Origin of the sequence: Proteus genomosp. 6 (genome assembly GCF_040139785.1) — a bacterium.
In the GTDB taxonomy this organism is placed as follows: domain Bacteria; phylum Pseudomonadota; class Gammaproteobacteria; order Enterobacterales; family Enterobacteriaceae; genus Proteus.
In genome coordinates this window covers 1-53,603 of sequence record NZ_JBEEVJ010000017.1, presented here as the reverse complement: position 1 = coordinate 53,603, position 53,603 = coordinate 1, and the positions used below count along the sequence as shown (strand labels likewise).

At 39.6% G+C, this 53,603-nt stretch carries 78 protein-coding genes, 1 tRNA gene and 2 pseudogenes; 53 read left to right on the top strand and 28 right to left on the bottom strand.

What is annotated here, in order from left to right:
- From ABN212_RS17430 to ABN212_RS17265, 34 genes are all read left to right on the top strand, one after another.
- Positions 1-186, top strand: a 186-nt coding sequence (locus tag ABN212_RS17430; protein WP_349443523.1) for a hypothetical protein, incomplete at its 5' end; no start/stop codon positions are given.
- On the top strand, positions 183-1,316 hold the full coding sequence (locus ABN212_RS17425) for an HNH endonuclease signature motif containing protein (RefSeq protein WP_109393616.1): 1,134 nt from the start codon (positions 183-185) through the stop codon (positions 1,314-1,316). The genes ABN212_RS17430 and ABN212_RS17425, both read left to right, overlap by 4 nt.
- A 396-nt stretch (positions 1,317-1,712) precedes the next feature.
- The gene (locus tag ABN212_RS17420) at positions 1,713-2,018 is read left to right on the top strand and encodes a phage holin family protein (RefSeq protein ID WP_049199107.1); all 306 of its coding nucleotides are present in this window, start codon (positions 1,713-1,715) and stop codon (positions 2,016-2,018) included.
- Entirely contained in the window at positions 2,015-2,407 is a 393-nt protein-coding gene (locus tag ABN212_RS17415) for a M15 family metallopeptidase (RefSeq protein WP_349443522.1), read from the top strand. Before ABN212_RS17420 ends, ABN212_RS17415 begins: the two co-directional genes overlap by 4 nt.
- Positions 2,404-2,781: a hypothetical protein gene (locus ABN212_RS17410; RefSeq protein WP_349443521.1), complete on the top strand. Its 378-nt coding sequence runs from the start codon at positions 2,404-2,406 to the stop codon at positions 2,779-2,781. Before ABN212_RS17415 ends, ABN212_RS17410 begins: the two co-directional genes overlap by 4 nt.
- The gene (lysC, locus tag ABN212_RS18925) at positions 2,669-2,938 is read left to right on the top strand and encodes an Rz1-like lysis system protein LysC (RefSeq protein ID WP_432807472.1); all 270 of its coding nucleotides are present in this window, start codon (positions 2,669-2,671) and stop codon (positions 2,936-2,938) included. Before ABN212_RS17410 ends, lysC begins: the two co-directional genes overlap by 113 nt.
- Before the next feature lie 158 nt (positions 2,939-3,096).
- Entirely contained in the window at positions 3,097-3,582 is a 486-nt protein-coding gene (locus ABN212_RS17400) for an HNH endonuclease signature motif containing protein (RefSeq protein ID WP_349443519.1), read from the top strand.
- A gap of 232 nt (positions 3,583-3,814) precedes the next feature.
- Positions 3,815-4,375, top strand: a complete 561-nt coding sequence (locus ABN212_RS17395) for a terminase small subunit (protein ID WP_349443518.1) — start codon at positions 3,815-3,817, stop codon at positions 4,373-4,375.
- Between the two features lie 2 nt (positions 4,376-4,377).
- Positions 4,378-5,991, top strand: a complete 1,614-nt coding sequence (locus ABN212_RS17390; RefSeq protein WP_349443517.1) for a TerL protein — start codon at positions 4,378-4,380, stop codon at positions 5,989-5,991.
- Complete coding sequence (locus tag ABN212_RS17385) at positions 5,991-7,523, top strand: DUF1073 domain-containing protein (RefSeq protein WP_349443516.1); 1,533 nt, start codon at positions 5,991-5,993, stop codon at positions 7,521-7,523. Before ABN212_RS17390 ends, ABN212_RS17385 begins: the two co-directional genes overlap by 1 nt.
- Positions 7,495-8,286 carry a phage head morphogenesis protein gene (locus tag ABN212_RS17380; protein ID WP_349443515.1) on the top strand — a complete coding sequence of 264 codons (792 nt, stop codon included), beginning with the start codon at positions 7,495-7,497 and terminating at the stop codon, positions 8,284-8,286. The genes ABN212_RS17385 and ABN212_RS17380 overlap by 29 nt, the downstream gene beginning before the upstream one ends.
- 12 nt (positions 8,287-8,298) lie before the next feature.
- The gene (locus ABN212_RS17375) at positions 8,299-9,513 is read left to right on the top strand and encodes a DUF2213 domain-containing protein (RefSeq protein WP_349443513.1); all 1,215 of its coding nucleotides are present in this window, start codon (positions 8,299-8,301) and stop codon (positions 9,511-9,513) included.
- A gap of 12 nt (positions 9,514-9,525) precedes the next feature.
- Complete coding sequence (locus ABN212_RS17370) at positions 9,526-10,011, top strand: structural cement protein Gp24 (RefSeq protein ID WP_349443512.1); 486 nt, start codon at positions 9,526-9,528, stop codon at positions 10,009-10,011.
- Between the two features lie 9 nt (positions 10,012-10,020).
- Complete coding sequence (locus tag ABN212_RS17365; protein WP_349443511.1) at positions 10,021-11,016, top strand: DUF2184 domain-containing protein; 996 nt, start codon at positions 10,021-10,023, stop codon at positions 11,014-11,016.
- 59 nt (positions 11,017-11,075) lie between these two features.
- Positions 11,076-11,393, top strand: a complete 318-nt coding sequence (locus ABN212_RS17360) for a hypothetical protein (RefSeq protein ID WP_175270721.1) — start codon at positions 11,076-11,078, stop codon at positions 11,391-11,393.
- A gap of 8 nt (positions 11,394-11,401) precedes the next feature.
- Complete coding sequence (locus tag ABN212_RS17355) at positions 11,402-11,878, top strand: DUF4054 domain-containing protein (protein ID WP_349443510.1); 477 nt, start codon at positions 11,402-11,404, stop codon at positions 11,876-11,878.
- Positions 11,871-12,329, top strand: coding sequence for a hypothetical protein (locus tag ABN212_RS17350; protein WP_349443509.1), 459 nt, complete (start codon positions 11,871-11,873; stop codon positions 12,327-12,329). The genes ABN212_RS17355 and ABN212_RS17350 overlap by 8 nt, the downstream gene beginning before the upstream one ends.
- The gene (locus tag ABN212_RS17345; protein ID WP_349443507.1) at positions 12,316-12,696 is read left to right on the top strand and encodes a hypothetical protein; all 381 of its coding nucleotides are present in this window, start codon (positions 12,316-12,318) and stop codon (positions 12,694-12,696) included. Before ABN212_RS17350 ends, ABN212_RS17345 begins: the two co-directional genes overlap by 14 nt.
- Positions 12,684-13,169 (top strand): phage neck terminator protein, encoded by a 486-nt coding sequence (locus tag ABN212_RS17340; protein ID WP_349443505.1) that lies wholly within the window; start codon positions 12,684-12,686, stop codon positions 13,167-13,169. Before ABN212_RS17345 ends, ABN212_RS17340 begins: the two co-directional genes overlap by 13 nt.
- An 11-nt stretch (positions 13,170-13,180) precedes the next feature.
- On the top strand, positions 13,181-14,638 hold the full coding sequence (locus tag ABN212_RS17335) for a DUF3383 domain-containing protein (protein ID WP_349443504.1): 1,458 nt from the start codon (positions 13,181-13,183) through the stop codon (positions 14,636-14,638).
- Positions 14,639-14,650: 12 nt separating this feature from the next.
- Positions 14,651-15,097, top strand: a complete 447-nt coding sequence (locus ABN212_RS17330) for a phage tail fiber protein (RefSeq protein ID WP_129037599.1) — start codon at positions 14,651-14,653, stop codon at positions 15,095-15,097.
- Complete coding sequence (locus ABN212_RS17325) at positions 15,097-15,507, top strand: hypothetical protein (protein ID WP_349443503.1); 411 nt, start codon at positions 15,097-15,099, stop codon at positions 15,505-15,507. Before ABN212_RS17330 ends, ABN212_RS17325 begins: the two co-directional genes overlap by 1 nt.
- A gap of 253 nt (positions 15,508-15,760) precedes the next feature.
- Positions 15,761-18,103, top strand: coding sequence for a hypothetical protein (locus ABN212_RS17320; RefSeq protein ID WP_349443501.1), 2,343 nt, complete (start codon positions 15,761-15,763; stop codon positions 18,101-18,103).
- A gap of 64 nt (positions 18,104-18,167) precedes the next feature.
- Positions 18,168-18,980 carry an OB-fold protein gene (locus ABN212_RS17315; RefSeq protein ID WP_349443500.1) on the top strand — a complete coding sequence of 271 codons (813 nt, stop codon included), beginning with the start codon at positions 18,168-18,170 and terminating at the stop codon, positions 18,978-18,980.
- Between the two features lie 274 nt (positions 18,981-19,254).
- On the top strand, positions 19,255-20,148 hold the full coding sequence (locus ABN212_RS17310) for a hypothetical protein (RefSeq protein WP_349443499.1): 894 nt from the start codon (positions 19,255-19,257) through the stop codon (positions 20,146-20,148).
- A gap of 88 nt (positions 20,149-20,236) precedes the next feature.
- Complete coding sequence (locus tag ABN212_RS17305; RefSeq protein ID WP_260291671.1) at positions 20,237-20,944, top strand: phage baseplate protein; 708 nt, start codon at positions 20,237-20,239, stop codon at positions 20,942-20,944.
- Positions 20,945-21,220: a hypothetical protein gene (locus tag ABN212_RS17300; RefSeq protein ID WP_156733210.1), complete on the top strand. Its 276-nt coding sequence runs from the start codon at positions 20,945-20,947 to the stop codon at positions 21,218-21,220. It begins immediately after the preceding gene.
- Positions 21,207-22,097, top strand: coding sequence for a baseplate hub protein (locus tag ABN212_RS17295; RefSeq protein WP_349443498.1), 891 nt, complete (start codon positions 21,207-21,209; stop codon positions 22,095-22,097). The genes ABN212_RS17300 and ABN212_RS17295 overlap by 14 nt, the downstream gene beginning before the upstream one ends.
- Positions 22,078-22,770: a phage baseplate protein gene (locus ABN212_RS17290; RefSeq protein ID WP_349443497.1), complete on the top strand. Its 693-nt coding sequence runs from the start codon at positions 22,078-22,080 to the stop codon at positions 22,768-22,770. Before ABN212_RS17295 ends, ABN212_RS17290 begins: the two co-directional genes overlap by 20 nt.
- Position 22,771: 1 nt before the next feature.
- Positions 22,772-23,125 carry a hypothetical protein gene (locus tag ABN212_RS17285; RefSeq protein ID WP_049206563.1) on the top strand — a complete coding sequence of 118 codons (354 nt, stop codon included), beginning with the start codon at positions 22,772-22,774 and terminating at the stop codon, positions 23,123-23,125.
- Positions 23,122-24,312, top strand: coding sequence for a baseplate J/gp47 family protein (locus ABN212_RS17280; RefSeq protein ID WP_349443496.1), 1,191 nt, complete (start codon positions 23,122-23,124; stop codon positions 24,310-24,312). The genes ABN212_RS17285 and ABN212_RS17280 overlap by 4 nt, the downstream gene beginning before the upstream one ends.
- Entirely contained in the window at positions 24,312-24,944 is a 633-nt protein-coding gene (locus tag ABN212_RS17275) for a DUF2612 domain-containing protein (RefSeq protein ID WP_349443495.1), read from the top strand. Before ABN212_RS17280 ends, ABN212_RS17275 begins: the two co-directional genes overlap by 1 nt.
- A gap of 7 nt (positions 24,945-24,951) precedes the next feature.
- Positions 24,952-26,391, top strand: a complete 1,440-nt coding sequence (locus tag ABN212_RS17270; RefSeq protein ID WP_349443493.1) for a phage tail protein — start codon at positions 24,952-24,954, stop codon at positions 26,389-26,391.
- A complete protein-coding gene (locus ABN212_RS17265) occupies positions 26,391-27,011 on the top strand; it encodes a tail fiber assembly protein (protein ID WP_349443492.1) in 621 nt (206 codons plus the stop codon). The genes ABN212_RS17270 and ABN212_RS17265 overlap by 1 nt, the downstream gene beginning before the upstream one ends.
- Here the strand turns inward: ABN212_RS17265 and ABN212_RS17260 are convergent, their stop codons facing one another.
- Positions 27,012-27,242, bottom strand: a complete 231-nt coding sequence (locus ABN212_RS17260; protein ID WP_349443491.1) for a DNA polymerase III subunit theta — start codon at positions 27,240-27,242, stop codon at positions 27,012-27,014.
- Positions 27,243-27,932: 690 nt separating this feature from the next.
- Here ABN212_RS17260 and ABN212_RS17255 point away from each other — a divergent pair.
- The 6 genes and pseudogenes from ABN212_RS17255 (at position 27,933) to ABN212_RS17230 (ending at position 31,456) form a co-directional block, all read left to right on the top strand.
- Entirely contained in the window at positions 27,933-28,271 is a 339-nt protein-coding gene (locus ABN212_RS17255) for a GlpM family protein (RefSeq protein ID WP_151435470.1), read from the top strand.
- A 74-nt stretch (positions 28,272-28,345) separates the two neighbouring features.
- Positions 28,346-28,444, top strand: a pseudogene (locus tag ABN212_RS17250) (DUF6500 family protein); the annotation flags it as partial.
- A gap of 133 nt (positions 28,445-28,577) precedes the next feature.
- Positions 28,578-28,793 (top strand): hypothetical protein, encoded by a 216-nt coding sequence (locus ABN212_RS17245; RefSeq protein WP_023581839.1) that lies wholly within the window; start codon positions 28,578-28,580, stop codon positions 28,791-28,793.
- A gap of 352 nt (positions 28,794-29,145) precedes the next feature.
- Positions 29,146-30,279 carry a hypothetical protein gene (locus ABN212_RS17240; protein ID WP_198626604.1) on the top strand — a complete coding sequence of 378 codons (1,134 nt, stop codon included), beginning with the start codon at positions 29,146-29,148 and terminating at the stop codon, positions 30,277-30,279.
- Between the two features lie 185 nt (positions 30,280-30,464).
- On the top strand, positions 30,465-30,746 hold the full coding sequence (locus ABN212_RS17235) for a DUF2622 domain-containing protein (protein ID WP_198619838.1): 282 nt from the start codon (positions 30,465-30,467) through the stop codon (positions 30,744-30,746).
- A 251-nt stretch (positions 30,747-30,997) separates the two neighbouring features.
- Positions 30,998-31,456 carry a GNAT family N-acetyltransferase gene (locus ABN212_RS17230; protein WP_198619839.1) on the top strand — a complete coding sequence of 153 codons (459 nt, stop codon included), beginning with the start codon at positions 30,998-31,000 and terminating at the stop codon, positions 31,454-31,456.
- 126 nt (positions 31,457-31,582) lie between these two features.
- On the opposite strand, the gene fliT is transcribed toward ABN212_RS17230, so the two are convergent.
- Genes fliT through fliD form a run of 3 tightly spaced genes read right to left on the bottom strand, consistent with a single transcriptional unit; the run spans position 31,583 to position 33,803 of the window.
- Positions 31,583-31,936: a flagellar protein FliT gene (gene fliT / locus ABN212_RS17225; RefSeq protein ID WP_023581843.1), complete on the bottom strand. Its 354-nt coding sequence runs from the start codon at positions 31,934-31,936 to the stop codon at positions 31,583-31,585.
- 18 nt (positions 31,937-31,954) lie between these two features.
- Positions 31,955-32,353 carry a flagellar export chaperone FliS gene (gene fliS / locus ABN212_RS17220; protein ID WP_023581844.1) on the bottom strand — a complete coding sequence of 133 codons (399 nt, stop codon included), beginning with the start codon at positions 32,351-32,353 and terminating at the stop codon, positions 31,955-31,957.
- A 19-nt stretch (positions 32,354-32,372) separates the two neighbouring features.
- Positions 32,373-33,803, bottom strand: coding sequence for a flagellar filament capping protein FliD (fliD, locus tag ABN212_RS17215; RefSeq protein WP_198619840.1), 1,431 nt, complete (start codon positions 33,801-33,803; stop codon positions 32,373-32,375).
- A gap of 387 nt (positions 33,804-34,190) precedes the next feature.
- On the opposite strand from fliD, the gene ABN212_RS17210 reads away from it, so the two are divergent.
- The 3 genes and pseudogenes from ABN212_RS17210 to ABN212_RS17200 form a co-directional block, all read left to right on the top strand.
- Positions 34,191-35,351, top strand: a complete 1,161-nt coding sequence (locus ABN212_RS17210; RefSeq protein ID WP_109373771.1) for a FliC/FljB family flagellin — start codon at positions 34,191-34,193, stop codon at positions 35,349-35,351.
- Between the two features lie 227 nt (positions 35,352-35,578).
- Positions 35,579-35,857, top strand: a complete 279-nt coding sequence (locus tag ABN212_RS17205) for a type II toxin-antitoxin system RelE/ParE family toxin (protein WP_349443490.1) — start codon at positions 35,579-35,581, stop codon at positions 35,855-35,857.
- Between the two features lie 305 nt (positions 35,858-36,162).
- Positions 36,163-36,504 (top strand): annotated as a pseudogene (locus ABN212_RS17200) (flagellin FliC); the annotation flags it as partial.
- 42 nt (positions 36,505-36,546) lie between these two features.
- On the opposite strand, the gene ABN212_RS17195 reads toward ABN212_RS17200, so the two are convergent.
- The 19 genes from ABN212_RS17195 to ABN212_RS17105 all read right to left on the bottom strand — a co-directional run bounded on the left by ABN212_RS17195 (position 36,547) and on the right by ABN212_RS17105 (position 45,176).
- A complete protein-coding gene (locus ABN212_RS17195) occupies positions 36,547-37,593 on the bottom strand; it encodes a tyrosine-type recombinase/integrase (RefSeq protein WP_349443489.1) in 1,047 nt (348 codons plus the stop codon).
- Entirely contained in the window at positions 37,497-37,805 is a 309-nt protein-coding gene (locus ABN212_RS17190; RefSeq protein ID WP_349443488.1) for a hypothetical protein, read from the bottom strand. Before ABN212_RS17190 ends, ABN212_RS17195 begins: the two co-directional genes overlap by 97 nt.
- Positions 37,806-38,009: 204 nt before the next feature.
- Positions 38,010-38,216, bottom strand: a complete 207-nt coding sequence (locus ABN212_RS17185; RefSeq protein WP_103004601.1) for a DUF4060 family protein — start codon at positions 38,214-38,216, stop codon at positions 38,010-38,012.
- A 7-nt stretch (positions 38,217-38,223) separates the two neighbouring features.
- Complete coding sequence (locus tag ABN212_RS17180) at positions 38,224-38,826, bottom strand: MT-A70 family methyltransferase (protein WP_349443487.1); 603 nt, start codon at positions 38,824-38,826, stop codon at positions 38,224-38,226.
- Positions 38,813-39,181, bottom strand: a complete 369-nt coding sequence (locus ABN212_RS17175; RefSeq protein WP_156733272.1) for a hypothetical protein — start codon at positions 39,179-39,181, stop codon at positions 38,813-38,815. Before ABN212_RS17175 ends, ABN212_RS17180 begins: the two co-directional genes overlap by 14 nt.
- Positions 39,182-39,451: 270 nt before the next feature.
- Positions 39,452-40,573: a DNA (cytosine-5-)-methyltransferase gene (gene dcm / locus ABN212_RS17170; protein WP_349443486.1), complete on the bottom strand. Its 1,122-nt coding sequence runs from the start codon at positions 40,571-40,573 to the stop codon at positions 39,452-39,454.
- A gap of 72 nt (positions 40,574-40,645) precedes the next feature.
- On the bottom strand, positions 40,646-40,888 hold the full coding sequence (locus tag ABN212_RS17165; RefSeq protein ID WP_159287552.1) for a hypothetical protein: 243 nt from the start codon (positions 40,886-40,888) through the stop codon (positions 40,646-40,648).
- Complete coding sequence (locus ABN212_RS17160; RefSeq protein WP_349443485.1) at positions 40,888-41,421, bottom strand: hypothetical protein; 534 nt, start codon at positions 41,419-41,421, stop codon at positions 40,888-40,890. The genes ABN212_RS17165 and ABN212_RS17160 overlap by 1 nt, the downstream gene beginning before the upstream one ends.
- Positions 41,421-41,741: a hypothetical protein gene (locus tag ABN212_RS17155; protein WP_349443483.1), complete on the bottom strand. Its 321-nt coding sequence runs from the start codon at positions 41,739-41,741 to the stop codon at positions 41,421-41,423. The genes ABN212_RS17160 and ABN212_RS17155 overlap by 1 nt, the downstream gene beginning before the upstream one ends.
- Before the next feature lie 35 nt (positions 41,742-41,776).
- Positions 41,777-41,935, bottom strand: a complete 159-nt coding sequence (locus tag ABN212_RS17150) for a hook protein (RefSeq protein ID WP_349443482.1) — start codon at positions 41,933-41,935, stop codon at positions 41,777-41,779.
- Between the two features lie 33 nt (positions 41,936-41,968).
- Complete coding sequence (locus tag ABN212_RS18920) at positions 41,969-42,184, bottom strand: hypothetical protein (protein WP_432807471.1); 216 nt, start codon at positions 42,182-42,184, stop codon at positions 41,969-41,971.
- A gap of 138 nt (positions 42,185-42,322) precedes the next feature.
- Positions 42,323-43,144, bottom strand: coding sequence for a recombination protein RecT (gene recT / locus ABN212_RS17140; protein ID WP_349443480.1), 822 nt, complete (start codon positions 43,142-43,144; stop codon positions 42,323-42,325).
- Positions 43,137-43,955: a PD-(D/E)XK nuclease-like domain-containing protein gene (locus ABN212_RS17135; RefSeq protein ID WP_349443479.1), complete on the bottom strand. Its 819-nt coding sequence runs from the start codon at positions 43,953-43,955 to the stop codon at positions 43,137-43,139. The genes recT and ABN212_RS17135 overlap by 8 nt, the downstream gene beginning before the upstream one ends.
- A complete protein-coding gene (locus ABN212_RS17130) occupies positions 43,952-44,173 on the bottom strand; it encodes a hypothetical protein (RefSeq protein ID WP_099659849.1) in 222 nt (73 codons plus the stop codon). The genes ABN212_RS17135 and ABN212_RS17130 overlap by 4 nt, the downstream gene beginning before the upstream one ends.
- Entirely contained in the window at positions 44,170-44,367 is a 198-nt protein-coding gene (locus tag ABN212_RS17125) for a hypothetical protein (protein WP_349443478.1), read from the bottom strand. The genes ABN212_RS17130 and ABN212_RS17125 overlap by 4 nt, the downstream gene beginning before the upstream one ends.
- A gap of 64 nt (positions 44,368-44,431) precedes the next feature.
- Positions 44,432-44,587 carry a hypothetical protein gene (locus tag ABN212_RS17120; protein WP_284309062.1) on the bottom strand — a complete coding sequence of 52 codons (156 nt, stop codon included), beginning with the start codon at positions 44,585-44,587 and terminating at the stop codon, positions 44,432-44,434.
- Between the two features lie 53 nt (positions 44,588-44,640).
- Positions 44,641-44,805 (bottom strand): hypothetical protein, encoded by a 165-nt coding sequence (locus tag ABN212_RS17115; RefSeq protein ID WP_196736883.1) that lies wholly within the window; start codon positions 44,803-44,805, stop codon positions 44,641-44,643.
- A 34-nt stretch (positions 44,806-44,839) separates the two neighbouring features.
- Positions 44,840-44,983 (bottom strand): hypothetical protein, encoded by a 144-nt coding sequence (locus tag ABN212_RS17110; RefSeq protein WP_349443477.1) that lies wholly within the window; start codon positions 44,981-44,983, stop codon positions 44,840-44,842.
- Position 44,984: 1 nt separating this feature from the next.
- Complete coding sequence (locus tag ABN212_RS17105) at positions 44,985-45,176, bottom strand: hypothetical protein (RefSeq protein WP_349443476.1); 192 nt, start codon at positions 45,174-45,176, stop codon at positions 44,985-44,987.
- 531 nt (positions 45,177-45,707) lie between these two features.
- Here ABN212_RS17105 and ABN212_RS17100 point away from each other — a divergent pair.
- The gene (locus ABN212_RS17100; protein WP_349443475.1) at positions 45,708-45,995 is read left to right on the top strand and encodes a DUF2622 domain-containing protein; all 288 of its coding nucleotides are present in this window, start codon (positions 45,708-45,710) and stop codon (positions 45,993-45,995) included.
- On the opposite strand, the gene ABN212_RS17095 is transcribed toward ABN212_RS17100, so the two are convergent.
- The 5 genes from ABN212_RS17095 to ABN212_RS17075 form a co-directional block, all read right to left on the bottom strand.
- Positions 45,980-46,141: a hypothetical protein gene (locus ABN212_RS17095; RefSeq protein WP_349443474.1), complete on the bottom strand. Its 162-nt coding sequence runs from the start codon at positions 46,139-46,141 to the stop codon at positions 45,980-45,982. The two genes, ABN212_RS17100 and ABN212_RS17095, sit on opposite strands and share 16 nt — an antisense overlap.
- Before the next feature lie 10 nt (positions 46,142-46,151).
- Entirely contained in the window at positions 46,152-46,469 is a 318-nt protein-coding gene (locus tag ABN212_RS17090) for a hypothetical protein (RefSeq protein WP_349443472.1), read from the bottom strand.
- Positions 46,470-46,524: 55 nt separating this feature from the next.
- A tRNA-Tyr gene (locus ABN212_RS17085) sits at positions 46,525-46,590 on the bottom strand.
- Between the two features lie 371 nt (positions 46,591-46,961).
- A complete protein-coding gene (locus ABN212_RS17080; RefSeq protein WP_080974777.1) occupies positions 46,962-47,993 on the bottom strand; it encodes an SDH family Clp fold serine proteinase in 1,032 nt (343 codons plus the stop codon).
- 74 nt (positions 47,994-48,067) lie between these two features.
- Positions 48,068-48,751, bottom strand: coding sequence for a LexA family protein (locus tag ABN212_RS17075; RefSeq protein ID WP_349443524.1), 684 nt, complete (start codon positions 48,749-48,751; stop codon positions 48,068-48,070).
- 82 nt (positions 48,752-48,833) lie between these two features.
- Here ABN212_RS17075 and ABN212_RS17070 point away from each other — a divergent pair, with 82 nt between their 5' ends.
- The 9 genes from ABN212_RS17070 to ABN212_RS17030 all read left to right on the top strand — a co-directional run.
- Complete coding sequence (locus ABN212_RS17070; RefSeq protein WP_049257589.1) at positions 48,834-49,043, top strand: helix-turn-helix transcriptional regulator; 210 nt, start codon at positions 48,834-48,836, stop codon at positions 49,041-49,043.
- A gap of 143 nt (positions 49,044-49,186) precedes the next feature.
- Positions 49,187-49,513 (top strand): CII family transcriptional regulator, encoded by a 327-nt coding sequence (locus tag ABN212_RS17065; RefSeq protein WP_349443470.1) that lies wholly within the window; start codon positions 49,187-49,189, stop codon positions 49,511-49,513.
- A 117-nt stretch (positions 49,514-49,630) separates the two neighbouring features.
- Positions 49,631-49,807 carry a hypothetical protein gene (locus ABN212_RS17060; protein WP_164484703.1) on the top strand — a complete coding sequence of 59 codons (177 nt, stop codon included), beginning with the start codon at positions 49,631-49,633 and terminating at the stop codon, positions 49,805-49,807.
- Entirely contained in the window at positions 49,800-50,972 is a 1,173-nt protein-coding gene (locus ABN212_RS17055) for a DNA replication protein (RefSeq protein WP_349443469.1), read from the top strand. Before ABN212_RS17060 ends, ABN212_RS17055 begins: the two co-directional genes overlap by 8 nt.
- The gene (locus ABN212_RS17050) at positions 50,972-52,348 is read left to right on the top strand and encodes a replicative DNA helicase (RefSeq protein WP_349443468.1); all 1,377 of its coding nucleotides are present in this window, start codon (positions 50,972-50,974) and stop codon (positions 52,346-52,348) included. The genes ABN212_RS17055 and ABN212_RS17050 overlap by 1 nt, the downstream gene beginning before the upstream one ends.
- Before the next feature lie 19 nt (positions 52,349-52,367).
- Positions 52,368-52,649, top strand: coding sequence for a hypothetical protein (locus ABN212_RS17045; RefSeq protein WP_349443466.1), 282 nt, complete (start codon positions 52,368-52,370; stop codon positions 52,647-52,649).
- Positions 52,636-52,839 (top strand): DUF551 domain-containing protein, encoded by a 204-nt coding sequence (locus ABN212_RS17040; RefSeq protein WP_349443465.1) that lies wholly within the window; start codon positions 52,636-52,638, stop codon positions 52,837-52,839. Before ABN212_RS17045 ends, ABN212_RS17040 begins: the two co-directional genes overlap by 14 nt.
- 182 nt (positions 52,840-53,021) lie before the next feature.
- Positions 53,022-53,255 carry a hypothetical protein gene (locus ABN212_RS17035; protein WP_161671196.1) on the top strand — a complete coding sequence of 78 codons (234 nt, stop codon included), beginning with the start codon at positions 53,022-53,024 and terminating at the stop codon, positions 53,253-53,255.
- A 9-nt stretch (positions 53,256-53,264) separates the two neighbouring features.
- The coding region (locus ABN212_RS17030) for a recombination protein NinB (RefSeq protein WP_349443464.1) at positions 53,265-53,603 on the top strand (339 nt) is incomplete at its 3' end.

The window sequence follows — 53,603 nt, the reverse complement described above, 5'->3', positions numbered from 1 at the left end:
ACTGACTTAATCGCAGCTATTGAAGAAGCAAGATATTTAAAATCCAGATCAGGCGGTCGAGTTAACTTCTGTGTAATGCAGATTATGGACTATATGGAAGTAGTTAGCGGGCTGATGGAAGGTGTCAGGGTTTTATATACAACTGCGAATGATGATTATCACACAGTATTACCGGAGGCGAGATGATTACTTACGAGTATGACAAAAAAATATTGCCTGATACACACCCTGAGCTGGCTTTGATTAGAGAAAAGGTAAGGTATAACCCTGAAACCGGTAACTTCACTAGCAATTTACATAAAGGTGTAAGAGTTAAAGGTTATATGAGAAGCGACGGGTATATAGGTATAAATATAGACTCTCAAAAATACGCCGCGCACAGATTAGCTTGGTTTTATATGCATGGAGAGTGGCCAAAGCATGATATTGATCATGTTAATGGAAACACATCAGATAATCGCCTATCAAACCTAAGGCCGGCAACTTCTGCTCAAAACTCATGGAATCGCCGGTTGAGTAGAAATAATACGTCTGGCGCAAGGTGCGTTTCTTTTGAAAGAAAGACCAAGCGATGGAGAATTCAGGTAAATAGGCTTGGACATAGGTTTTATCTTGGTAGCTACAAAGATAAGAATGAAGCAATTATGGAGGCTAATTATTTCTTACGATTAAATGATGGCGAGTTCTTTACTTGTGTAACTTCAAAACATGACCTTCCTCAAGATCAAATAGCACTTTTAGCGTTAATAAAAAGACAAAGAGATATTAATCCAACAAGAGGGCTTGAGCCTCATGAGAGAGTTTGGATTAGTCATATTCTTAGCGGATGGGGATCTTGGGCCTATGATGGATTAGAGGAAAAAAATAAGATAAGCCCTATCGGTCGCTTTATGGAATCTGTATCTGGTCGGGGGGCCATAACAGCAGATGGTATAACAGCGATAATCGAAGGGCTTCATTCTCGTGGTTACAATGGAGATGAGCTTATCAAAAAACTCTCGCAAATAATCGCAAATCTTAAACATCGCTCAGTGCCAAAATGTTCAGACGACTTAGGCGGGTATGTTGACAGTATGCTAATCAAAGTGTTTGGGGCTAGATCTCCATTGGTTAGAGTTGCAGTTAATTATTATGTCTATGGGCATAGAATAGAAACTATTGCGCAGTATTTAATGAAAATAACAAATGGCTCTCTGACCATGGCTCAAGCTCGAGACAGAGTTAGATGGTGCATTAGAATAATTGAGGCAAAGATGCATAAGGCAATTACCACTGAGTTAAATAACGGCAAGGAAATTGATGATAATTTTGAATAAGAAAAAATAATGCGAATACTTGCATAAAAATTATTACCTGATATATTTATGTTATCCTCCGCTAGTTTTTGCGTTCGGAGTGTTTAACAATTTCAAGACCTCGCTTCGGCGGGGTTTTTTGCTATCTAACATGGCAAAATATATCGTTTGTAAGTCCATGCTGGTGCATGAGTAGCGCTACATGCCGTTAGCCCACGAAACGGGCATAATTCCAACCTGTAAGTAATCCTTACAAGTTCAACCATCCGGAATTACCGGATAGTTCACATTCAGAAGATCGCTTAGGCGGTCTTTTTTCGTATATGCCGACCACAGAATCAATCACAACACCTCATATTCACACAAGAGCTGTGAGTCTGCGTTCTATTAACTAATTCCTCCAAAAAAGGAGGCGGTATGACACGAATGGACGAGAAAGACAAATTCAGTGCCACCGCATGGGGTGTCATATTCGCTATATCCCTATACGGCGGATTGGCTAGATACATTATTGACAATAAACGTAATGGTTATCGGTGGAGCTGGGTAGGGGCAATTATGCAAATGTTCGTATCTGGCTTTGCTGGAATGATGGGCGGTCTTATATCGATAGAGCTTAATGCCTCATTCTACTACACGTTATTTACGGCTGGCTTATGTGGTTCCGCTGGCTCTTTAGCATTGGACTTCTTCTGGGATAAGTTTACAGGGGGTAAGAAGTGAGTAAGTTTAGATTAAGCAAACGTAGCGAAGAAAACCTCCGTGGCGTTCATCCTGACTTGGTTAAAGTAGTACACCGAGCATTAGAAATTACTGATATTGATTTTATGGTGATTGAAGGTAAGCGGAACGAAGCCAGACAGCGACAATTAGTTGCAAGTGGCAAAAGCCAAACGATGAATAGTCGCCACTTAACTGGCCACGCTGTTGATTGTGCTCCGCTGGTAAATAATCAGATCCCATGGAACGATTGGTCATACTTTAAAAAAGTAGCTGATGCCATGATGCAAGCTGCGAAAGAGTTCGGCGTCGATATCGAATGGGGCGGTAACTGGAAAACATTTAAAGATGGCCCTCATTTCCAATTAACTCATAAGGCGTATCCAGCATGAGTACGCTAACTAAGGTATTTTCTGGACTACTGGCAATATCTGCATTCTGGCTATGGTGGGTAATAGATGATTACGACAAACTGAGCAAAGATTACAACACAGCAACCAGTCAGTTATCTCGCCAAAACTCAATCACAGAAAACGCCAACCGTACATTCAGGATTATCAACAATGTCTCATCACTTAATAGCGAAGAGCGGAATAGGTCAGCCGTGGATTCTGAAAAAGTTAAAACGGTTATCAAAACTATTCTTGTCAATAATGATTGCGCCAATACTGCTATTCCTAGTGACGCTCTTATCAGGATGCACGACTATTCAGAAAGAATACGTGCCAGTGGAACACATAGCGATACCGTCACACCTAACCGCTGATTGTCTATTGCCCTATATACCCGAACAAATGACATGGGGAGAATCGTTAATGTTAAACATCTCCCTGTTATCGGTTATTGAGCAATGTAATTCAGACAAGAAAGCAATACGGGAAATTGAACAACAACGGCAGGTGAGTAATGAAACCGACTCGTGAAACCAATTAATTAAGAAGTAAGTGGCGATTCGCTCTCGCCATCCCGACATCCCACCATCCCGAACCTTCAGAAACGAACTTGAGAACGCTAGTGAAACTGGCGAGTTTTCGGGTGCTTGCGTTCTGAGCGACAGGTTCGTTTCTAAAGGAAAACGTACATGAAAGAGCACATCTATATCCCCATAGAGGAAATGAGAAAGTTATTCACAATTGACCCGTCGGTGCCAAGTGGTCTTAGATGGAAAGTATCACCAGCTAAAAATATAAAGCCTGGGAGAATGGCAGGATCTGGTGATGGTGGTGGTTATTATCAAGTGAAGGTTAATTCAATTAAGTATAGAACCCACAGGATTATATGGTCTTTAGTTAACGGAGAAATACCGGAAGGGCTAACAATTGATCACAAGGATAGAAACACCAAAAATAACGATATAAAAAACCTAAGACTAGCTACTATGGCTCAACAATCCATTAACAGGAAAAGAAAAAAACAGGGCTCATTAAAGACTTTTGGAAATGGAAGGATGGCGATGGCCATTGTTATTAATGGTGTTTATTTTAGTAAATCAGGGAGAGATAGAAAAGCTCTGGAAAATTGGGTGAAAGAAAAAATCAAGAGTATAGCTCCACCTGATTGCTTCTGATTTACAGAAAACCAAATAGGCCCTAGTGGCCTTTTTTATTGGGTGGAATATGAAAACAAGAAGAATGGTAGCAACCATAAAAATGAAGTGGTGGGTGCCTTATTATGTTGAATGCTTACATTTGTTCTCATTGGTATTTTTCGTTGAGCCTAACCCATCCATTGTTAGTCAATTCATTGTTAAACACGGCATAACTATTAATAAACGGTTTGAAGAAAATTAAGGAATAGAAATGGCACTCACCGATAAACAGGAAATGTTTTGTCGTGAGTACCTCGTTGACTTGAACGCTACACAGGCGGCTATTCGTGCGGGGTACAGCGAAAAAACTGCACGAAGTGTTGGGAATGAAAACCTGACAAAACCTGACATTGAAAAACGAATTCAGGAACTAATGAATGATCGCAGTGAGCGATTAGAGATAACTGCTGATTACGTTCTCAATAGGCTTGTTGAAATAGACCAAATGGACGTTCTGGATATCCTTAATGATAACGGAGGCATTAAACCTATTCATGAATGGCCAAAAGTTTGGCGCACATCATTAAGTGGCATGGACTTAGCTGAAATGTTCGAGTCTAAAGATGGTGAGCGTGATTTAGTCGGCATCATGAAGAAAATCAAATGGCCTGACAAAGTGAAGAACCTTGAGCTACTTGGTAAGCATAGAAATGTTGGTGCCTTCGTTGAGTTATCCAAGGCGGAGATTTACGGGAAAGATGGCGGAGCGATAGTAACAGCATCAATGAGCGCGGAAGATGCTGCCGATGCTTATAAAAAACTAATGGGGTAATCATGCCGATCCCTTTTAATTTTGACTTTAGAAACCCTGACTATATTCAGGTCTTTGAATGGCGTCAGGAGAGAATTTTACGCATCAGGGAAAACCCAAGCGCTATTCCCGCGCTAATTGAGTTCTACAGAAATAACCCAGCGCAATTCATTATCGACTGGGGCATGACTTACGACCCGCGAAACCCTGAGCGCGGACTTCCTTCATATATTCCATTTTTGCTATTCCCTAGACAGGAAGAGTGGGTTATCTGGTTTATGGAGCGGTGGAAATCACAAGAGCCGGGCATTACTGAGAAAACTCGTGACATGGGTATGAGCTGGCTAACAGTTGCCTTAGCTTGCACTGTATGTAATTTCAACAAGGGAATAAGCGTAGGAATAGGCAGTAGGAAGGAAGAGTACGTAGATAAGATAGGCGTGCCCAAGTCACTGCTAGAAAAAGCGCGCATGTTTATGTCTCTACTCCCATCGGAATTCAGGTTCGGGTGGGATAGAAGCAAGGACGCCCCTCACATGCGGATTAAGTTTCCTAACACCAATTCAATTATATCTGGTGAGTGTGGTGATGGGATTGGACGTGGTGACCGAGCTAGTTTTTATATTGTCGACGAAGCGGCATTCCTTGAGCGCCCATCTTTAGTCGACGCTTCCTTATCCGCTACCACTAACTGTCGACAAGATATATCTACCCCCAATGGCAATGCAAATAGCTTTGCGGTTCGCAGGCATGGCGGAAAGATACCTGTGTTCACATTCCATTGGAGAGATGACCCACGTAAGGATCAAAACTGGTACGACAAACAAGTTGAGTTGCTAGACCCTGTAACGGTAGCGCAGGAGATAGATATAGATTACAACGCCTCTGTTGAGGGGGTGATCATTCCTTCCGCTTGGGTTCAGGCTGCAATTGACGCTCACATTAAGCTAGGGATTGAGCCGACTGGCAAACGCATTGGGGCGCTAGATGTTGCTGATGAGGGTATCGATAAAAACGCTTTCTCATCCCGAAAAGGGATATTAGTAGATCAGTGTGAAGAATGGAGCGGTAAAGGTTCCGATATATACCAAACAGTAGTTAAAGCGATCAATCTAGCTGATGAGTGCGGTTGTAGTGAGTCTTTGTATGACGCTGACGGCATTGGTGCTGGTTGCAGAGGAGACTCTAAGCAGATTAATGATGAGCGGAGAAAGGCTGGAAAGAATACAGTCACATTCAACGCATACAAAGGCAGCGCAGGAGTATTACAACCAGATAAAGTCATTATGAAAGATGCGAATGGCAGGGAGATAACTAACAAAGACTTCTTCCAAAACTTTAAGGCTCAATCTTGGTGGCATTTAAGGATGCTATTTCTCAACACCTACCGAGCCGTTAACGGGATGCCGTATGACAAGGATGAATTAATATCTCTGTCTTCCAAAATGAAGGCTATATCAAGGCTAACTTCTGAGCTTAGCCAGCCAACGTACACAAAAAATCAAACAGGCAAGATAGTTGTTGATAAAAAACCAGATGGAGCAATGTCACCTAACTGCGCTGATAGTGTAGTCATCCTAATGTCACCAGCAAGAAAGCCTATGCGCATAGATCCATCCGCACTCGAAGGTATCTAATGAAATTATTCAAATGGAAAAAACGCCTGTCAAAGCGAGAGGCGGAGCTTGCTATTGAGCAAGAAAAGACAAGGCAACTTGAGTTAGAAGCAAAGAAAGCAGCCTCACAAACTCAGCTAATGCAAATGCTAGTCACTGAGGAAACCAAGCAACATCGGCCAGTTGAGATTAAAGCACCTGAACTTCACCCGTTGGTATTGCCTAAAGGTGAGAAAGCACCTATTGCAATGGATAGCTGTGGTACGTACGCATACGCAAACCAGTGCGCTAGCCAAGACGTAGGTTTCTACACTGGCTTCCTTGGTTATCCTGCACTGGCGATTATGTCTCAGTCTAGCGATTATCGCAGCGTTCCTGAAACCACAGCGAAAGAAATGACGCGAGAGTGGGGAAAGGTTAAATCGCGAGATGATGGTGAAAATGCGGCCGATAAATCAGATATTGTTTCTCAGATTAACCAAGCGCTGGAAGATTTCGGTGTCCGTGACATCTTCAGGCGTCATATTGAGAATGAGATGATATTTGGACGCTCTCAAATTTACCTCGATATTAAGGGCCATGATGATAAACGTGATTTGCCACTACTTATTAATGAGGCTGGCGTAAAGGAAGGCGAACTAAACGGATTTGCAGTGATTGAGCCTATTTGGTCAACGCCTAGCATGTATAACTCAACCGACCCGACTAGCCCTGATTTCTTTGTGCCTACTCAGTGGTTTGTTTTAGGTAAGAATACTCACGCTGATAGATTGCTAACTCTAATTATGCGGCCTGTAAGCGACATCCTGAAGCCAGCATATAACTTTAGCGGATTATCCATGCTTCAGTTAATGAAGCCGTATGTCGAACGGTGGCAGCGTACAACGGACTCAATTAGTGACCTGATCCACTCGTTCTCACTAACTGGTCTAGCTACCGATATGGAAGATATTCTTTCTGGCGGCAGTAACGAAAGCATGGTGCTTCGTGCTCAGATGTTTTCGCAGATTAGAGATAATCGCGGGCTGATGCTGACGGATAAGCAAAAAGAAGAGTTTTTTCAGTTCAATACCCCACTATCCGGTTTAGATGCGTTACAGCGTCAAATGCAGGAGCAAATGTCAGCACCAAGCCATACTCCTATGGTTAAGTTATTAGGTATTACTCCTAATGGTTTAAATGCTAATAGTGATGGTGAGATCCGAGTTTATTACGATTACATCTCTTCACTTCAAAATGCTCACTTGTTGCCACAAATAAACAAGATTATCGACCTTATTCAGCTTCACTTATTCGGAAAAATTCACGACGGTATCTATTTCGAGTTTACGCCGCTTTATCAGCTGGATGAGAAAGAGATCGCTGAAGTAAATCGTACCAATGCGGAAACGGCTGAGAAGTTGGTGAATATCGGTGCAGTTGACGGTGAAGAGGTTAGGCAAACACTTGCAACGGACGAATCAAGCAAGTTTAGCTTTATCGACCCTGACAAGATAATTCCATCACCTTTTGGAGTTCCTGACTATGGAAGTGCGGAGGAAGAAACCGAGTGATGCGGTAATGCCTGAGATTAAGACGTCAGAAGCTATACATGAGTGGTATTACAAAGAGCTAATGAAAATCCTCAAGGATATCCGAAAGGAACTTGATGATGCCCTCATTAACGAATATCACGGGAAAGCTAAAAAGGCTCTAGCTAATGACGGAATTTCAGATTGGATAGCCCATATCGTAGATTACATGCTGGATAAATGGAATAGGAGGCTTAACTCAATATCTGAAGAGGTCGCTGAAAACTTCATCGATAAAACGGTTGGCAACTATGACACTCGTTTTGCATCGATGCTACGGCGTAAAGGGTTCACTGTTCGAATGCAAAATAGCGAACGAACGTTAGATGCTTTGCGTGCTGCAATGGGTGAAAACGTTGGGCTAATTAAATCCATCGGAACCGAGTATCTAAGCAAGGTTCAGATGCATGTCTGGCAGTCTGTAACGGGCGGATATGACTTATCAACACTAACCGATAACTTGGTGCATGATTTCCATATAGCTCGAAACCGAGCGAAAACAATAGCGCGCGATCAAGCTAATAAGGCTCATGCAGTTATTGAGCAAGCAAGGCGAAGGGAGCTAGGAATCAAAGAAGCTATTTGGATTCACTCTCACGCAGGTAAGCAACCTAGAGAATCACACGTTAAGGCTCACGGCAAGAAGTTCGACATTGAAAAGGGTATGTATATCGATGGCGAATGGATATTGCCGGGTGAAAAAATAAATTGTCGATGTGGCAGTAAGGCAATTCTTCCATTTTAAACAGGGGCGGTCATGAAGATGACAGATAGCCTCGCTTTCGACAGTGGCACATCAATGCGGAGTAAGGACGCAAACGGACACCTGACCGTTGAGCGTACCGTGATATCCAAAGCTGCAGTAAACCCCTATTACGGTAGAGAGATACCAGATAGTGAAAGGCTAGGTCTAGAGCCTGAGCGGATTTACTACATGCTGCGTGACCCTGTCGAGTTAGAGCGAGCAGCAAATACATTCAGCAAAAAACAATTACTCATCAAGCATATTCCAGTCGATTCAGACGAACCGCAGAAACAATCAACCATTGGCACTATCGGATCAAATATCACATTTGAGGATGGGCGCCTGTTCGCTGATCTGTGCGTGTGGGATGGATATGCAATCGGGTTAATTGAAGCAGAAAAAATGAAAGAGCTATCCGCAGGTTATGGTTATAAAGCCGATATGACCAGTGGAGAGTTTGAGGGGCAGTATTACGACGGAGTTATGCGAAACATTATCGGTAACCACGTTGCATTAGTCGAGCGCGGCAGAATCGGGCGAGACGCTATTATTTCAGACCATCAAACAGTTGATTTGGAGAAATTAATGAAACTGAAAAAAGGTGCGCTTGCTAACATTGCCGCACAAACAAAAACAGCGTTAGGGATGGATTCAGACCTAACAGAAGCGCAACTTCATGCGATTGTGAATGCGGTTGCACTTGGCATGGACGAAGTATCTACCGAAGCGTTGGTGGGTGCTAAAGATGAAGAGGCTAAAAAGGCTGAAGACGAGAAAGAGGAAGATAAAAAAGCCTCTGACGAAGATGACGCTAAGAAAAAAGCCGAAGATGAGCAAACGCAAGCTGAACGTGATAATGAATCAGAAGCTATGCGCATCAAAGAGCGTGAGGAGCGCGAACGCAAAGACCGTGAAAAAGACAAAGCGATGGACTCGGCTATCAAGTTAGCTGAAGACCAAGCCGTTGCGCGTGTGACTAAGTTATTTGAAGCACGTGAAGAAGTTAAGTCTCTGGTCGGTCAGGTTGCCATGGACAGTGCAGATGATGTTTACGCATATGCATTAAAGCAGTGTGGTGTGGATATCTCTGGCGTTCATCCTAGCGCATTCAAAACAATGGTTGGCATGGTTAAGCAAAATCGAGCTCAACCTCAAAAAGCAAGTCTAGGCATGGACTCTGCGGCATTCGCTGAAGACCCGCTAACTGCTCGTTTCAAACAGGCTTAATAAGGACAAATCATGACAGGTTTTCAAACTCGAATGAATAACGACTTGCCACTAGGTGTGGCGGGGGACTTTGCTTCGACTAACCCGCATTTCTCAATGCTGGCTGGTGAGGGGCAGTTAAAATCAGGCTCTACAGGTGTAACGGTTGGTTTGTTTGCATGGGCTGACGAAAAAGGATTAGTAACCAACGCTAAAACGGCAGGTGCATTGATTGGTTTCGTTCACCGTAACAATCAGGCGATTATCTCTGCATATGGCGAAGGCGCGACAATGTTAGTGCCTAAAGGTCGTGAAATTACCCTCATGACTGGCGGTGACTATTTCGTCAACCTCGAAGCGGGCGGCACTCGCGGTCAATTTATTGTTGCTGATGTTGCTACGGGCAAAGCCAAAGCAGTTGACGCTATCGACCCCGATGACGCAACAGTTGAAGCAACTCCGTTCCGTGTGGCCAAAACGGTTACATCTGGCTTAACTAAAATGTCTAGCTCACTGTAAGGATAAGTAATGACACAATTAAATTTTAATGCGCTTGAGCAGCGAGCTGGCATTGTCTTTGCGACAGGTTACAGCCCTCAAGCATTAACGCCGCTTGCTAGACAAATGGCAATGGATAGCGAGTTAGTTACCACACCTAACGCTGGTGTGTTATCGCTATTCACTACCTACGTTGATCCGAAATTAATCGAAACGCTTGTTACGCCAATGCGCATGGCTGAGATTTTCGGCGAAACTAAAAAAGGCGACTGGACAACTCAGACCGCTCACTTCCCAGTGATTGAATCCACTGGTGAAACGTCAAGCTATGGCGACTACAGTAATAATGGTCAGGCTGGCGTAAACGTTAACTGGCCTATGCGTCAACCTTATCACTATCAGACAATTATCCGTTTGGGTGAAAAAGAAATGGCGATGGCTGGCGTGGCTAAGATTGACTGGTCTTCTCGTAAACAAATTGCCGCAGCACTGACACTGAATAAGTTTCAGAACAAATCCTACATTTACGGGATTGATGGGCTGCAAAACTACGGCATTCTGAATGACCCAGACACATTGCCGAGCATCACATCAACGCCGTGGGCGGTTATGGATGGAGAGGGCGTTTATGAGTCAATTCGCAAGTTGTACACGGAGCTTATCAAGCAAACTCAAGGTCATGTTGATAAAAACACACCAATGGTTATGCTGCTTTCTCCAGACCAAGAAACAAATCTGACCAAAACAAATCAGTACAACGTGAACGTAACTGACCAGCTAAGTAAAAACTTCCCTAACTTGGAAATTCGCAGCATCCCCGAGTTTTCTACTGATGCGGGTGAAGTTGTTAAGCTGATTGTTCGTGAATATGAAGGCCAAGAAACATTAGACCTGAGCTTCACTGAAAAAATGCGCGTTCACGCGATGATCCCCGAACTGTCATCTTGGAAGCAAAAGCGCTCTCAGGGTACTTACGGGTGTATCGTGTACCGTCCATTGTTCATTGCATCAATGCTGGTCTCTTAATCATTATCCTCGTTGTTAATCCTTGCCACCTTCGGGTGGCTTTTTTATAGGTGAATTTTATGTCTGAAGTAACAGTAGCGTGCAAATTAGCTAATGGCTTATATCTGGATGTTGGCAATCAGCGAGTAACAGTAAAAGGTTTCGCTAATGGCATTCAGGATGAAAACGGCTTTGGCTTAACTCACGGTGTCGATAAGTCTATTTGGGATGCATGGCTGGAAGAAAACAAAGGTCGTGACATTGTTAAAAATGGTCTCATCTTCGCTCACGAAAAAGTGAAAAGTGTTGAAGCAGAGTCAAAAGAAAAGAAAGACAACAAGTCAAAAACTGAGCGCTTGAAGCAAAATACTGAAGGTGTTCAGACTGCTGAAGAGTAAGGGATAACATGAACAATCGCGAACTGATGAAATATCGCAGCCAGCAAGCAGCCAGCAATATCAACGATGGTGTTGTGGATTTTGATGCGGGTAAGTTTCGCGAGATTTATCCCAACACCAAAGGCACTGATGCACAACTAGAATCAGCGTTCGTTAAGGCTGGGTTACTCTTGCGTAATGATAGGTTTAGCTGTGTTAAAGACTTGAAGGAGCGTGAAATGCTTCTCTTCTTGCTCGTCGCTCACATGGCTATGCTTCAAGCCAATATCGAAGACGGCAACAGTGCGGTAGGTCGAGCATCTAGCGCAAGCGAGGGCAGTGTATCAGTATCTCTAGATTATGGCACAACAACCAATGCCGAAAAGTGGTACACGCAAACCCCTTACGGCGCTGAGTATTGGGCTTTGACCAGTCAGTACCGATCATTCCTGTATACGCTTGGTGTTATGCCAATGCCTGTTTGGAGAGGTGGTTATTATGGCTAAAAGCAAGCTTGAGGAAGCACTGGAAAAGTATCTCTCCGTAAGCACCAGCTTAGAGTTGCGAGCTGGTGTTCTTGAGGGGGCGGTATATCCAACTAATGACGATGGCAGTAGAGGTGAAAATGTTGCTACTGTCGCTTACAAGCAGGAGTACGGCTCTCCCTCTGAAAACATACCATCTAGGCCATTCTTTAGGCATGCGATATCAATGAATAAGCAAAAGTGGTCAGGAATACTGTCAAATGGATTTCAGCATTACGATGGGGATCTAGAGCTGGCTATGCGAGCCACTGGCAAAGAGATTATTGATGATTTAAGAGAGTCAGTAAGGGCTTGGTCATCACCTCCAAACTCAAAAGAAACAGTTGATAGGAAAGGGTTTAATAACCCACTCATTGATACTGGTCAGCTGATGAACTCATTTGCATATGAGGTAAGTGATGATCAAAGTTAGAGCCATTGCCAACTCAGCTATTCAAGTCGTTAATAAAAACCTACCTGCGACCCTAATCGCCAACGAGGGATTTGAAATTATCCCCGGAGGTAAGCAAGTTCCTAAACTCGCCTCTTATGAAATAAGCGTCCAAATGCAGAGCTTGAGCACACAGGACTTAGAGCATTTAGGTGTTATCAATCAGCAAGGTGAATTCATCTACTGTTATGCGAGAGGGCAAATCGAAGCCATTCGCAGAGTAAAAGATAAAGGGGCTGACAAGATTAGTTTCGTTGCGTACGGTGAATCCGAACCATCTGAATGGCTAGTCACCAAGGTCATAGAATCATACCCATCATGGGTTAAGGTGCTTTTATGGCGACAATAAGCATTACTGAAGATGATCTCTTTCTTGAGCTATGGACTTACTTAACTGATTTATTTGGCTGCCCTGTCGTTCGTGGTTATGAAAATAATGTACCTGTACCCAAAGACGGTATTGTCATGTACATGCTGTACGAAAGAGATTTGGATTACACGGCAAATTATTGGGAAGCGCCAACGGAAGAGGTGACAGTACAGCGATCAGTAGAAGCTACCTTTCAGTTTGATTTTTACGGCGAAGAAGCTAATAACCGTTCAAGAGTTGTAGCAAATCTCTGGAAGTCATCATACACAACCGACCGGCTCAAGAAATGCAAACCTTTAGACAGCGGAAGTCCAAAGAAAAACGTATTGGTGAATGAAGCAAATCAATACGAAAACCGCATGATGCTAGACGTTACCCTGCAATATAACCCTGAAGTCTCTTATCACACCGATGGTGTCAACCGCGTCTCTATCACTACCACTCAAGTTTAAAAGGTAAAAATATGAATTCTATTCCAGCAAGCGATATCGTCCAGATATTGCCCGGTGTCGTTGGCACTGGTGGTAACCCTCTGGCACTTAACGCGCTGTTTATTACAAAGAAAAAAGCAGAGTCAATGCTAGGTGTTCGCTCATTCGGATCTGAAGATGAAGTTGGCGAAGTGTTCGGTCTTGACTCTGATGAATATCGAGCTACTCAAATCTATTTCGCAGGGTTTGTTAACTCAACCTCTCGACCCGAATCACTCTATATTGCCTACATGAATGGAGAGGCTGAGTCAGCAAAACTCATTGGCTCTAAAGTTCCTGTTCGCACTGAAAGTGATTTCAGCCCACTACCAAGTGATTTAACCTTAACTATTGATGGTGAAAAAGTTTCTGTAACCATTGATGGTGAAGTGACAAGTTACTCTGCTTTAGCTCAAGCAGCGACTACTTCACTGGGTGCAAAAGGTCAGTGCGCTTATGACGCGCTATCGCAAACTTTCGTTATCTCTGGTGCTACAAAGGGAGCGAAAGGAAATATCTCGTTTGCTGTTGGCGATTTAGCTGAATTTATGGGTCTTACTGAATCATCTGGAGCACAGAAAAATGACGGTATCGATGCTGACTCTATTGAAGAACTGATGCCTCGTATTACAAAAGAAACACGTAACTTTGTTTCGGTAATGACTCTGAGTGACTTCTCAGTAAGCGAAAAACTCACAATCTCTCGCTGGGTTTCATTGCAGAATGATCGCTACATTCACGTCCTGTACCACTCAAATGATGATGATTTAAAAACCATCTCTGATGCGATTATTGGCGCAGAAGTTGGCGGCACAATGCTGATGTACGGTGATTATACTCACGGTGCATTCGTGTGTGGTTATCCTGCTTGTCTTAACTTTGATGAATTAAACGGTCGTACAAACCTGTCATTCCGTTATCAAGAAGGGCTAGCACCATCAGTTGATGAGAAATCAAAAGCCGATGAATTAATGAAGTTGGGATTTAATTTCTATGGCGCATACGGCACAGCCAATGACCGATTCATCTTTGTTTATCCTGGTTCAATCTCTGGCAAGTTCAAATTCATGGATAGTTACGTCAACCAAGTATTCTTCAATAGCCAGTTGCAACTAGCGCTCATGACTATGTTAGTGAGCAATAAGAGCGTTCCTTACAATGATGCAGGCCGAGCTATGCACCGCGCCGCAGTAACAGATCCTGCTAATCAAATGCTTAACTTTGGTGGTATTCAGCCGGGTGTTGAATTATCAGAACAGCAGAAGAAGCAGATCAATTATGAGGCTGGCTTTGATGCGGTGTCTCAACTGAAAACCGCAGGCTGGTGTATTCGTGTTGGTGAAACCCCAGCGCAAACCCGAGGATTACGCAAATCCATGCCATTAAAACTCTGGTACGCAGACGGCGGTAGTGTCCAGAAAGTTAATTTACCGTCAATTAACGTTCAATAGGAGTAATGAATTATGGGTATGGGCCATAACGAAAGAACAATTACCTCGGCAAACTCAGTCATGATGATCCGCTGCAAAGGTATTTATGATGACTGGGTGCGCATTCAAGGTTTCCAAGCTGACAACGCATGGGAGTTCGGCGACGCAAATATTGGTGAAACTCGCATGGGTGTGGATGGCAAACAGTCCATTGGTTATACGCCTCATGAAACGCCGTGGACACTGTATCTGGAAGCTAACAGCGCATCTATTGAAGTGATGGAAACTATCCGCAAAGACTTCAACAGCAATATGGAAGTACGACCGATTGAAATCATTATTGAAATGCCGTCAATCGCTAAACGTTACACAGGTAAAGGCGGTTTAACCACAATGAAAGGTGGGCCAAGCGGTAAGAAAATGCTTGATGGCACAACTTACAATTTCAACATGGTTACAGAAGGCGCAGAGGAAATCTAATGTCACTAAAAACAAAAACTATCACCATCGAAAAAGGTCGTGATGAAGGCAAAACATTCGTCATTACTGAAATGCCGATCACCAAAGCTGATAACTGGGCAATGCGTGCTTTATTTGCTATTGCTAATGGTAGTATCGATATCGAAGGTATTAACCCTAACATGGGTATGCTTGGAATGGCTCAGGTGGCAATTAAGGCGTTATCTGGCATTAAGCCTGATGTTGGTATTCCGTTACTTGATGAGTTGTTAGAGTGCGTCCAAGTGCTTCCTAGTAGCGGTAATGCGCGAGCGTTGATTATCGACTCAGATATTAAAGATTTAAGTACGATGTTCACACTCCGCAAAGAAGTGTTAGCCATCCATATTGATTTTTTAACTCAAGGCGGTGGGTCAGACTTGAAAAGCTAAAAGCTGGTCTACCGCTAAAGGATGGCGTACTCGCTGAAACCGCTAATGTGTCTAGTGTGGTATCTCAGGTTATTACATCTGGTCACGCCACACTGCATGAACTATCGACAGTATACAGTCTTGAGGACTGCATGAATTTGATAGAGATACATCAAGTCAGCGAGTACAACAAGCAATTAATGAAAGAACTCAGTGAGTCTGAGTAAGTGCCACAAATGTGGCTTTTTTATTGCCTGAAATTTGAGGTAACACTATGGCTACAGTTGTGGAATCACTGATTGTCTCACTTAAATTAGACAACACTGAGTTCGGACGTGCAGTAAAACAAGCAATTGAAGATAACGAACAATTATCTGATGCGGTTAATGGTGTTGGTGATGCGTCAAAAGATGCGGGTATTAATATCAACATCTACACACAGGAAACAAAGAAATCCAACGACGAAACAGATAAAGCCAAAAAGAAAAACAAGGATTTAGAGAAAACAATAAACGGAGTTGTAAAGGCTTTATCTGGCTTATTCACCACCATATTTGTTTCAACTGGCTTACAAAAACTGATTGATGAAACCAGCAAAACCAATGATCAGCTCTATTTCTTAAGTAAAAACTTAGGCATGAATGCAACCGACATTAAACGGTGGCAGAACATGGCAGAGATGACGGGCGGTAGTGCTGATGGAATGGCGGCGAGTTTATCAGGCTTGAGTCAATCCCTGTGGAACTTAGTCACCACAGGTGATGCTTCTATCCTACCTTGGTTTAATGCGCTCAATGTCGATGTGGTGAACTCTGGTGGTCAAATTAGAGATCTTAACGATATCCTGCTCGATGTATCTGACAGCCTATCGAAAATGTCACGCCCTCAGGCGTATAACATTGCCAAAAATATGGGGTTCGATGACGGCACAATAAATCTGTTGCTTGAAGGTCGTCAGGCTATGCAACAGATGCTAGAAACTCAAAAGAATATCGTTATCTCCAGCGAAGAAGAATTAAAGCTCAGTCGTCAACTTAACCAGCAAAACGCATTAGTCAGCAAGCAGTGGGAAGGTTTAAAAACACTCATTGCGAACTACTTAATGCCTTACTTCCTCCGCTTCTCTGAGAAAGTCTCAGGTTGGCTTGATTACCTCAATAAAAATAGAGAGGTAGCCAAAGACCTGTTTAAGGGAATGGCGGTTGTGCTCACCTTGTTTCTAATCCCTGTATTATGGCGTGCAGCGACTGCGATGTTGGCTTTATTTGCCCCTATATTCACTGGTACAGGTTTGGTTTTAGCGTTAGTTGCCGCTCTAGCCTTGCTATATAACGACTACAAAGCATGGAAGCGGGGTGATAAGTCCTTATTCGACTGGGGTAAGTTGGATAAGGGAATTACTTATATACTGAAAAAGCTTGATGAGTTTAAAGCATGGTTTAAAAACACCACTATAGGGAAATGGTTTACTGACGCAAAAGGTGAGGTTGATTTACTGAAAGCGGCATTCGCTGGATTAGCTTTGTATATAGGAACTAAATGGGTCGGAAAAATATTAAAAGCATTCGGAAAGATAATTAAGGGTGCTGGTAAGTTAGGAAGAGGGTTAGGCTCTAAGGCAATAATTGGGGCGTTATTATATGAACCCGTTGATGAAATAATGACCTCTATCGTTGGCGAGGAGAAGAAGAAATATCTTGATTCTCACGGGCTTTATTGGGTATCAACAGGTGATGGATTCTGGGATTTTGAATTATTCACCAGTGAAGATGATGCAAAAAAAAGGCAGGCTGAGATAGATGGATTAAATGACGGGTTGGGGGCTAGAGTAGGACAGATTATCAACAACAACAGTACCTCAAATACGTCATCGAGTAATACAAAAAATATTAACAACATAGATAACAGAAAAGGGATTTCAAGGGGAGAAAGAAATAACAACCCTCTTAATATGAACTTTGTTGGACAAAGAGGAGCTACCCTAGAGGACGACCCAGATGCGCGGTTTGCAAAATATAAAACACCCTACGAAGGACTAAGAGGAACAGTAAGGCAGTTGATGTTGTATTTTGATGGAAAATCAAGGGCGGTAGGGAACAGGAAGTTACAAACAGTGCAAGATATTATTGGAGCATGGGCGCCTAAAAAGGGAAAAGATAAGAACGACACTGACGGCTATATTAAACGCGTATCTGAAAGATTATCGGTATCACCAACAGAAGTGATAAACCTTAATGATCCAGAAATGATGTACGCACTAATGAATGCCATGAGTAAGGAGGAAATTGGGAAGCCACTTCCTTACAATAAATCACTTGTGATGTCTGCTATCAATGGAACTGGTGATCCATCTGTTAATCTTGCAAATAACATTAACTCTCTCAACAAAGCTATTAGTAAGCCAATAGTATCAAATACAGGGTTTGAGGCTCAAAACTTTTTATCTCAAACTCAGAAATTAAATAGCCAGCCGAAAACGGTAAATAATAAAACCGAGGTAACTGTGAATGGTGGTATCAATGTTACAAGCACGGCGGATACCATTAAAGGAACAGTTGAGGATGGAAGAGTAGCCGCAAGGGAATCTCTGTCCCAGATTATGCCAACCATGGTCTAATTTTCTGTTGTTTGCTATTGGTTGGTGGCACAATAACTTTAAATTCATACTTGTGAGGTTGGTAATGATTAAAGGTTTCTTCACTGTTGCTGTTATAGCTTTAATATCTTTCAACTGTTTTGCTTTGCCTGAACCTCAAGATAAAGAGGTGTACAACACGTTTTCTGCCTCATTGAAAAACAGGCTTGTAGAAAGTGAAATGAATGCTCTGCATAATGGAAAAAATTCATTTGTATTGTCAGAATATTTCCTCAATCCACTAAGTGATAGTTATATTTATAGTGAATACAAAAATAATGAAATACTTGCCAATAAGAAATATAAGAATAAAGAAATAAGGATTGTTGCTGTTGCAGAGAGTATTTCAGAAGATTTTACAGGACGAGGAATTATAAGAACTTTATCTCCAGAAGTGTTTTCGGGAAGCGCTATATTAAATATAGATAAAAATGATAAATACATCTTGTCCTTATCTTCAGGTGATCGCATAGATATGGTGTGTAAAGGTGGCGGTTTCGTAATGGGTAGCCCAGTGTTAAATGACTGTGTATCAACAAGGGATTTTGTTATAAAGCACATGGGTAAAGGTGAGATAAGAGATTCTCTAGAGAACTTAATTGATGGGGTATCTTATGTCTTATATACTCAATACTTTGATATTATAGGGAATAATTGTAAAAGTAGAGTTGAATGTGAAAGTTTCATCTCTAATATCTTTCAGAATAAGATTACAGCAAAATCACTGGGGTTGGATGATGACGAAAAAGAAAAGAGACTGGTGTCTTTATTCGTATTTATTAATAAGCACGAGAAAGAACTTAATGATAAATACCCACATGCAAGCAAGGTGATAAGTGGGTTCATTAAAGCAAAATAAATAGTTACGAGTATGGACGACTGGCGATAAGAACCCTTCAAGACAATTGCAGGATAGGTGCTGGTGATCTGTGGGGATTGAGAGATAAAGAATGTTCTATCATCCTTAGTTACAAAGACTAAACAAGGGCGTCCGTGCCCTTTGTTCGTTTTTTGAAAGCGCTAAGTTTAGTTTTTTAACATTCATCACTGTTCAAATTACCAGATAACCATTCTTAAGTTATATTGATATTATGTATAAAAACTAATACAGTCGACTTAAAGGATATCCATGTATGGCTGAGGTATTGTCGTTAAATTTTAAGGAACAATTCTATTATTCTACGGAGAACCCAGTAAGCGTAAAAGAGATCATAAAATCTTTACAGGGATGGGAGGCCATAGCTAAACAATCACTCGACGTATTTGTTAATTTAACTGAGTGTGAAATAGACGGAGTAGAGTTAGAAGTTGAATTATTGCGATCTGGAAGTCTATACGAAGACTTGGTAATTAAGTTATTATTCGGTTCGCAAGAAAAATTAGATAAGTTTGTAGAAAAATGTCACGCCGTGATAGGAGAAGGAGCCGTGAGAAATACACTTGTTTTTGCGGTTGTATCTGGAATGGTGGGATATGGACTATATCTTGCTAGTGCAGCTATGAGTCCAGACAAAGTGACTCACTTTGAGGCAAATAATAATACGATTATTAACATTGGTGCAGGTGCCGCAAATTTGACGCCAGAAGGATTAAAGTCTGTCATTGAAACATCTGTAAGAAATCCAAAATCATTAGCTGAAGGTGCCGTAAAGGTTATTTCACCAGCAAGGTCAGATGAAAACGCTTCACTTACTATAGGCGATGGTCAGCAAACTATAGTTATTCCTCCAGAAACAATACGGCAGGCTCCAACTTCAGTATCCATTGATCCGTTGACGCAAGTTAGGGATTATTCTGACGTTGATATTCAAATAAGAGCATTGGATTTAGACAACCCATCTAAAGGCTGGGCTGCGGTTGTGCCTGGCATCATAGAGAGAAGAGTTAAATTAGTATTGGACCCGAATGTATCAGCAGAATCATTGTCTGGAAGGCTTTCATTCCGAGGTGATATAACAGTAATTTCTACGTTGAAAAATAATGAGTACAAACCAACAGAAATTTTGTTAAGAGAGATAATAGAGTAAGTATTAAAACTAACCCACTCCGGTGGGTTTTTTATTGCCCAAATTTCACCACGCCTCTTAACTGAGGCTTTTCACGTTGGAGATAACAATGTTCGGAATGCCAGATATACCAAACTGGAAGGGATTACCTAACGCTGGATTAGATGCAGGCATTAGCCTTGGCGGTGCTGCGTTAATTAATTCCTTATTCGGTAACTACTGGGGAATATTCAATGAATACGGTGTTCCGTTATTACTCGCTGATAACGTGATATCGCTCCAGTATGAAAACAAAAGTCGTGTTGTAAATGCGCCTATCGAAAGAGGCACATTTGCCAGTTACAACAAAATAAGCGATCCGTGGAAAGCAACCGTACAAATGAGTAAAGGTAGCGGTGGTGCTTTAGAGCGTGGTGCTTTCTTGGCTCAACTTGAAATCCTGTCTAAAAGCACATTGCGATTTATCGTTATCACGCCTGAGTTTGTCTACAAGTTTGCAAATATCGTCGGGTATGACTTAGCGCGTGAGGCCAAAGACGGGGCGACACTTATTAAAGTAAACGTACATCTTGAAGAAATTCGAGAGGTCACAGTTAGCTATGCAGAGGAAGAAGTCACTAAGCCAGATGATTCAAAGGTGAAAGATACTGGAGATCAGACTCAAAAGGTGGAATCTCAGGGGTTTAACTTTGATTGGAATAGTGGAGATAGTTATTTATACCAAGGGGTTGAGCTACTAAAAAATGGGTGGGATTCTGCTATCAAGTCGTATGATGAAGCGATGAAGTTTATACAAGGTCAAGTTTCTGGAGGTTAAATGAATTTTGAAATAAAACTATCGCCCACACCAAACCAATCAACCTCATTCACTATCAATAACACACTTTACGAACTCACGTTAGAAACTCGACTTGAAAACCTATTCGCCACAGTAAAACGAGATGGTGAATATCTGGTGTGTAATCGCATTTGTCGAAACCTTACTTACATTTGCCAGTGGTTGATATTTGTCGATATAGAGGGGAATACAGATCCAGTGTATTCAGAGTTAGGATCACGTTATAAGTTGGTGTGGAACGATGGCATTCAATAGAAAAGTTTTGCGCATAACATTAACGCTGTCTGGTGAGAATCAATCATTCTCTACTGAAAATAAGAATAGCCTATCTGCCATTGGATTGAGGGCGAGCGCTGAAATTAACTATGGAAATGGTTCTCCAGCGCCTAGTGCCAGAGTGAAGATTTACGGCTTACCGATTGAGACTGCGGATAAGTTACTGCGCATTAAGTTCAATTCATTAAACGGACTAAGAGACACAATAGCAATAGAGGCAGGGGATCAGGATAGCGAGCTAGTTCCTGTGTTTAAGGGCGGGATTACATTTGCTTACCCTGATTTTGGTGATGCGCCTAATGTTGCTCTGATTATTGAGTCACAAACAGCAGTGCTTGAAAGCATGGCCCCTGTTGATGCTGAAAGTTACAAAGGCTATCAAGACGTTGTCAATATTATGGGGCAGATATGCGAGAGGGTGGGCTATACGTTAGAAAGTAACGATGTGAATGCAAAGCTTAATGATGTTTATCTTTGTGATACCGATATGAAGAAAATCAGAAAGCTGGCGGATGATGCTGATCTTGACCTTTATCTTGAAAATAATCTTGTGGCCATAACGCCAAAAGGACAACCAAGGAAAATTAAAATCCCTGTTATCTCTCCTGAGACGGGGTTAATTGGATACCCTACTCCTACCATGATTGGTGTCGATTTTAAGTGTTTCTTTGACCCTTTAATTCGCTTTGGCGGCATTGCGAGAATCAAAAATAGCGCCGTTGAGCGTTGTAATGGCGACTGGTTAATTTATGGCTCACGTTCCATTCTGGAAACCGAACAAGAATCAGCAAGGTGGCATATGGAAATATCAGCACAGAACCTAGAGGATAGTAAGAATGTCGCAATCAAAAAATGAGACGGCTTCACTCTATGGCCCTAAAGATATGGCTGGTGGTATTGGCACTCAAGAGATGATCATTAACTCATTGATTGGGCGCGTAGCAACTACCACTGTCTGTAAGGTTGTGGCGATTAAACCAAGCGGAACTGACGCGGTTGGATTGTTAGATATCATGCCTCTGGTGCTTCAAGTTGACGGAGCGGGGAATACTTACAAAAACGCAGTTATCCATAACGTTCCTTACTTTCGTTATCAAGGAGGTGCTAACGCAGTAATTATCGACCCTAAAGTGGGTGACTTGGGTATTTGCCTTGTTTGTTCTCGTGATATCTCAAAAGTTAAACGCACAAAGGATGAAGCTGCGCCAGATAGCAAGCGTCGATATGACTGGGCTGATAGTTTGTATATCGGGGGGATACTTAATGGATCGCCATCACAATACATTCATTTTCTTGAGAGTGGAATAAATGTTGTGGCCACAGGTGAAATTAACATGAAAGGCACTAAGGTGATACTGGATGCCCCAGTAGAAACCACCTCAACATTACAATCAGCAGGGCATATCACTGACAATACAGCGCAAGGTAACGCTCAAACAATGGCCTCAATGCGAACCACTTACAACGGTCACACCCACAGAGAAAACGGTCAAGGCTCCAATACGAACCAGCCAAATCAGCAGGTATAAAATGAAAACATTATTTCTACTGCCTGATACATGGGATCTGACCCTTGATGTATCGGGAAACCTCGCTATTGCCTCTGAACAGTATGAGACAGCTCAATCAGTTGCTAATAAGTGCCGAGTATTTATGAAAGACCTTTATTACTCACAAAATGAGGGCATTCCTTATTTGGAGGACATTTTAGGTAAGAATCGATACTCACTTTCTCTATATCGGCAGAATTTAGAAGAGGCTGCGCTTTCTGTTCCTAATGTCGTTACGGCTACCGCTGAATTATCAACGGCAAATGACCGAGTGGTTAGAGGCAGGATTTTATTCACTGACAACAAAGGAAATAAAGGGAGTATTTCATTATGATCCCACCGGTACAAATACTTCCTCAAGGTATCGTCGCACCAACCACTCAGGAAGTGATAGATGGTTTATGGCAGTTAATGAAGGGGTGCTTTGGTGAGAACATCAATACATCAATGGATACACCACAAGGCCAGTTAGTCACCACATTATCAGCCGTTATTACTGATGAACGAAACTTCATGATTAACCTATTAAACAACTTTGACCCACGCTATGCATCAGGTCAAATACAGGATGCGCTAGGTTACATCTACTTTATGCAGAGAAAACAAGCGACACCTTCTGTGGCTGAATTAATTTTTAACGGGCTGAGTGGTGTTGTGATACCTGAAAATTATCAGGTAAGTGATGATAGAGGGTTATTCTGGGTAACATCTGAAGAGTCAGTAATCAATGAATCTGGCGTTGCAGTAGTTAAAGCTAACTGCTTAACCACAGGCGCTATCGATGCGCCAGTAGGCGTTATTAATCGACTAACTAAAAGCATTAGTGGACTGGATTCTGTATCAAACAGAACCGCAGGAATACCAGGTAGAAATGCTGAAAGTAGACAAGAATTCGAATATCGCAGATCTGAATCTGTCGCAAAGAACGCTAAGAATACCAACTCAGCAACTTATGGTGCAGTAGCTAATCTAAAGGGAGTTATCGACTGTTATGTTGTTGATAACCCATCAGATGCAACTATTCAGGTAGGTAAAACAAAATATTCTTTAATCAGAAACTCAATCGCTGTTTCAGTAGTGGGCGGGGATAACGAAGAGATTGCACAGCAAATATTAACGAAAGCTGGTACTGGATGCTCGTTCGTAGGTAACACGACGGTTACTTATGAAGATAAAGAAAACTTCCCTTACATGCCACCTAAGTACACAGTGAAATTTATTCGACCAACTGATATCGCTGTTACATTTACGATTACTGTTGAAGATAAAACACAATTAACTCACCAAGCAAAGCAAGCCATCATTAAGGCTATTACCGAAGAGTTCACAACCGGTAGAGGGAAAGGTCAGATCGGAAAGAGATTAATTGCGAGTGATTATGTATGTGGTGTAGCTCAATCTACTACCTCACGATTAATCAATATTCAGGTTGGTAGAAAAGGTTCTGCTTTGGCTAGTTACATTGATTTTGGGATAGATGAGTTTCCAGTGTTATCGGTAGATGACATAAGGATAGAGTAATGATTGATATTAGAGAAACATTACTCAGCCAATATGCCAACTCCCCCAATATCATCGCAATACTAAAATCAGCAAATCAAGCCATTGACCCACGAAGTCATGTAGAGGAGTTCTACAATATGGCGGTAAACTTACATTCTGCTGCTGGGCTCGGTCTGGATATATGGGGAAGAATAGTTGGCATAGGAAGGGGGCTTTCAATTCCAGATCCTGACGATAATTACTTCGGGTTTGAAGGCACAGAAAAATACACTCCTTTTGGGCAAGCTCCTTTTTTCGGAGGTAATCCGGGTGATGTGACTTATGAAATGTCGGATGACACTTATCGTGAAGTTATCATCATAAAAGCCTATTCAAACATCCTTTATGCAACAGCACCAAATATTAACGCTTTTCTTAAAGCATCATTCCCAAGAGGAAAAGCCTATTACCTGATCACTGGTCACATGCAGGCAAGATATGTATTTGAGTACCGGTTATCAGAATTCGAAAAAAACTTAATATTTCATCACAACATTTTACCTCGACCATCAGGTGTTGATGTCGGCGTAAATGAGCTTCCTACAAATGAATATTTTGGATTCTACGGCAGTGGATTCCAACCATTCAACCAAGCGCCTTTCACTAAATAGGTAAAAAATGAAAAATCCAAAATTAATATCTAAGCCTTTCGCACAGAACGGGCAGAAAAATGTCATCCCTGAAAAATACGAAACCAGCATGGAGAGTAACCAAGCGACATGGGATCAGGGCTTTGGTCAGATTACTATGTTGCCAGTAAGCGCAGGTGGGTTGCCTCCTAAAGGGCAAGACTTTAATGGCATACTAAACCAGATGTGTGAAACCATTGTTCATATATCAAAAGGCGGTGTTTTTAAATTCTCTGCTGATTATGCAACAGCTATTAATGGCTATCCCAAAGGGGCGATTCTTCAATCAGAAGATGAGAAAAAATACTACCAGAGTTTGATTGATAACAATAAAGTCAACTTCAACACCGCAAGCCAAGATCAGATAAAAACATCTTGGAAGTTGGTAATGACTGACGACCTACTTGAACAGTTATCAAAAAAACTAGAATCATCCGCAGTAGTCCAATCCACTGGCACATCAACAACCAGCGTAATGAGCCAGAAGGCGTCTACTGATGCGTTCCAACCAAAAGGCACTTATCCGACAACATCAGAAATGAATGTTGAACTTAATAAAAAGATTGATAAAGCTAGTATTTCTCAGCAATTAGCAAATGATATTAATAAAGTGCCGAGCTTGGATTTAGTGACTAAGGAGCTAGGTAAGAAACAGCAATCTGGTGATTACGTTACGGGAAGTAAGTTAATCTATGAGCTTGGCTTTAAGTTTGACAAATCTGAGGTTGTTCAATCAACAGGGATATCTGTAACAAAAATAATGAGTCAAAATGCTGTTACTGAGGAGTTAAATAAAAAAATTAATGAAACAGCGCTGGTTCAGTCAACAGGGCAAAATCAATATTCAATAATGAGTCAGAGAGCGGTTAGTGATGCTCTTGATTTAAAGGTTAATTACACCGCCATAGTTCAGTCAACAGGGCAAAATAATTATTCAATAATGAGCCAAAAGGCATCCACGGATGCGTTTCAAGCCAAGGGAAATTACGCATTAAAATCAGATCTTATTGATATTGATAACATTCCAGTCGGCTCTCCTATCCCATGGTCATTATCTACTGCACCTTCTGGCTACCTAATTTGTCAAGGGCAAACATTTAATAAGACAACATATCCAAAACTAGCTACCGCCTATCCATCGGGGAAGTTGCCTGACCTTAGAGGAAATGCTATCCGAGGATTGGATGCTGGTCGCGGTATTGATGTAGATCGTCAAATTCTATCAGAGCAATCAGGGAATAGCTTATTAAGTTCACCAATAATGAATAATCCCGAAGAAAAAGGATTTGAATTAAAAATAAATAATATTGGTACAACAGGAGGCGATAATCAAGGCTGGAATAGCCTGTATCAACAAATAGAAGGCGTTAACGGTAACGAAACTCGCATGCGCAATATTGCATTTTTATACATAGTGAGAGCAGCATAATGAACAAATATAATTTAGATATTCAAAATGGAAAAATTGGTGAGAATGGTTTAGCGGAAGTTGCTGGTTGGGTAAAATGTTATTTATCACACCCTCTGACTCGTGAATACATGGGGGCAACAATGGAAAACGTTATGTTTGATGTTTCTCTTCAATCGGGTGCGTACCTAGATGAACCTAAGTTGCCAAAAAAAGAAAATCAGGCAATCAGACGCAAGATTGACGGTAGTGCATGGGAAATTGTAGATGATTATCGCGGACTCGTTGCATATCACATACAAACAAAGCAACCAGTAAACATTGATTTTATCGGATCATTACCTGATACATTAACACTATTACAGCCAAACAGTGAGTTCGATAAGTGGAATGGTGAAAGCTGGGTTGCTGATGAGCGAGCTATTAAAGAAGCTCAAATTAACTCAGCTAATAAACAAAAAACAGAGTTATCACAAGAAGCTGAAAATCGCATTGTGCAATTAGAGCGAAAAATCAAATTAGAAATGGCAAATGAAGAAGAGGTTGGGCTGCTGAAAGCATGGGAAATTTACACAGTCAAGCTTGATGATGTAAATCCAGAATTAGCGCCAGATATTGAATGGCCACAAAAACCTGAGTGATCACTCTGCTTTCAAGTACTGCACCGAATTTCCATCTGGCAACTTCTTACTTCTTTCCCGATAAAACGCTAATCGCTCATTAAAATACTCGCGCAAATGTGCTGGTTGTTGTCGTTCAACTTCGGACGCAACAACTGGCATATTGAGGCGTTCTTTATATGCGACACCTGAAGCAGCTAAATCGACATTGATTTTGTCTTTTTCTTCTTGAGTTAGGTTTGCGAGGTTCATAACAGATCCGGTTGGTTTTTGGAGAGTATAGCAGGAAGGTAGTGAGTGGGGACGTATAGGGGGCAAAAAATTACCGCAAACTTTCTCGAACTCACTCACGCTTGAGAAAATAATTTGCGGTAATCGTCTGCTAATCTTGAACTAACTCGAACTTTTCATATTTTCGATATCTGTACTCCCATATTATGAGCATGCAGGTGTAGTACCTTATTTATTTGATAAAGGTGACTTTTCTTTTCTATCACGAGATAAAAAACACCTAATCAAAATAGAGATGGGGCATCTTGCTCAATGTCATTGAATAGATGATATAAGCTTTCGAATGTGATTAAACATTCGAATACTTATACTATTGTTTGTTATTTATGATAATGAGCGCCCCGATTTTTGCAGATGGGATAGACACATCATTTTATTGATGTGCGCTTTTGCACATCTATATCAAAGCAACTCATTTTTTTATCTCTTCTTATCTTTCAAAAAAGATCAAAAGTAATTGTTAAATAAGTTAATTAACCTATGTTGGATTAGTTTTGTATAAAGCATAGTCATCATCTTTCTTCTCAATTTTTTCTATTTTATTTTCTAAATATTTAATTACATTTTAAATAACTAAAAATAAAACCAGCTCACATACCAATATGAATAAGTATGATAGTAGTAAGGTTTTTATAACTTGATGAAAAAATAATGGGATTACTGATTAAAGCACTGATAGGTGCGTTTGTAGTGGTATTAATTGCCGTTTTATCGAAATCTCGTCATTACTATATTGCGGGATTGGTTCCGTTATTTCCAACTTTTGCACTTATTGCACATTATATTGTTGGCTCTGAACGTTCTATTGAGGCGTTACGAACCACAATTATTTTTAGTTTATGGGCTGTTATACCTTATATGATTTACCTAATTTCACTCTATGTGATGATCAACTATGTAAAATTATTTACAGCATTGGCTACGGCGGTTATTTGCTGGATTATCGCGGCTTGGTTGCTTATTCTGTTATGGAATAAATTTCATGGATAGAGTATTTACTCTTACCTATTTATTCTCACGCTAAAAAATAAAGATAGAGAGAATATGAGAAAATCACTACAACAAAAAATAACAATCCTGAATTACTTATGGAAGTTGCAACGTGGTGGATAATGACACATAAATTTAATCACTTTGAAAAAGCAGTAAAAATAAAAAAATAATACAATCAGAAATGGAAAATCACGCTTAATTTTCCTACGATAAAGCTCATCTTTTTATAAAACGATTTTATTAAACTAAAAATTATTGATTATTATCACATTAAAGCAGGTCATAAACGGCTATGGTAATTACATGATTAATAACGTAAACGGTGATGATATGGAATATTGGTTTATTGCGTATAAAGTGCGTTCCAGAAATGGTGATACCTACGCCGGACATAAAATTGTAGAAACAGAGAGTGGGATCACACCCCATATTGCGTTAGAAAAAGCATGTCAGGAAGTTGCTGAAGGAGCACAAGCCGATATTCCTGCGGTGAGAGTAGTTGCTTTTAATCGTTTATAAGACATTCTACCTAATAGAAAATCCTACATTTATTAATGTGGGATTTTTTTTATCTAAATTTAAGGATTGGTTATTTAATGCGCTTTATGTATAGATCGATTTACTAATAGAAATAATAAAAAAATAAGGTGTTCATTAATATAATTTAATTACATTGATCTGATAGCGATTTTTTATTTGTTTTACTTAATTAAAATTCAATTATGTGATCTCAGCTCTACTAATTTACTTTTACGCATTGAATAAAAAAAGGCTTATGGTTAATGTGCTGGTGGGCTAAGGAATAGCTCAATACAAGGAAATAAAAATCATTATTTTGATTTTTTAGTTATTAATAAAAGGAAATTTAATTATGACAGTATTAACCGTTTATTTATGTGGTACTGGGTCTAACTCATTTGATAATAATAATCCGACCTTCTGGCAAGGCGAATTAGTCTCCACTTTAGCGCAAAATAACCAAGGAAGAGAGTTTGCACAGTGGTTTATTGTTGATGGCCCGGGTAGTGGTAATCTGCAAGAAGATGATTTATGGGTTGAAAGTCCTAATTACTCTGATATCAAGGGTTCGCTATTTGGTAGTGGTTGGGAAGAAAACGTGAAGCATGCACTTTGCTTAATGAAAGGTAACTTTGATTGGCAACGTGAAAAGTTAACCGAAGAGCAGTATAACCAACTGAAAAAAGCGGGCATTCCCATTGAAGATGTCAAAGTAACAGGCTCTTTTTTATGGCGTAAATATGACTATGGCGATCGTCAAGTCACTCAGCAACAACTTCAACAGCAAATTATTCGAATCTTCCGTAAAGATGGCATTATTCCAACACAAGTTAACTTAGTGGGTTGGAGTCGTGGTGGTATTACTTGCCATATGTTAGCGAATGCGATGTTGGCAGATCCTCAATTAAAAGATATTCCCGTGAATATTTTTGCTATTGATCCTGTCCCTGGTCCACTGAATTTCCAACCTGAAAAAGTCACTCTTGGTAAAAACGTCAAAGAATATGTCGGATTTTATGCAAGAGATGAACGCTCTAAAGGATTTACTTGTGTTATTCCAACAATTGAATCTGAAACTAAAATGCATATTTTCCCTATTTCTGGACGTCATGCCACATTAGTGGGTAATGCTTCTTTAGATGGCGCTAATGGTGAAAATGGCTTATATGCTCCAGGTTTATTAGTCCGTCATTTTGCAGAGGTCTGTTTAACGCGCTGGGGCTGTGATTTAGCAAATAAATTAGCCTTAACGGATGCACAAATTACAGGCTATCACAGTGATATTGCTAATGATGCAGATAAATATGTAGCAATGCGTCGTAAAACCTATTCTATCCATGAAAGTACGGGTAAAGATGAACGTAAAGTCTCATTAGGTAAAGAGGGTAAAGCATTCTCTGAGATCCACGGTGGACAATATAATCCATCAGTAGGTTTAACCGCAGATTACTTATCTAATCAACAACTCTATGATGTGATTAAATAAATTATTATTTATCAGATTATTATGAGCTAATAAATCGCCCATAGTGAAGTGGGCGATTCTAATTTCAATCATTATCACATTATTTATCACAGTTTCTGACTAGGAAAATGATTGTTGATTTAATATACTGCCTTTTGAGAGCTAACAGAATTTCAATAGACATAGATAGACTGTAGGAGGTTTCTATGCCTGAGTTTACTGTTAGAGTAGAGTTATCCGATCCCGAAAATGCAGACTATGTGTTATTAACACAGAAGATGGTAAAAGAAGGGTTTAAAAAAGAGATTAATGGTTTGAAAGGTAAATATGTTCTGCCTCATGCAGAGTTTAATTATCATACTGAAACTAAAGATCACAAAGAAGTTATCGAGTTGGCTTTTTCAATTGCAGAAAAAATAACCTTAAATCCTGCCATTTTAGTGACAGAAGTAAAAAATAGAGCGTGGAAAGGGTTAGAGCGACTTTGAGATTATCTTTATAAATAGATAAGCAAAGTAATAAAAGTCATCAAGGCTCGTGGGGGAGTCTGAACGTATTGAGATTAACGGTTTTATCGCCTATCTTTCTGCATTGAGTATTTATTCTTCTGCATTTTTCACTAGCAAAACGCACCATCAACATTATCATTTCATTATTTATAGTAAACACAAATTTTGTCGATGATATTGCATTATCATTGATTGTTTTGTTATCACTTTTAAACCATGGGATAAAGTGCATGAATTGGGTTTTAAAATCATTTTCACAACTCACTACCGATGAGCTTTACGCTATTTTGGCATTAAGAAATCAGGTTTTTATTTGTGAACAGCAATGTGCTTATCAAGATTTGGATGGTATTGATCAACAATCATTACATCTATTTGCTAATGATAAAATAACTTCGCAGTTAATCGCTTATGCGCGTTTATTACCTCAGGGTATGGTATTTCCACAGGCATCAATAGGGCGGGTGATTGTTGCTAAAGAGTATCGTGGTGGTGGCGTTGCTCATCTATTATTAAAAGAAGCCATTTCAGTATCTTTTAAACAGTTTAAAACCAATAGTGTAAAAATAATGGCTCAAACTTATTTAGTCGATTTTTATCAATCTCATGGTTTTGTTATCGACTCAGAAAGTTATCTTGAAGATAATATTCCTCATATCGATATGGTATTCATGCAGTCTAATAAATAAAATAACTTACAGATAAACCAGAAAAGAGTACGTTACCGATAACAAATTTAGCTGAATAAAAGTCTCTAATTGCTTAGATAAAAAGACGCCATTAGCTAATAAAACCGCTTTTGGCGCAGAGGAGAGTTATTTCAGGTTGAGATCAGGATAATAACTATGTTCTGTAAACTGACCATAGCTATTTTGTACCCTCTGCTCTTGTTCAGTCTGTCTTATTAATATGCCAAGCTCATCTAGACGAGCCCGTAATAAATTTCGCGTCTCATTTTCGTTTTCTAAGATTTTCTTTAGCATATCTGTGAGGCGTTGTTGTAGTCTCAGCTCACCGTCAGCAGGTTTTATCATCTTAGTGATACTTTCTACGCTTTTTAAATAATCCATTTCCATTTCTATCAGCTTATCCCATTGCTGATCTTTGGCAAGCGTTAACATTTGCTCACTTGATTTTAAAACATGCTCGTAAGCCGCCATAATATCCATATTGTTATCCACTCTAATTTAATAAGAATTAATCTGTGTGCCGATTTGTTGCCAAGCATCAGAAATTTCAGTTAAGAGCTTGATGACTTCATGAATTTTTTCTGGATTATTTTTTAAGTTAGCATCGAGTAGCTGATTAACCATATAGTCATAAAGGAGCTCCAGATTTTCTGCAAGCTCGCCACCTTTTTCTTTATCCAAACCTTGCTTTAACCCGTTACCAATAATATTAATGGCTTTAGAAATGTTTTCGCCTTTACCTGCGATATTTCCTTGCTCCATTAATATTAAGGCACGGCGAAGGGCGCTAAGCGCCCCATTAAATAGGATCTGGATCAGCTGGTAAGGCGTGGCATTTAAAATCTCGCTTTCAACGTCGATTTGAGCATACATTTTACTGGCTGATTGTTGATACATATTATCCTACTTTTAAAAATTACATTAATAAACGGCCGATTGATGCACTGGAGTTAGTCATGGAGTTCACCATTTTATCTAACTGTTGGAACTGGTTTTTATAACGTTCCATCGTGGCAGCAATATTACGTTCCGTATTTTTAATTTGGTTATCTAACGTTTTTTTCCGTTTTTTTACACCATCAGTGGCAATATCTAAGGTGCCATCTGTAGATTGCAGTGTTTTCTTCAGGAAATTATAAGTTTGAGTACCAAATCCTGTCTCTTTACCATCACCCATAAAAAACTCTTTGACGTTAGCTGGCTTTTCTTTTAACGCCTCATCAAGTTTTTTATTGTCGATTTCTAATGTGCCATCGACTTTAAATTTAATACCCATTTTATTAAGGGTATCTAATTCAGATGTGCTTTGTGAGCTAGTAACAAAGCTTTTTAGCTCAGACATAATCATACGGCTGGTGCTATCACCTAATAAAACCCCGTTGTTTTTAGACGATTCTTCGCCTTTTTCAACTTGGGTGTATTTGGTTAAATCTTTATACGTTGTGCTCAGTTCGTTATAAGCATCAGTCCAGGCTTTAATCGCCTTTTTCATTGGTTCAATGTCACGCGCTACATTGATAATTTCAGGCTTATCGACACCATCTTTATTATTGTCAGTGGTTTTTTTCAGATTTAAAACGATCCCTTCAGGCGCATCTTTAATCTCATTAGTCTGACGTTCAATCGCAATTCCGTTAACGGTTAATTTCGCATTTTTAGCGTCAACAATTTGTCTCATGCCTGATGTATGTGATGCATCGTCTTTGGCAGTTGAATTCGACAGGAATTGATTTAACTTATCATCACCTTCAACGGTGATTTTCATTTCAGATTTAGTACCTTCTTTACGTGAAGTTAGCACTAAATAGCTAGTATTATCATCAGCTTTAACAATAGTCGCTGAAACATTACCTTCTTTTTTATTGATAGCATCACGTAATTCAAGAATTGAAGTTTGTTTATCTTCTAATTCGATACGTAATGGTTTTTCTTCGCCGGGTTGTGTAATAACTAATGTCCGTTTATTACCTTCACCTAAGGTTTCCCCAAGCGGTTTCTTTACATCACTGACTGCTGTAGATTTTAATGTTTGAGCTTGAGCTAATTGGGTAACAGAAACGGTGTAGTTACCGACACTTGCTTTACCATCAGTGGTGACTTTAAAAGCATCAAATTCATCTTCAACTTTGGTACCTACAATTTTGTCGAATTTTTTTAAATCTTCTGATGCTTTTTGTAATTTATCGAGCTGTCCGCGCATTTTACCGTAAGCAGTAATTTGAGCTTCGTAGCTTTTCATCTGTTTATCAAGGGGTTCAAGGCGTTTATTTTCCGCCGCTTCTAATTGTGCCAATGTTTGACCTAGAGGCATCCCTGAGCCTACGCCTAGTGAAGCAATACCAGCCATACTGGTCTCCTTTCTGTGTTCGTAAAATGATCCTCAAAAAATGTTATCGGTAGAATCGGCGAAAAGTTTACGTCTATTTAGTATTTTTGATGAGTGAAACAGGCTGCCATATAGAAGCCTTTTATTGCCATTGATGACCAAAGTCGAATTTAGATGGGTTAAAAAAACGTTGAGACGAAAATTGATAAAAAATAAATAAAAAAATGATAATTTAATTTCTTTATTTATCATTGACTTGATATCGACTCTATAAAAAATCGCAGAAATTTTTGTAGGAAAAGTTAAAGGTTGTATGTGGAGTGCCGATAAACTTGTTGCCGGTGATTAACACCGAAAATGAATAGGCAAACTTTTATTTTATCGACTTGATTTTAAAGGAATCTAGCTATGGCACAAGTCATTAATACCAACTATCTGTCTCTGGTAACTCAAAACAACCTGAATAAATCTCAGGGAGCTTTAGGAAGTGCAATCGAGCGTCTGTCTTCTGGTTTACGTATCAACAGCGCGAAAGACGATGCAGCAGGTCAAGCGATTGCTAACCGTTTCACTTCAAACGTAAATGGTTTAACTCAAGCAGCACGTAATGCGAACGATGGTATCTCTATCGCTCAAACTACTGAAGGTGCTTTGAACGAGATCAACAACAACTTACAACGTATCCGTGAGTTAACAGTTCAAGCTAAAAACGGTTCTAACTCAGAATCAGATATCAAATCAATCCAAGAAGAAGTTGGTGAGCGTTTAAAAGAAATCGACCGTATTTCTGAACAAACTCAATTCAACGGCGTTAAAGTACTGAGCGGCGAAAAAGAAAAAATGACCGTTCACGTTGGTACTAACGACAAAGAAAAAATTGAATTTGATCTGAAAAAAGTTGACAGCAAAACGCTGAAAGTAGACTCATTAGAAGTCGGTGCAGAAATTTCAGGTATGTCTAAAGACAAATTTGATGCATTAATTGCTGGTTTAACAGACACTGATTTAGATACATTAAAAGTTGGTGCTGGTGATGCTCCTACATTAGCAGCTGGTGGTACAGCTAAAGTTACTGTAGATGGTAAAGAACATGATATGACTGTGACTAAATTAGCAGCAGATGCTGATGGTCAACAGTATATTCAAGGTACCGTTGATGGTAAAACAGTAACATTTAAAGCCACTGCAACAGGTGCTGGTGAAGATAAAGCTGGTGAAGCTGGTAAAATTTCTTATAACGTTGGCGAACAAGTTAAATCGTTAACAGCTGATGAATCAAAAAAAGCTGAGAAATTAGAAACTCAACTGAAAACGTTAGACGAAGCTATCAACACTGTTGATGGTATGCGTTCTTCTTTAGGTGCGATTCAAAACCGTTTTGAATCTACTATCAACAACCTGAACAACACTGTTAACAACTTATCTGCTGCACGTAGCCGTATCTTAGATGCTGACTATGCAACAGAAGTTTCTAACATGAGCCGTGGTCAAATCCTGCAACAAGCTGGTACTTCTGTACTTGCTCAAGCAAACCAAGTACCACAAACTGTTCTGTCTCTGTTACGTTAATTCGTACTCTGACACAAAAGATACCTTTCTATATTCAAAAGGTCCTCGTAAGAGGGCCTTTTTTTGTCATTTGTGTTGAAAAGTATTTATATTTTTCCTTCATCTATTTTTAAAAATTATGTCCATATAGCATTTTTCCTAAAGAAAACGATAAAAATCATTTTATGTTGTGGTGATTATAACGACACATTAGTGTGTGTTACATCTCGTATAATACGGATTTAAAGATGATAAAATCATTTAAATATAAAGGATTGAAGCAACTTTTTGAAAAAGGCGTTACATCAGAAGTTCTTGCTAATGATGTAGAAAGAATTAATGATAGACTACAATCTATTGATATAGCTAAAGATATTGGCGAATTAAATCGGCAAATATATAAACTTCATAAATTAAAAGGTGATCGAGAAGGATATTGGTCGATTACAGTAAGAGCTAATTGGCGTATTGCTTTTCAATTTATTAACGGCGATGTCTATATTCTAAACTATGAGGATTATCATTAATGAGACAATTTAAAATTTCACATTCAGGCGAAATTATTGCACGAGATTTAGAATACAGGCTCCCAGTATTTTATATTTAGCCCTACTTTTTTTAGTTTTATTTTTTCTTCCGATCTATTTCGCTTTTTTCTACAATAAATTATTCCTTGCAAATTAACTGACTGGCTTTTATTACTATTTTCGCGACGCCAAAAATCGTAAATCCTTCAAAATTGATGACGATAGTGTTTAGGCAATGTTATTACAGTGACGTAATAACCCACCTATTCATTAAATGTTTTAAAATCAAGTTGAAGGAATATTATATGCCACAAGTTATTATGACTAATCCAACATCACTGATTGCTCAAAATAATTTAAATCGCTCTCAAAGTGTATTAAATACTGCAATCCAACGCCTCTCTTCTGGTTTACGTATTAATAGCGCCAAGGATGATGCTGCGGGTCAAGCGATTGCTAACCGTTTTACCTCAAATGTTAATGGTTTGACTCAAGCTTCTCGTAATGCGAACGACGGTATTTCAATTGCCCAAACCACAGAAGGGGCATTAAATGAAATTAATAATAACTTACAACGTATTCGTGAGTTAACTGTTCAAGCTAAAAACGGTTCTAATTCAGATTCTGATATTAAATCTATTCAGGATTGTGTTTTACACTAGATGATGGGTAATATTAATCTATATTAATCAGCCAGTTAAAAGTGTTAGATGTGGCTTTTTGCTGGCTTTATTCTTCGAGTGTGTCGAAATTGTGACGCGCTCACTGTATTTGGTTAAATGCTCACCACTTAAATGGGCGTACCTCTTAACCATTTCTAATGTTTCCCATCCTCCCATTTCTTTTAATACCATTAATGGTGTTCCGCTCTGAACATGCCAACTTGCCCATGTGTGGCGCAGATCATGAAATCTAAAATCTGTTAGCCTGGTTAATTTCACCGCCCGTTCAAAATCTTCCAATCCAATAGTTCGTTTCCTTTTCCCGGTTCTTGTAAATACATATTCAAAGTCTTTTGGAATATTGCGTAAAATATTTACAGCATCTTCATTTAAGGGAAGAGGGCGACCTCGGTTAGATTTTGAGTTTTCAGGTGTTACTATTGCAACCCCTCTATCTAAGTCAACATTGCTCCAAGTTAGGGATAGTAACTCACCTCGTCTTGCTCCAGTTAATAATGCCAAGCTAACTAAGTCTTTCATCCACTTTAGCTTTAGATTATCAATGAGCTCAATTGCAACTTCCTTTTCGATCCATCTAACCCTGACAACTGGTTCTCTAAACGATGGAACATGCGGTTTTTCTTTTATCCATCCGCTTTTGTGAGCTAATGAAAATGCCCTCATAATAAATGAACGATACCTGTTTTTGGATGCGTTAGAGAGTTTTCTCTTTGTTTTCGTACTATACACAGGCAGTGAGTTCGTAATCTCATCACTAGTAATAGTGGATAGTTTTCTGCCCTTGAAAATAGCTAGGAAATACCTTGCATTAGTTTGTGCATTTGCAAAACTTCGATGACTCTCGGCGTTTCTTAGCGCCAAAATCATCATCTCATCGAATGTTCGTTCTGGCGATTTATCTAATTTATCTATCTGCCACAGGTCGTATTTTAATTTATCGTGATACTCCTGAGCCTTTACCTTGTTCGTGGTGCCAGTAGATCTCCTAATTCTTTCGCCACTTGGAGATGTGACATCAATCCAGTATGTGTTACCTCTTTTGTAGATCGGCATTTTAAATTTCTCCTGCCACCGACCACAGCCAGCCGGTAAACATTATTGTCATTAAACTGCGCCTGTTCAAACTTTTTCAGGCTATCCTTGTTAGCTCGCCATGAACCACCTACCTTAAACATGTAATATTTTGGTGGGTTTTTATAGATAGTCGATGGTGAGAGTTTTAGCTTCCCTGCAAACTCTTTCAATGTCATGCAGTCATCTTCCATTCTTCTCTTCCTTTTGCAGATTTCTGATGTATTGGCACATAACATCTTTGGTGTTGTACTTTGTGTGATTTAGAGGCTTAAACTTCGGTGTGTATTTATCGAGGATCTGAGTGGTTAGTTTGTCGTTGGGTATTCCGTGACTTCTTAGTTCGATTAAGCACTCCTTTGCTATTTGCCTTCGTGCGTTTTCCATTGCCTGTGCATTCATAGTCTTTGCCTTTTATTACGCAAAGTGACCATATATGATTTACGACAGTTTTCTATTTCGACAGGATAGATATTCTTTCCTATCTTTATTTTGTGGCTAACGATTATTCCAGTTCGATTATATTTCTTTTTATGGGCTTCCAATGCCTCATTAATAGCAATCCTTTCTATGGGCGTGACTTCACCGCGAATTATTAATCTCATAATTCACCTATATTAATTGAATACTTTCTTCTGCTTGGTCGCCATATACATCCCAATCACCGTATTTCTGACGAGCGAATAATTCGAGGCGTGGAACATCTCCGTATAATTCCTCCAAACGATAATGTGCCTCTTTTGGCTTTTCGCTGTGTTCACCTAAGCACGAGTAAATAACTTGTCGAACACTTGCAGATTGACGAGGTAATCCATTCCCTCTTGTAGCAATTAAACACATTTCGATATTTTGACGGGTATAATTACCGCAATTAATTTTCGTCTCGCTGTTTAATATTTCCATGAAATCGAAAAAGTCTTCTGGAGGTTTTTTATTTATTCTATCTCCTGCATTTTTATTTAATTTCACCCATGCGAACCCGAACATATTTTTAACTTTAAAATCCCATGCTTCGGCTAATTTAATTGCTTCGAGTGCAAAGTTTCCTGTGTACCACATAAACAGTGCGGCATTTTTAGAGGAGTGTTTCTCTATTGGTAATCGAGAGAGGGAATATAAATCTGTGGTGTTGTAATGATTATCTGCTGCGCCATTTGAAACTTTATTATTGTAAGACCAAGGAGGATCGCACAATATCAAGTCATATTTTTTCATTCTCCGCATCCTTCATTAATAAATATGCTAGGCATATCGCACGAGTTAGTTTTTTATCTTCTGCCACATTCCAACCAGAGCCACATTGCCAAATTCCATCTACATAGCTAATGGCAATTTTATTTGTCTCTACTAGGCTCATTGCCATAGCGTGACCAAAGAAATCAATCCATTCTGTTTCTTCCCATGTTTCTTCATTATCATATTTAATACTGGCTTTTAGTTGGCGCTTAAATAAATTTAAACTTCCAGTTCGCTGCTTGATATCTTTATACTGAATACAGTCATCTTTGCAGTTAAGAATGAATACCTTTTTATTAATATCGAAGTCAGATAGTTCGGTGTATTTATTCATTGGTTAACTCCCAATATTCGCAAATTCCTCTCCTGATAATTCCACCTGCTTCCAAATGACCAATTACACAACTAACCTGACTTTTAGAGTATTCAGGACTACATAAGTAATACAATTCAGCATTTGTCAATTTGTTGTATTTTAGAAGATTAATTATTTCCTCTTTTAATTCATTCAACTCTCATCACCTCACCACAAATAATAGTTAAACCCCTCGCTGACATTAAATATTCAGCACGTTTATTGCATTCCGATTGCGTGTATAAATCCTCAGATATTGGCACTGCATGATTGTTCATAATTAACAGCAGGACGAATAGCTTCATGTTTATTTTCTCTATATGCACATTTGAATATGTGAGCAATAACATCAACAGTCCACGCATTCCCATAGCATTTATATGACTGTGAATTTGATACGATATTTTCACACCAGCCATCGGGGAATGTTTGTAGTCTGGCACATTCGGTGGGAGTTAATTTGCGATAATGACAGTTACTAATGGAATCCCACTCATGTCTATCATATGAATTGCGTCCAGATGAACGAATAGTTTTACTCTTATCTCTAATCGCGACTTTCGGCTCTCTGTGCCCACCCTGGCACGTTGAAAGCGTTGGAGCTTTTCCAGCATCGGAATAAATGCGTTTTATCTGCTCATTACCTTTAATATCTGAGGCATTAGCAACATGAATTAGTCCGTCTTTGGATTGTTTAATATTCTCTCTTGGTTCGCATGGCCTAAATACTATTTGTCGCCTTGATTTGCTCAGATACTGATTTAAATTTGTTCCTTTCGAGTAATTAGCATCAATACAATATGACTTTTCTCTATCGGCAACACTGTCATCATCAATGATATCTTTCAGCAAAATACCCTTATCTTCTGGCTGACTGACTTCAAAATTAGTCCAGTAATAACGCTGTCTATTTTGTGCTGATAATAAAGAGCTATTAATAAGAGTTTTATTTACATAACCCAATGCACGCTCCGTATGCAGTGTTATATATTCCTCAAACTCCTTTTTCATTTTTACATTTTCGAGCATGAATTTAGCGTCTGGATTATTTTCTAATACATGGCTCATTATTTTTAATGTCGTCCAAAATAATTTACCGCGCTCATCTTTATCGCCTAATTGCTTGCCGGCCAGTGACCAACTTTGACATGGAAATCCCGCAGTAACTAACCCAACATTTGACCAATTAATATCCCAATCACGCCAATCATTAACGTCACCTAATTGGATATTATCTGGATAATGAAACTCAGATACTTTATTGGCGAATTTATCTATTTCAGCAATGTAATATTTATCAAATTTAATTCCAGCGCGAGACAGTGCCAATCGCCCAGCGGATATTCCGTTGAACAAACTTAAATATATCATTTTGATTTCCTATAGATGTGCAGAACCCTGTATTAGCATGAGTAATACATATCCGATTATTTGCATGGTTGTTTACTTCGAATGTTTAATTAGAGTTTCTTTAATCCAGCTCTCAGCTTCGTCATTACATGACAAAACATTATCCATTATTAATTCAATATCAATGGATTCATTTGCAATATGAGATAACGTGTTCATAAACATTACAAACTGTTTCTCATCACACTCTATAAAGTTAGCTCTGTATGCGCTAATTAAATGATTGCGAGCATATAGAACGCCTAGTTTCATTTGTTCTCTATTGTATTTATCCATCACTCCACCTTTATTTGCTTTAACGCCTCACGAACAGCGCTTAATCGTGATTCCATCCTTAGATATTGAGGGTTAGGAATAGAAGGCCAATCGTTATACCAAGCATCATCACCAAACAAGCTAAGCAATTTACCACCTAAAAAACTATTGCAACAATCATCCTTAACACTATCTGATGCCTCGATTAAATCCCAATATTCCCTTGCTTCGTATTTACCTATTTCATCATCTTTGCGTAGCTTGATAACTTGCTTTTTAGCGTATTCAGCATTTGCATCGTTATCAGCTTCTAGTTCAGAGATTAAATTAGAATCTAGTTTTCCTATCCAGTAGTGATTATTGATACGCTGAATAAACTCAATTAGTGGGCTGCCCATCGAACCCCAAAAGCAAGACCATGAACAACCGCTTTCGCTAATTGTGACACGACCATTTTGATTATCGCCGTAGTCCTCAAGATAAACACGAATAGGGTCGTGACGTTCTACATCCGTTATCACTAATTTAGGCACTTGAGATTGTTCAACTTTCATCACTCCACCTTTCTATACCCAGCTCTATATAAGCGCTCTGCATGTTTTCTTGCAGTACCCATTCCCATATCAACTAAACCTATGCCACCAGTTGATAAATCAGTTGCCATTTGCTGAATTTCCTTTTCTGCTATTTCCTTACGCTTTTCATCTGCAATTTTCTTCGCTAAATCTGAACACTCAAAACAAATATTTGCTGCCTGACCTTGGATTAAATTATCTTTACCGACACTCCCACCGCAAAGGTTGCAAACATTCTTAGGGTCTGGCTCTGGTACGATGAATTTCATAATTTGTCCGTGGTGCGTGAAATCGTTCATATTCATTCCTCTTCATTGCATCCCTGCGAGTTAAATTAATCTTTCGTTAAATCAAATGCGTCATTAACAATGGATTGCTCCACAATGTAATAATTTTCTTCGTTGTCGCTTTCGCACTCACCGCAATTTGTGAAAATATCAATAATCGCTTGTTTCAACTTCGTATTTTCTTCTTGTAACTGTTCAATAGTCATATCTCTCTCCTGTTTACATCCTTGCACTGAGTTCTAATTCCAATTAGAGATTTCTTCTTCGATTAAGTCGTCTATTTCGTAATTAGTGGCTTCTTCGTTGAGAAATAAACGTGCTTCGGTAATGTACTTCTCTCGGTTCTCGTCAAAGAACTTTGAAAATTCAGGTGACCATCCTTGCCAGCACCCACTGAAGTCAACTTTTGCATTATTCTCTGCCATATTTTGGATCATCATGTCAGCAGTAATCACGCCAGATTCACGACAAAATCCCTTTAAGTCGCGTTTTCTGTAATAAGGTGAAACCTTAGAATCACAAACACCCTTGAATCGTTGCTTCCATCTCTGAATGCAACGACCGTGTAAACTTTTCATGGTTATATCCTTTGGCTAAACGGGTATGTGGGGGTAGGCGCTTTGGCTAACTTCTTCAAACTCGCCTTCAAATACTGAGGCGTTTTCCTGATCGACATTAGCCTCTGCTTTTTCATCAAGAATGACGGCTTTCTGCATTTCGATAGAGACGGGTAGATATTTAAACAAGCGACGGATAACAGTTTTCTTCGCCATTTCTTCCCAGTGAGAAACCCAAGGGCCATTTTGTCCTGCTTTACTTGATGCTCTGACTTTCTCAATTTGGTTATGCGTCATAACTTCAAACTGGACTCCGCCATCTTTCAACCTTGCGACAGCGTAAACGTGTGTAATGGGCGAGTCCTCATTTTCACCCGGTACGTGCGTTAAGTTTTCATTCAGTCCATACTCAAAGTGGAAACTATCACCTTGCCTTACCGTTCTGGCTGAAATGCTGATTATTTGATTTGAGCGACGGGCTAGATCAATCATTCCTCGGTAGCCAATGATTAGTTGCACATTCGATTGACCTGACTTTGCTTTACCATTGCCGAATGGGAGTAGGTAAGCATGGCCTAAGGCATTACCGGGCTCTAATCCTAGCTGTGAACACTGCACAACAGCACCGATAAAACTCTGCATGTCACAATTTGCAAGTGCTGGAGTTTTGCGGATCTCCGTTGTTACAATCCGTATCATACGGTCAGGTGTCATGTGGCGAGGAAGGGCGGCCGCTAACTGCGCCTTCATGCTTGGCTGGTTAATGAAGTGAATTAGTTGCTGATCCTTTGTTTTGGTCTTTACCTCTGTACCTTGTGTTTTTTGTAAGTCAGCTTGAGCTAATGGTGGGTTACTCATTCCTTAATTCCTTAGCCCAGTAGGGCAGTGATAATGTGCGTATACCTGCCCACTCGTCCGTTTTTAGGCATTCTGCATACGTTCTTAAATTTTGTTTATAGGTTGTTCGACCAATATCTTTTGCTTGCTGGTCTAAATTGAAAACTCTAACGGGGTATCTACCGCAGTCGATAGTCGTGCTGACAACGAGAAAGACAAATACAGGGGATTCGCCAGTTAATGATTTATATCCATCAGAATAAAAAGAGTCCTGCACGTGATACCGATATTCGTACATAGAGCGGTCAAATCGTTGAATGTCAGCGGAACTTTTTACATCAACAATCCAATGGTGATCTTGAATGAGTTTATCTGGTCTACAACGACAAAGAATATCCGTATCTTCATCATTCCAATAAATGCTACTTTCAGCTACTCCGTTAGCCTCTAGGCACCATTTAGCAATAGGGTGTGCCATTGCACTATCTCTCATGAGCATTAACTTCTTGTTATCGTCATGAGTAATTGGTGTGATACCTTCCCGCTCACACATATAAAGGAATTCCTTTTCCTCTTGCTTCCCTGCATTGGTTCTTCGATTTACATCAGGTCCTATCTTGTATCGCTTACCATACTCATCAGGTTCTAACAAAAGACAGTGAATAGCAGTCCCGAAATCCAATGCCTTTATTTTTTCTTCATCAACAGGAGCATCCTTACTCCAAATATATTCGGCTGGCATTTCACTTATTAAATCCAACTGAGATTTGCTGATCCCTAATCCATGGTGATAGTCCTCATTTGAAATTCCGTAATGGATACCTGGTTTCACGACATCCTCCTGCGTTCTTGATAGTTCTTTAACTCCTTGTAAAGACCATCAATAGTCATATCGAAAACGCTGTCACTCCATTGACTGGTAATATCCTTTGGTAATCCATCAACCACATTAAATGCGACATTACTTAACTCAGCGTCCTTTGCATCAATCCATGATGTTTCTTCCTGTCTGCGTTCTTCCATTGCGTCAAGTTCATGATAAGGATTCACGCAACCCTCCTTAGTAGTGCCAACTTAGGAATAGGCGCATCCTTACTTGCTTCACTGACAATCCTGTCAATCTCTTCCTTGTCGAACTGCATAATCCATTGCAGGGCTTCCACCGGGTCAATTTCCGTTAACTTAGCCAACTCAGCGAAACTTCCTGTTTCAATACTTAGCTTGCTACTTTCGTCAAATTCCATGACTGTTTTATCGTGTATTACTCGCGTTCCGTTCGAGTAGCTGTATGAAATTCGCATAATCACCTCAACTTACAAATGTCGGTATTACGCCAACTGTTGTCACAATGACCACGGCTAAACTGAATAACCATGTGCTTGTACGTTTATTTTTACGTGCTTGAGGCGTAGTGATACGCACCGCCATGCAATCACGCATAGCGCTGTAATAGTTAGTTTTCATTGTTACCTCGCTAGGTGAGCGATAGGGTGGCTATCTGGTGTTGGTGCGGTGGGTTACTGCTGAGGTATTTCCTTGATATCTAATTCCGTGATGTTTGCTCTGCTAATTAAAACTCCAAATAAATACATGTGTTCGGCACAATCCCCTTCATCTTCTGCTTCAATATCCTTTTCCCAAGGCTCGCCATTCCATTTGCAAGTCACTTTGAACATTGGCATTTCATATGCTCCTTAGGTAGTGGGTTACTGCTGACTATTTGATTCGTTTAACTTGTTGGCGGGCAAACTTCTTTGTGTGACCTTTAGCAATTAGGCGTTTAACTTGATACTCACGATTGAGTTTTTTAGCCTCTTTCGTATTATCAGGCTTAACTCCTCCGTTATATTTTTCGTTCATATCACCCCCTAGCCTTTAACATTGCATCTGCCATGAGGTAGGATTCTTTAGCAACCCATGCCGCAGATTGTTCGTTTACATTATCAATCATGCAGTGGTTGGATAAGATTCCATTCATAGCCTCAGCAGCTAGATGGTCTCTAAAAGAAATATCAGCCAACATCAATTCTTTAACTTCCGCTTTATCTTCCATCTCTATCTCCTATCTATTAATCAACTCAACTTTTGAATTAAGTAGTCGCATGCCTTTAGTTTTCTTTTCGCTATAAACTGTTCGCATGCTTCGATACTAGTTGCACCAAGCAATAAAACTCTACTTGGTTCGTTTCTGTATATGACCCGATACATGACAATATTCCTATTAATCAACTCACCACAGCCCACTAAGTAATGAACTCTGGTTAGCTGCCCATATATCGTCATGGGCTAACGCTATTCAAGCCATGAATAGGATCGGCATAATATTTATTTTTCTCTCAGTTTAGATTTGAACACTTACATAAATCCTCCGATTCAAACGGTGCTTGGTAAATATGGCGAGACCGATTTATCGCCTTTGATTTGTTGGTCTAAAAAAGTTATCTCACCACGGCCCACAGAATGGACTGTAATTAGTTAACTGTGCCTGCTTTTAACCACGTCAGGCGAGGTGGTTCCTTACTTTCCACAGTCAAGGAAAATTGATATATTGGTTATTCCACAGTCAATATAAGGAATGATTTAAATGGCAAATTTTATTGTTCGTATTGAGCTATATAATGCGGATTATGACGATTACGAGACTCTTCATAAAAGAATGGAAGGTATTAAATTTTACCGATACATTACGTTTTCAAATGGTAAAAACCATGACCTACCAAATGGCACATATTTTGGTAAAAGCGATTTAACAACTTCTCAATTGCTTGCTGAGGTTAAAAGAGTCGCAAGAGGACTATCTAAATCAAAAGACCCATCAATATTTTTATGTTCTTTTAACGATTGGACGGCTTCACTTTACCCATCTAAGTGACCGCATCCATTAGCAGGTATTGAATTCTTGTCTGGCTGGTTAGCTTGATTAATACGCAGTACATTAATGGCCAATTTAATGGCATCCTTGAATGTGATGCCTTCATCTATTGCTATTTCTTTTATTAAATTCTCTAATTCTTCCATGTTATTCCCTCTATCTCGCCGTAACCCCGAACTCACTCGGCTGTTTTGTTTTAACTCCTGAAAATACTGCTACATTAGGTAAGCAACAGTTATCTCCACTTGGATAATGCTTTGTTGGTTTGAGAGAGAGAACAGGGCGTTCTTTCTTCTCTTTCACTGAGTTAGCTTTAGTAATTTCTTCCTCTTTCAGCTTGCTAGCTCTGAAAGATGCATATCTAGCGTATTGACGCGCTTTATATGAATCACTATTTACATGCTTAACTTCTACTTGTTTACGTTCACCTGCTTTCTTGGGTGACGTTTTTAACGGTTGAATATAAGTTGTCATGTTGCCTCCTCTGAATAAGTTTTAGTGATTGGTGGTAGGTAATTACTTCCTACTTGCGTGATGGGATTCGAACCCACAACCCCAGCTTTATGGCCTCGCTCTACCGTTGAGCTACACGCATTCACCAATCCCAAAACTCACTCAGTGAAATGTTGGACAAGATGTCATTGTCCGTACTGCTATATTTTTAAAGAGCATGGCTTGCTTGTGTATCTTGCTTGCCGTTGATGTGATTAAATGTATACGATAAGTAGACGCATGTAAATACTAAATGTAGACATTTGAGATAAATAAAAGTCAACTATCTGTATTTTCAGATAATTTATTTTCAAATAAATCTCAGATTGGAATGCAGATCACTTCTTTGGAGGGGAGATGGTACAAAAAAGCCCTCGCGGAGAGGGCTTTTTATTGTATTTGTATATAGAAAACCCTCGGCTATGCCAGGGGATATTTATTTTATTTTTTTACAGATAATAATGCCTATGACTTTCATGAAGTTTTTCTTTTACTTCTCGGTTTTCGGCTTTCTTCAGTTCCTGATTCATTTCCTTGTTCTGAGTGCTCACTATTTTCACCAGATCTATCTCCGGTTGGTTCGCTCTCGACAGCGTCTGATTCAATGTCATTATTTCTGTTGTCATTTTCTTGATTCTCGGTTTTTGGTGTTTCGTCAGCAGTTCTTTTTAGAAAACTTTCAAAATCTGATACGAAAGGTGTGCCACCAATTATATTTGGGTCTTTTATGATCCATTGGCTAATCATATTATAAACATTTGCTGACAATCCATCAGGGCAGTTTACATTATTGAAAAGATCTTTGGCCTCACTTCTATCTATTACAAATCCATGTGATGGATAGTTAACTATTAATTTAGTTAGTGATCCTTCTTTCAGGTTATTAGATTTTTTTGTTAATCGCTCACCGTAAGATAATGCAATTCCCATAGCTCTTTGATGTTCACCAATTTTATGTGGATCAATTTGGCTAGCTATTGGCTGGTATAAATTACTAACTAATTCTGATGCTATGTCTGCTGATAGTCTAGTGCTAATTCCTCTGCCATATTTTATATCAGTGAGATATTGTCTAAAGGCCGATAAAGTGCGTGATTCTAATTGATCTACAGCTTTAAAGATATCAAGAGTTGAGCTAGACTCTCCCATTTCATCAGCTTTTCTTAGTTGTATATCAAGAGGTCCTAATTCACCTCGGTCACCAATAATTAGGTTATCAGCAGAAATAACAGCTAATGTTCCTGCGCTCTTACATAAGCTTGGCACAAGAACTGATACATTTCCAGTATAATAATGTTGCAGAGCTCTACCAATTCTATATCCTGCATCAGGATCGCCGCCATAAGTAGAAATACATAAAATTACATGTTCACGCTTTTTATTGGCAGTTATTCTATTTTCAATTTCTGTTGATAATTTGTTGTATCCAGCCCTTGTTATGTCCCCTATGTACACATAAACATCAGTATCATCAATAGTATCATGGACACCAGTATCTTTTTCCATATTATATTCCTTTGTGTATAAACCAGATCCCATTTGGTGTGTAGAAAAATAAATATAACTAATACCTTATTGTATTAAAACGTGTCGTCAGGCCATTGTGACTTGATTACTTTACCTATGATTGTGCAGTTACCGTTAATAGGGATCAGGTCATAGCGTGGGTTTAATGGCTCTAGATACTCAACTCCGCCTTCTCTAATCAATCGTTTGAATGTGAACTCATCATTTAGCAAACGAGCGACACAGAAATCTCCGAACTCTACTTCTTCCTCAGGATCAACCAGAATTAGCATTCCTTCAGGAAAACTTGGCTTACCTCCTGGTGGTGCTGTCATTGATTGACCTTCAACCTCCAACCAGAAAGAGCGCTCACTGGCTTTCTTAGCTGTAGGAATCCACGACACAGCATCTTTCTGAGTATATGAGTTAAATTCTGTTGAGAAAGCGCCAGCTTGTACCTTCGTGAATAGAGGGTATTCATATGTTGGCTGCTGATGACTAATATCTTCTTTTTCGATACTAATCGAGCCATCTGAATTAATAACTGCGTTATTTACACCAACAAATGCCAGTATTCCCGCTATATCATGCAGAGATGGTTCTCTCTTTCCTGTCATCCAATGGCCAACGGCACCCTTCGAAACCGAAAAGCGCTCAGCTAAATCATCATAAGTAATGCCTTTGTCCTTCATCAAGGATTTGGCTAGTTCGTACCATTTCATTTTCATACCAAGATTATACGTTATGTATACATATATGTGGACACACAAAATGTATACTTTTATATTGAGTTATCGGATACTTTATGTATACTAATCTAATTGTAATAAGGAGGTTCTAATGAACAATTTAAGTCGATACAGAAAAAAATTGGGAATCACCCAAAACGACTTAGCCAAAGAGCTTGGATGTACAAAAGGAAATGTCAGCCATTACGAAAATGGTAGACGTAAAGCTGACTTAGACGTTTGTAGAAAGCTCGTTGTTTTCTTTAATCAAAAAGGTGTGAAAGTCACTATTGATGATTTATTTCCACCAAAAGTTGCTTAGTTTCACTCGCTCTTTAAAAATTCACGCCATGCCTTTTGACCTCAATCGGCAATTATTATCAACAATCCGCTCATATGGAATGAGCCACGGATCATTACTGCTGTTCCCAATATGGGAAGTAATCACATAACGGAGTATGAACAATGGAATATGCAAATACACGCAAACAATTTAATCAATTCATTTCAAATCACTTAATGGCTTCGGCATTACAGGCATTGAGAAGTAAAACTCAATCGGTAGTGGCTAAAACATTAGGTGTTCATGACTCAACCATTCTACGCAGAACTGAAAAATATCCTGAGATATGCGAGACATTAGTCGCATCAGGGATAGTCGATTTTGTGATGGAAGGTGAGAGGAAAATATCAGAGGAAGAATACCGCTTTTTATGGAAACAAATAGGTGAACTGTCACAGATGAGAACAAAAGAAAACGCCCCGATTGTTGGAGCAACCGAGGCGCATTAATAAATGGACTTAACCATTTAACTTAACAAATACACTGTATCAATAACCAGTATTAAAGGGAAGCTTATTTTGAGTTTCCCTTTTGCTGATACAGCTTATGAATAAGGGAATTATACCATGAAGAAAAAGGTTAATCATTGGTTTAATCGTCACGAAGTGCATAAAAACATCATGCGAGATAAGACGTTACGAGAAGTGACACCGTTAGGAAGTAAACGTCTAAAGGAAGCATTCGAAGATGCAAAATTGAGAAATGAGCATCGTGAGAAATTACTAGGAGGATCGCATGAGTAATGTTGCATATGCAGATTTTGGCAACAAGAACTATGGGAGTTCGCGCATGGATAACTCTAAGTTGGGTCATGTTGCGATATTCAGGAGTCTACTAAATGCAAAATGGGCAGAAGATACAGCAAAGTTATCCCTTTGGATTAGATTGTTAAGTCAGGCTAGACATAAACCGAAGAGAGTCGAATTTAGTGGTGTTTCTTGGGATCTTCGCGAAGGCCAGTTAGTAACAAAGGCGGGTGTGTTGGCTAGAAAGTTAAAGGACTCCAAAGGGAAAGAAAAAACAGAAAAGCAGATCCGTGACATGCTAGATTTTTTTGAAAGTGAAGGCATGATTTCCCGCACAGGAACCCGCCACGGAACAGTAATTACCATCACAAATTATAGTCAATATCAGGCTAATTTTGAGGTGACAAATCAGGTAACCAATGAAGTGACAATCAAACCCAGTGATATCAACGCCTCAAGAGGTGGTGAGGTGACAAACATCGTAACGAATGAGGTGAAACAGAATAAGAAGTTATTAGAATTAGAAGTTAAAGAACAAGATATAAAGATCCCCCTTACCCCCGTTGGGGAAGATATCGCTCTAGAAATTCTCGATTATTTTAATCAGCTAACCAATTCTAAATTTCAATCTACTGAACCCATCCTAAAAGCGCTTAACACCATCAAGTCAAAGGGCGAATGTTACACACCTGATGAAATTAAACTTGTGATGGAGTGGGCTGTTAAGACTTGGACTAAAGGGAAGGACTTAAAACCTCAGAACTTGTGTCGAATGACTCGCTTCGATGGCTACCTTTCAGATGCGCTCAAGTGGAAAAACCGTGACGGTATCAATCCTGTCGATTGTCCTCATGAAGAATTAATTAAAATCTGGAACAAATACGTTCCTGAAAGAGCCATTGATTTTCATGAGTGGACATCACGCAGACCTGCTTACAAAGATTTGGAAGCTGTCTGGAATGGCAAAACTAACAAGGGGCAGTGGCGTGAAGTAAAACATATGGACACCTGCTTCAAGCTGATATCGCAATCAAGTTTATTCACTGGCTTGCAAGAAAAGGGGTGGTTAACTCTTGACTGGATCTTAACGCCGACAAGATGGTCGCAAACCTACGAACAAGCCAAGCGCGAATATACCGAACGGAAGAAAGGGATTGTTTAATGGAAAATAAATTCACGGATTATTACTCAGAGCAGGCTGTCATTGGGGGAATACTGATCGCTACATCTGAAACCGAAGAGATTGCTATCTCAGCGATTGAAAGTTTAGTTGCTGATGATTTCACCTCGTCATCTCACAAAGCCATATTCAATGCTATGCAGAGCCTGGTTAGAAATGGCTCTAAGGTTGATTTGGTTTTACTGAATGGAGAGCTTGAGCAACAAGGGAACTCAGATATTACTGGTGGGTTCGGCTATCTTGCTGAATGCACGAAAAACACATCAAGCATTCAAATGTTACCTGGTTATGTTCAGAAAATTAAGGATCTAACCACGGCTCGAAAAACGCTTGCTGTTCTCAATGAAGGCATTGCGAAGATTAGTTCATCAAATGTTAGCAATCTTGTTGATGTTGTCGGTGAGGTTCAATCGACAATCTCATCAATGGACACAGGTAGTGTTGTTGAAACACAGCACATCATGGACGGTGTGAATGAGTCGATAAATATTCTTGAATCGATAATCAACGGTGACATCTGGAAATATAAAACTCAGTTTGGCTTACCTGATATCGATAAAGCATTTGGTGGATTTAATAACACCGATTTGATTGTTATTGGTGGCCGTCCTGGCATGGGTAAAACCATGTTCAGTACAGCTATTTCAAAAGCAATTGGATTGAAGCAAAAGAAACCCGTTGTTTTTTATAGCCTTGAAATGCCCTCATGGCAGATATCAGAACGCATTTCATTTCATCACGCAGGCGTTAACAAGCAAGACTTACTTGGTGATGATAAATCTAAGGTCAATATGGATGAGGCTTGGGCTAAATTATCTCATGCACTTGCTGATATTCAGGAATCACCGATTTATATCAATGACCGACCATCAATGAGTATTCATGAAATACGTGCCGATGCTAGAAAGATGCACAAAAAAACGGGTGGTTTAGGTGTCATTATCGTTGACTACTTGCAGAAAATGAAAATGACCAACCCTGAAAATATGAATCAGTCAGTAGGTGAAATTGCAACAGGACTAAAAAACCTCGCAAAAGAGCTTAAATGCCCCGTAGTCGCACTTGCACAGTTAAACCGTAACTTGGAGCAACGAACCAATAAGCGCCCCGTTAATGCTGATTTGAGAGAATCTGGCGTTATTGAGCAGGAAGCAGACGTTATCTTCATGATTTATCGTGATGAAAAATATCATCCCGACACCAACCTGAAAGGTATCACTGAGATTATTTGCACTAAATCACGTCACGCTCCTGGTGCAGAAAAAACATATTACTTCACTAATGCTCGTGGTGGTTTAGATCAGGCTGTATTAAGCAATCTAAGCAACGACTACGTAGATGAAGAAATTGAGTGTTAACACGCAAGAGGATTTTTAGATGAATAATAAATATTTAGAAATAACGCTAGGAACAGGCGATAAAATTATATCAACAGTAGCTTATCCAGACAGAGTATATGCAGGAGTATCAATTTCTAATCGACACGACGGGGAAAGAGATATTTGTGGTGAGCCTTTTCATTTTCCAGCGGGAACTACAACAGATGATTTAGATACGCTAGTAGTGATTAAATCTAGCTCAATAGAATCGCTGAAAGCCCTCAAAGCAAGGATTGATGAGGCTATTGATTTGATGGAGTCATCTAATGCAGGGAACTAATTGGGTTAAGTGCTCAGATAAAATGCCAGAAGTGGGCAAGCCAGTAATTGTTAAATTGGGAACCGTGCTTCACATCATGCACATCAGTGACTTTGATGGCAAATGGGATGATGGTGAATTTTTATCGGGAGTGGGATTAGAAAACATCAAGTATTGGCACGAGCTCCCACCAATGCCAGAGGGTGAATGATGAGGTGGATGCGTTATTTATTGCATGACAGATGGGTATTGATTAAATGGTGTAGGAATAACAATCCAAGCCATGATTTAGCCGAGAATGTCATTAGGTGCTACAAGCTGAAAGGGTGGATAGCTAAAGATGTTAGACGCATATGCAACAAGCCATAGCAGCATGGAACAGGAGAGCTAACAGTGAGTGAATTAAATAACAATCCGGAATTTGGAATGCCAATCATTAGTAGAGATAACGCTGAGCTTCATCCCGATTTAAAAGGAAAAGTTTTCTATTTAGTTGGTTGGGATGATATAGCGTTTGCCATAACAAAAATTAAGGGCAGTACGGATATAGATTTCTACACAGGGAGGGTAATGGACAAATTCCGCCCTGCAATGAAAGATGAAATTGCATCAGTTAGCGAGAAATAAGGGGCTAACTTGGAAGCAGATTTCCTCTTCCACGAATCAACAAAAAATACCGCATGGCAACACCTCAAAGAAGTTCTAGCAACAAACCAACCACACCGAATCATCATCAAGCCTTGGAAAAACAAGCGCTCACTATCTCAGAATTCCACTTTTCATATGTGGTGCACAGAGATAAGCAAATACCTATGTAAGAACAACGCCAATTATACGCCTGAAACCGTTAAGGAGATGCTTAAGCATACATTCTTAGGTTACGAGGTGGTCGATATGATTGACGTTACTACACAACTTACAGAGCGCGTAAGGACACTTCGAAAAACATCAAAACTTGATACAGGTGAAATGTTC

What these genes read in the sequence shown, in the direction of transcription:
- ABN212_RS17115 (WP_196736883.1), bottom strand. Translation starts at nt 44,805, where the DNA reads ATGCCAATGTTCAAAGTGACTTGCAAATGGAATGGCGAGCCTTGGGAA.
- ABN212_RS17260 (WP_349443491.1), bottom strand. Translation starts at nt 27,242, where the DNA reads ATGAACCTCGCAAACCTAACTCAAGAAGAAAAAGACAAAATCAATGTC.
- fliS (WP_023581844.1), bottom strand. Translation starts at nt 32,353, where the DNA reads ATGTATCAACAATCAGCCAGTAAAATGTATGCTCAAATCGACGTTGAA.
- ABN212_RS17055 (WP_349443469.1), top strand. Translation starts at nt 49,800, where the DNA reads ATGAGTAATGTTGCATATGCAGATTTTGGCAACAAGAACTATGGGAGT.
- ABN212_RS17175 (WP_156733272.1), bottom strand. Translation starts at nt 39,181, where the DNA reads ATGAATAAATACACCGAACTATCTGACTTCGATATTAATAAAAAGGTA.
- ABN212_RS17305 (WP_260291671.1), top strand. Translation starts at nt 20,237, where the DNA reads ATGTTCGGAATGCCAGATATACCAAACTGGAAGGGATTACCTAACGCT.
- ABN212_RS17285 (WP_049206563.1), top strand. Translation starts at nt 22,772, where the DNA reads ATGAAAACATTATTTCTACTGCCTGATACATGGGATCTGACCCTTGAT.
- lysC (WP_432807472.1), top strand. Translation starts at nt 2,669, where the DNA reads ATGATTGCGCCAATACTGCTATTCCTAGTGACGCTCTTATCAGGATGC.
- ABN212_RS17050 (WP_349443468.1), top strand. Translation starts at nt 50,972, where the DNA reads ATGGAAAATAAATTCACGGATTATTACTCAGAGCAGGCTGTCATTGGG.
- ABN212_RS17315 (WP_349443500.1), top strand. Translation starts at nt 18,168, where the DNA reads ATGATTAAAGGTTTCTTCACTGTTGCTGTTATAGCTTTAATATCTTTC.
- ABN212_RS17380 (WP_349443515.1), top strand. Translation starts at nt 7,495, where the DNA reads ATGGAAGTGCGGAGGAAGAAACCGAGTGATGCGGTAATGCCTGAGATT.
- ABN212_RS17370 (WP_349443512.1), top strand. Translation starts at nt 9,526, where the DNA reads ATGACAGGTTTTCAAACTCGAATGAATAACGACTTGCCACTAGGTGTG.
- ABN212_RS17090 (WP_349443472.1), bottom strand. Translation starts at nt 46,469, where the DNA reads ATGACAACTTATATTCAACCGTTAAAAACGTCACCCAAGAAAGCAGGT.
- ABN212_RS17080 (WP_080974777.1), bottom strand. Translation starts at nt 47,993, where the DNA reads ATGGAAAAAGATACTGGTGTCCATGATACTATTGATGATACTGATGTT.
- ABN212_RS17425 (WP_109393616.1), top strand. Translation starts at nt 183, where the DNA reads ATGATTACTTACGAGTATGACAAAAAAATATTGCCTGATACACACCCT.
- ABN212_RS17420 (WP_049199107.1), top strand. Translation starts at nt 1,713, where the DNA reads ATGACACGAATGGACGAGAAAGACAAATTCAGTGCCACCGCATGGGGT.
- ABN212_RS17325 (WP_349443503.1), top strand. Translation starts at nt 15,097, where the DNA reads ATGTCACTAAAAACAAAAACTATCACCATCGAAAAAGGTCGTGATGAA.
- ABN212_RS17230 (WP_198619839.1), top strand. Translation starts at nt 30,998, where the DNA reads ATGAATTGGGTTTTAAAATCATTTTCACAACTCACTACCGATGAGCTT.
- ABN212_RS17235 (WP_198619838.1), top strand. Translation starts at nt 30,465, where the DNA reads ATGCCTGAGTTTACTGTTAGAGTAGAGTTATCCGATCCCGAAAATGCA.
- ABN212_RS17245 (WP_023581839.1), top strand. Translation starts at nt 28,578, where the DNA reads ATGATTAATAACGTAAACGGTGATGATATGGAATATTGGTTTATTGCG.
- ABN212_RS17360 (WP_175270721.1), top strand. Translation starts at nt 11,076, where the DNA reads ATGTCTGAAGTAACAGTAGCGTGCAAATTAGCTAATGGCTTATATCTG.
- fliD (WP_198619840.1), bottom strand. Translation starts at nt 33,803, where the DNA reads ATGGCTGGTATTGCTTCACTAGGCGTAGGCTCAGGGATGCCTCTAGGT.
- ABN212_RS17165 (WP_159287552.1), bottom strand. Translation starts at nt 40,888, where the DNA reads ATGGATAAATACAATAGAGAACAAATGAAACTAGGCGTTCTATATGCT.
- ABN212_RS17190 (WP_349443488.1), bottom strand. Translation starts at nt 37,805, where the DNA reads ATGGAAGATGACTGCATGACATTGAAAGAGTTTGCAGGGAAGCTAAAA.
- ABN212_RS17255 (WP_151435470.1), top strand. Translation starts at nt 27,933, where the DNA reads ATGGGATTACTGATTAAAGCACTGATAGGTGCGTTTGTAGTGGTATTA.
- ABN212_RS17205 (WP_349443490.1), top strand. Translation starts at nt 35,579, where the DNA reads ATGATAAAATCATTTAAATATAAAGGATTGAAGCAACTTTTTGAAAAA.
- ABN212_RS17320 (WP_349443501.1), top strand. Translation starts at nt 15,761, where the DNA reads ATGGCTACAGTTGTGGAATCACTGATTGTCTCACTTAAATTAGACAAC.
- ABN212_RS17040 (WP_349443465.1), top strand. Translation starts at nt 52,636, where the DNA reads ATGCAGGGAACTAATTGGGTTAAGTGCTCAGATAAAATGCCAGAAGTG.
- fliT (WP_023581843.1), bottom strand. Translation starts at nt 31,936, where the DNA reads ATGGATATTATGGCGGCTTACGAGCATGTTTTAAAATCAAGTGAGCAA.
- ABN212_RS17400 (WP_349443519.1), top strand. Translation starts at nt 3,097, where the DNA reads ATGAAAGAGCACATCTATATCCCCATAGAGGAAATGAGAAAGTTATTC.
- ABN212_RS17160 (WP_349443485.1), bottom strand. Translation starts at nt 41,421, where the DNA reads ATGAAAGTTGAACAATCTCAAGTGCCTAAATTAGTGATAACGGATGTA.
- recT (WP_349443480.1), bottom strand. Translation starts at nt 43,144, where the DNA reads ATGAGTAACCCACCATTAGCTCAAGCTGACTTACAAAAAACACAAGGT.
- ABN212_RS17180 (WP_349443487.1), bottom strand. Translation starts at nt 38,826, where the DNA reads ATGAAAAAATATGACTTGATATTGTGCGATCCTCCTTGGTCTTACAAT.
- ABN212_RS17045 (WP_349443466.1), top strand. Translation starts at nt 52,368, where the DNA reads ATGAATAATAAATATTTAGAAATAACGCTAGGAACAGGCGATAAAATT.
- ABN212_RS17120 (WP_284309062.1), bottom strand. Translation starts at nt 44,587, where the DNA reads ATGAAAACTAACTATTACAGCGCTATGCGTGATTGCATGGCGGTGCGT.
- ABN212_RS17350 (WP_349443509.1), top strand. Translation starts at nt 11,871, where the DNA reads ATGGCTAAAAGCAAGCTTGAGGAAGCACTGGAAAAGTATCTCTCCGTA.
- ABN212_RS17355 (WP_349443510.1), top strand. Translation starts at nt 11,402, where the DNA reads ATGAACAATCGCGAACTGATGAAATATCGCAGCCAGCAAGCAGCCAGC.
- ABN212_RS17105 (WP_349443476.1), bottom strand. Translation starts at nt 45,176, where the DNA reads ATGGAAGATAAAGCGGAAGTTAAAGAATTGATGTTGGCTGATATTTCT.
- ABN212_RS17340 (WP_349443505.1), top strand. Translation starts at nt 12,684, where the DNA reads ATGGCGACAATAAGCATTACTGAAGATGATCTCTTTCTTGAGCTATGG.
- ABN212_RS17390 (WP_349443517.1), top strand. Translation starts at nt 4,378, where the DNA reads ATGCCGATCCCTTTTAATTTTGACTTTAGAAACCCTGACTATATTCAG.
- ABN212_RS17300 (WP_156733210.1), top strand. Translation starts at nt 20,945, where the DNA reads ATGAATTTTGAAATAAAACTATCGCCCACACCAAACCAATCAACCTCA.
- ABN212_RS17335 (WP_349443504.1), top strand. Translation starts at nt 13,181, where the DNA reads ATGAATTCTATTCCAGCAAGCGATATCGTCCAGATATTGCCCGGTGTC.
- ABN212_RS17365 (WP_349443511.1), top strand. Translation starts at nt 10,021, where the DNA reads ATGACACAATTAAATTTTAATGCGCTTGAGCAGCGAGCTGGCATTGTC.
- ABN212_RS17275 (WP_349443495.1), top strand. Translation starts at nt 24,312, where the DNA reads ATGATTGATATTAGAGAAACATTACTCAGCCAATATGCCAACTCCCCC.
- ABN212_RS17185 (WP_103004601.1), bottom strand. Translation starts at nt 38,216, where the DNA reads ATGAGATTAATAATTCGCGGTGAAGTCACGCCCATAGAAAGGATTGCT.
- ABN212_RS17125 (WP_349443478.1), bottom strand. Translation starts at nt 44,367, where the DNA reads ATGGAATTTGACGAAAGTAGCAAGCTAAGTATTGAAACAGGAAGTTTC.
- ABN212_RS17100 (WP_349443475.1), top strand. Translation starts at nt 45,708, where the DNA reads ATGGCAAATTTTATTGTTCGTATTGAGCTATATAATGCGGATTATGAC.
- ABN212_RS17410 (WP_349443521.1), top strand. Translation starts at nt 2,404, where the DNA reads ATGAGTACGCTAACTAAGGTATTTTCTGGACTACTGGCAATATCTGCA.
- ABN212_RS17265 (WP_349443492.1), top strand. Translation starts at nt 26,391, where the DNA reads ATGAACAAATATAATTTAGATATTCAAAATGGAAAAATTGGTGAGAAT.
- ABN212_RS17345 (WP_349443507.1), top strand. Translation starts at nt 12,316, where the DNA reads ATGATCAAAGTTAGAGCCATTGCCAACTCAGCTATTCAAGTCGTTAAT.
- ABN212_RS17290 (WP_349443497.1), top strand. Translation starts at nt 22,078, where the DNA reads ATGTCGCAATCAAAAAATGAGACGGCTTCACTCTATGGCCCTAAAGAT.
- ABN212_RS17195 (WP_349443489.1), bottom strand. Translation starts at nt 37,593, where the DNA reads ATGCCGATCTACAAAAGAGGTAACACATACTGGATTGATGTCACATCT.
- ABN212_RS17310 (WP_349443499.1), top strand. Translation starts at nt 19,255, where the DNA reads ATGGCTGAGGTATTGTCGTTAAATTTTAAGGAACAATTCTATTATTCT.
- ABN212_RS17280 (WP_349443496.1), top strand. Translation starts at nt 23,122, where the DNA reads ATGATCCCACCGGTACAAATACTTCCTCAAGGTATCGTCGCACCAACC.
- ABN212_RS17150 (WP_349443482.1), bottom strand. Translation starts at nt 41,935, where the DNA reads ATGACTATTGAACAGTTACAAGAAGAAAATACGAAGTTGAAACAAGCG.
- ABN212_RS17155 (WP_349443483.1), bottom strand. Translation starts at nt 41,741, where the DNA reads ATGAACGATTTCACGCACCACGGACAAATTATGAAATTCATCGTACCA.
- ABN212_RS17210 (WP_109373771.1), top strand. Translation starts at nt 34,191, where the DNA reads ATGGCACAAGTCATTAATACCAACTATCTGTCTCTGGTAACTCAAAAC.
- ABN212_RS17065 (WP_349443470.1), top strand. Translation starts at nt 49,187, where the DNA reads ATGGAATATGCAAATACACGCAAACAATTTAATCAATTCATTTCAAAT.
- ABN212_RS17330 (WP_129037599.1), top strand. Translation starts at nt 14,651, where the DNA reads ATGGGTATGGGCCATAACGAAAGAACAATTACCTCGGCAAACTCAGTC.
- dcm (WP_349443486.1), bottom strand. Translation starts at nt 40,573, where the DNA reads ATGATATATTTAAGTTTGTTCAACGGAATATCCGCTGGGCGATTGGCA.
- ABN212_RS17395 (WP_349443518.1), top strand. Translation starts at nt 3,815, where the DNA reads ATGGCACTCACCGATAAACAGGAAATGTTTTGTCGTGAGTACCTCGTT.
- ABN212_RS17375 (WP_349443513.1), top strand. Translation starts at nt 8,299, where the DNA reads ATGAAGATGACAGATAGCCTCGCTTTCGACAGTGGCACATCAATGCGG.
- ABN212_RS17385 (WP_349443516.1), top strand. Translation starts at nt 5,991, where the DNA reads ATGAAATTATTCAAATGGAAAAAACGCCTGTCAAAGCGAGAGGCGGAG.
- ABN212_RS17240 (WP_198626604.1), top strand. Translation starts at nt 29,146, where the DNA reads ATGACAGTATTAACCGTTTATTTATGTGGTACTGGGTCTAACTCATTT.
- ABN212_RS17270 (WP_349443493.1), top strand. Translation starts at nt 24,952, where the DNA reads ATGAAAAATCCAAAATTAATATCTAAGCCTTTCGCACAGAACGGGCAG.
- ABN212_RS17070 (WP_049257589.1), top strand. Translation starts at nt 48,834, where the DNA reads ATGAACAATTTAAGTCGATACAGAAAAAAATTGGGAATCACCCAAAAC.
- ABN212_RS17060 (WP_164484703.1), top strand. Translation starts at nt 49,631, where the DNA reads ATGAAGAAAAAGGTTAATCATTGGTTTAATCGTCACGAAGTGCATAAA.
- ABN212_RS17110 (WP_349443477.1), bottom strand. Translation starts at nt 44,983, where the DNA reads ATGAACGAAAAATATAACGGAGGAGTTAAGCCTGATAATACGAAAGAG.
- ABN212_RS17095 (WP_349443474.1), bottom strand. Translation starts at nt 46,141, where the DNA reads ATGGAAGAATTAGAGAATTTAATAAAAGAAATAGCAATAGATGAAGGC.
- ABN212_RS17295 (WP_349443498.1), top strand. Translation starts at nt 21,207, where the DNA reads ATGGCATTCAATAGAAAAGTTTTGCGCATAACATTAACGCTGTCTGGT.